Genomic DNA, 57,671 nt, shown 5'->3' on the forward strand with positions numbered 1-57,671 from the left:
CACCAACCCTTCGCCCTACATGTATTTCCTCGATTTTGAAGGCTTTGCCATTGCGGGCTCCAGCCCTGAAATTCTGGTGCGGGTGCAGGATGAAAAAGTCTCCATTCGTCCCATCGCCGGTACCCGCAAGCGCGGTTCAACCCCGGAGCGGGATCGCGAATTGGCCGACGAACTGCTGAATGACCCAAAAGAACTGGCAGAACATCTAATGCTGCTCGATCTGGGCCGCAACGATGTGGGGCGCGTGGCGGAAATCGGCTCTGTGGAAGTCACAGACAGCTTTTTCCTCGAATATTATTCCCACGTTATGCACATCGTCTCAAACGTTGAGGGCAAGCTGAAAAAGGGCCTCGATAATATCGATGCGCTGTCCGGCGGCTTCCCGGCCGGTACTGTGTCTGGTGCACCCAAAGTCCGCGCCATGGAGATCATCGATGAGCTGGAAAAACACCGTCGCGGCATCTATGCGGGCTGCGTGGGCTATTTCAGTGCCGATGGTTGGATGGATACCTGTATCGTTCTACGCACCGCGGTCATCAAAGACGGCAAAATCCATGTGCAGGCTGGTGCCGGGATTGTGGCCGACAGCGACCCGAAGCTGGAACAGCTCGAATGCGAAAACAAAGCGCGTGCGCTCGTCAGCGCCGCCCATGAAGCCTTGCGCTATGCGGATGAAGCGGAGATCGGCCAATGAACAAGATTCTTGTGATCGATAATTATGACAGCTTCACCTACAATCTGGTGCATCTGATCGGCTCGGTAGACCCGAATATCGAGGTCTACCGCAACGACAAAATCACCAGTGATGAGATCGCTGAAAAAGCGCCAAAGGCCATTGTTCTTTCACCGGGTCCTAAAACCCCGAATGATGCAGGCATCTGCCTTGAAGTGGTGGAACGCTTTGGCAGTGAAATCCCCATTTTCGGCGTTTGCTTAGGCCACCAATCCATCGGCCAGGTGTTCGGTGCTGATGTCGTACATGCGCGGCGCCTGATGCACGGCAAAACCAGCAAGGTGCGCCACAATGGCGAGGGACTTTTCAAAGGATTGAACCAGGATGGGATTGTGGCCACCAGATATCACTCCCTCACCCTTGACCCCGATACCATTGGCGATCATCTTGAAGTCACCGCGAAATCTGACGATGGCATGATTATGGCCGTAGCCCACAAAAGCTTGCCAATTCATTCGGTGCAATTCCACCCGGAAAGCATCGCATCGGAAAGCGGTGCGCAAATGATCAGCAATTTTTTGGAAATTGCCGACGCGTTCAACAAGAGTGCCGAGCGAGGATAAAATGACGATCAAACCCATTTTGAACAAACTTGCTGACGCTCAAGATTTGACCATGGACGAAATGCGCCAGGCGATGAATGTGATCATGTCCGGTGACGCCACCCCCTCTCAAATTGGCGCTTTTCTCATGGGCCTGCGGGTCAAAGGCGAAACCGTGGAAGAAATCGCAGGTGCGGTATCGATTTTGCGGGAAAAAATGACACGCGTCGATGCGCCGGATAACGCCATTGATATTGTCGGCACCGGCGGAGATGGCGTGGGCACCTACAATATCTCAACCGCCGCCTCGATCATTGTGGCCTCAAGCGGCACCCCAGTGGCCAAACATGGCAACAAGGCCCTCTCCTCGCGCTCTGGCAGCTCTGAGGCATTACAGATGCTTGGTGTCGAGCTGGACCTGAAAGCCAGCCAGATCGGCGAATGCATCAAGCAGGCGGGCATTGGCTTTATGTTTGCCCCCAACCATCATGCCGCTATGCGTTTTGTCGGCCCGTCCCGCCAGGAAATGGGCGTGCGCACCCTCTTCAACATTTTAGGTCCGCAATCCAACCCGGCTGGCGTCAAACAATATCTGCTCGGCGTTTATGACAAAAAATGGGTCCGCCCGGTGGCCGACGCGCTCTTGAAAAACGGGGCCACCTCCGCCTGGGTGGCGCATGGCAGCGATGGCTTGGACGAACTCACCACGACGGGTCATTCCTTTGTGGCGGAGATCAAAGACGGCAAAGTGCGCGAGTTTGAAGTCAGCCCTGAAGATGGCGGCCTGCCCGTGGCCAAGCTTGCCGATTTGCTGGGCGGCACACCGGAAGCAAACGCTGCGGCCATGCGTAAATTATTTGATGGCGAAAAATCGGCTTATCGTGACGTCGCCCTCTTCAACGCCGCCGCCGCCTTTATCGTGACGGGGCAGGCAAATGATTTGAAAACCGGGGTGAAACTGGCTTCGGAGCTGGTGGATAGCGGCAAGGCAAAAGCCAAATTGGATGAGCTGGTGACTGTTTCAAACGGAGTGGCGCAATCGTGAGCGTAGATATTCTCAAAAAAATCGAACTCTATAAGCGCGAAGAAATTGCGGCCGCTCAAGCGGAAAAACCCTTGGCCGAAATCGAAGCCATTGCCAGAGACCAATCCGCCCCGCGTGGCTTTCTTTCTGCTCTTAAAGCGAAAAAGAAAGCCGAAGAAATTGGCCTGATCGCTGAAATTAAAAAGGCAAGCCCGTCCAAAGGCTTGATCCGCGAGGATTTTAACCCGCCTGCACACGCCAAAGCCTACAAGGCTGGTGGGGCAGCTTGCCTGTCGATCTTGACCGACACGCCCTCTTTCCAAGGCGCACCAGACTTCATGATCGAGGCCCGTGCCGCCGTCGACCTGCCCGTCTTGCGCAAGGACTTTATGTTCGAGCCTTATCAGATCGCCGAAGCGCGCGCCTGGGGCGCGGACTGTATCCTGATTATTATGGCAGCCCTCAATGATGATGACGCCCTGCGCCTTACAGAAACGGCACTAGATTGGGGTATGGACGCACTGATCGAAGTGCACGACGCTGAAGAGCTGGATCGGGCGCTGAAACTGCCATCCAAGTTTATCGGCATCAATAACCGGAATTTGCGCACGTTTGAGACCACGCTGAACACCACCATCGAACTGGCTAAAAATGTGCCGGATGATTGCCTGCTGGTTAGCGAAAGCGGCATCTTCTCCTATGATGATGTGCACATGCTGGGCGAAAAGGCCAATGTCAGCACCTTCCTGGTGGGCGAAAGCCTGATGCGTCACGACGATGTGGAAGCGGCGACCCGTGCATTGCTGACCGGAGTGGAATAATGCCAGAAGATCGCCTGACGCACTTAAATGAGCAAGGCGAGGCCAATATGGTCGATGTGAGCGGCAAAGCGCCCACCAAACGGGTGGCTAAGGCCCAATCTTCCATCACCATGACCCAAGCGGCATTCGACGCGGTCAATCAAGGCGATCTGAAAAAAGGCGATGCGCTTGGCACTGCGCGATTGGCCGGCATTATGGCGGCCAAAAAAACGTCAGACCTGATCCCGCTCTGCCATCCACTTATGCTCAACAAGGTTGAGGTGGAGATTACCCCCGCCAGTGACGCACCGCGTTTTGACATCAACGCCACCGTGTCGGTAGAAGGCAAAACCGGGGTGGAGATGGAAGCACTCACCGCAGCCAGCGTGGCCGCCCTCACCCTTTATGATATGGCCAAAGCGCTCGACAAAGCCATGGTGATCGGCCCGACCGAATTAGTGGCCAAAAGCGGCGGCAAATCCGGCGATTATCAACGGAGCTGATATGCAAGATCTCAAGCCTGTGGATGAAGCCCTCGCAGATATCCTGAAGCGCGTCACCCCAACAGCAATTGAAACGATCGCATTGAGCGATGCATTAAATCGTACGCTTGCCGAACCAGTGATCGCCCGCACCAGCCAGCCGCCCTTCAATGGCTCTGCCATGGATGGCTATGCCCTTAAATCTGCCGACGGGCAAAGCGGCACAAAACTCAAAAATATCGGCATCGCCGCCGCCGGAACGCCTTTTGACCGCCCGCTGAAGTCCGGCGAATGTGCGCGTATCTATACAGGCGGTGAGCTGCCCGAGGGCGCCGATAGCGTCATCATGCAGGAAAAAGTGACTGTCGAAGGCGACGAAGTCACTTTAATTGATGATGTGAAAGAGAGCCAGAATGTGCGCCTTAAAGGCAACGACTTTGCCAAAGACCAAACCATTCTCGCGCCCGGCAAGTGCCTCAATCCATTCGATCTGTCACTAATCGCTGCTTCCGGCCATGGCGAGGTCGCAGCCTATCAAAAGCCGCACCTCCATCTGCTCGCCACAGGCGACGAACTGGTGCAGCCGGGCCAACCGCTGGCACCGGGCCAGATCTATGCCTCCAATGGCTTCGGACTGACGCCACTCTTCGCACAAGCGGGCGCAAAGGTAAAAGATTTTGGCGTCGCCATCGACGAACAGGACAAGCTTGAAGAAAAGCTGCGCGAAGCCTTAAAGGACGAACCTGAAATTCTGGTCACCACAGGCGGCGCGAGCGTCGGCGATAAGGACTATATGCTACCCGCCCTCAAAGCGATCGGCGCGGAACTCGATTTCTGGCGCATCGCGGTGCGCCCCGGCAAACCGCTTATGTTTGGACGCTTGGGGGAAACCCTAATTTTTGGCTTGCCGGGCAATCCCGTTTCCGCCTTGGTCACCGCAACCGTGTTTGTGCTGCCGGCCCTTCGTGCCCTTACCGGTCAACAGCCGGCCGCGCCATTGCTCACATTGCCTCTAATCGCCGATCTGCCCAAAAACGGCCCGCGACAATTCTATCGTCGTGCCCGCCTGATCAAAGATAGTGGCCACTTATCCGTTGATCCGATTTTGGAAACCGATAGCGCCCACCTCTCCTCTATGAGCCTGTGCGATGGCTTTATCGTGCAGCCCGCGTTTGGGGATGCACAAAGCAGCGGCAACTTGATTAGCTTTCTACCCATGCCTTGGGCGTTACGCTAACAGCGTGTGCCCTGCAAATCCTGGGGTGTAATCATGATCGTTTTCCAAATCGGCCGCTTGCACCGCCCGGCCACGACCCAGTTCCTTGGCCCGATATAGAGCCTGGTCTGCGCGCCGCACCACCATATCCGCTGAATGCCCATCATCTGGCCACCAGGCTACCCCAACGCTGGCCCCGACATAGAATTCGTGGCCTTCAAAGGATATCTTTTGGCAGACGCTTTCGATTAGGCGGTCACAAAGCATCATCACCTCGTCTTTGTGCGCAGCGTCATGCAAAAGGGCGATAAACTCATCGCCCCCAAGCCGCGCAACCATACCGAGGTCGCCAATAACATCGTGGATGCGACGTGCCACCACACGCAACACCTGATCCCCCGCATGGTGACCATAAGTGTCGTTGACCGGCTTAAAACGATCAAGATCAACACATAATACAGCGCACTTTTTCAAATAATTGCGGCCAATATCGCGCTTTAAGGCCAGTTCAAATCGATTTCGATTGGGCAAACCAGTCAATGCGTCATGCCCGGCGAGATAGCGGTTGCGTGCCTCTGCCTTGCGTGTCCGATAAACCAGTCGCGCATAAGCTATGGTTACTCCGAGCATCACAAATGCAATTACAGCCAGCATCAATGCCAGTGCGGGCGCAGACTTTGCCCATATCCCATGTGAAGGCAGTTCAGAAACCCAGCTTGCATAAATGGTCTGGTTGCTCAGCCCAGACGACAATTCGATTACATTTTCGCCATCAAGTGGTGGTGTCAAACGGATGTCAAAGTCGGCCAATTCAATTTCAGTTTGATAGGCAGCCATCCGCGCCGGCGTGAATGGGCGGAACGATACGAGAATATGAGCGGGTCCATCTGGCAAAACCATTTCGCCATCAGGCACAATGGCTTGCGCAACCACAATGCCGATTTCCCCGTCAATCCGGCGAATGTCATATACATAGAGCACCGGATCATCGCGTACCGGATCACCCTCTATCCAAAAGGCGCCGGCTTTGCCTACACGTTGTTCAATATATTTGGCTTGTGCTTGGCGCACCAAATCCATGGTTTGCGCGGCAAAGGACTGTGCGGGCGCATCGGGCGTAAACTCTTCACCGTCGGCATGTAGCAACACTTGGTGGTCTGGCGACATCAGCAATGAACGATCGATCCCATATTCTTTAGGAAACCAACCCAACATGGCATCAGCAAAAAAAGTGCGGTCGACCCCGTCACTCAGCGCAACCACAGAGGTGTCCCACCACGCTACTTCCGACTGACGCTGCGATAAATCCTCGATCTCACGCGAGACCAATCCTGAAACGGCGCGTTGATCGGCGTCCAGCTTCAACTCGTTGGCGGATTTGCTTGCAACATCCAAAACAAATAGCGACGAAATGATAAATCCGACAACCAACACGGCAAAGGCAACGAAGATTGACGCAATTGATGTAACGATTCGACTTGGCTTAGCTCTGTGCATTTGAGTCCCAATGTTCTTCAAGACTCATTTTCGACAGATAGGCTTGCATATACCTTAATGGCGTTAAGCAAATCGGGATAAGGTTAACAATTGACATAAGGATCGGATGACCAAAATTCGCTCGCTCTACACTTGCGGCGAACACGCTTCCTCAACGGACGACACAAAAATAAACACAGATAATGCAAGTCATTCGCATTACTGTTGCGAACGCTTCTCAATTGCAGTATAGCTGAATCATCGAGACAACTCCGTTGATGAGAGATGATCAAATGCGTACCTTGCTCAAATTATTGCCCGCTATTGCCCTTTCGGCAGGTTTTGCTGTAAATGCCGAGGCTCAGGATAAATTCAAAGCTGTCACCACCTTCACCGTTATCGCCGACATGGCGGAAAATGTCGCCGGTGACGCCGCCGAAGTGGTGTCCATCACCAAGCCCGGCGCTGAAATTCACAATTATCAGCCCACCCCAAAAGACATCATCAAGGCACAAGACGCCGACCTGGTGATCTGGAATGGCCTTAATCTGGAACTCTGGTTCGAGCAATTCTTTGAAAATCTCAGCGATGTGCCCTCTGTAGTGGTCACCGATGGCATTGAACCCATGGGCATCGCGTCAGGTCCCTACACGGGCAAACCAAATCCCCACGCCTGGATGTCGCCATCGGACGCAAAGATTTATGTCGATAATATCGCCAAGGCCTTTATTGAGCATGATCCGGCCAACGCAGAGACCTACAAGCAGAATGCCGAAGCTTATAAGGCCGAGATAGATGCCGTCATCACCCCAATCCGCGAAAAGCTGAACACTATTCCAGAAGAAGAGCGCTGGCTCGTCACATCAGAGGGTGCCTTCAGCTATCTGGCGCGCGATTTTGGGCTAAAGGAGCTATATTTATGGCCCATCAATGCTGATCAACAAGGCACGCCGCAACAGGTGCGCGAAGTGATTGATCAGGTGCGTAAAAACAATATCCGCGCCGTATTTTCTGAAAGCACCGTTTCTGATGCACCGGCCAAGCAAGTTGTGCGGGAAACCGATGCAAAATATGGCGGCGTGCTTTATGTTGATTCCCTAACAGATGCGGATGGTGAAGTGCCAACCTATCTGGATCTGCTGCGCGTAACCGCCAGCACCATTGCTGAGGGACTCACTCAATGAATGATTTGCGGGCAATAGAAGACGGTGGCATCAATGTCAGCCATGTCACCGTCACCTATCGCAACGGCCACACGGCACTAAAAGAAGCCAGTTTCAGCATCCCACGCGGCACGATCACCGCACTTGTGGGCGTAAACGGGTCAGGCAAGTCCACCCTGTTCAAAGCCATTATGGGTTTCGTGCCGGTCACCGAGGGGCAGGTCAAACTGCTGGGCAAGCCAGTGCAAGAGGCTTTGCGCAACAATCTGGTCGCCTATGTGCCCCAAAGTGAAGATGTTGACTGGGATTTTCCGGTCCTTGTTGAAGACGTGGTGATGATGGGGCGCTATGGCAAAATGGGGTTCTTTCGCATCCCCTCAAAGCGTGATCGGGAAATGGTCGATCAGGCGCTCGACCGGGTAAACATGGCGAAATACCGCAAACGCCAGATTGGCGAGCTATCAGGCGGGCAAAAAAAGCGGGTATTTTTGGCCCGCGCGCTGGCGCAGGAAGGCGAAGTGATCCTGCTCGACGAGCCCTTCACCGGTGTGGACGTGAAAACCGAGGATACAATTGTTCAACTCATGCGCGACTTGCGCGATGAAGGCAAAGTGATGTTGGTGTCCACGCACAATCTCGGTTCGGTGCCTGAATTCTGCGACCGCACCGTGCTGATCAAGGGCACCGTTCTTGATTACGGCCTCACCGAAAAAACCTTCACCCAAGCCAATCTGGAAAAAACCTTTGGCGGCGTACTGCGTCACTTTGTGCTGGGCGGTTCAGATCTGCATGATGATGAAGACACCCGCCAATTCGCCGTCATCACTGATGATGAGCGTCCGCTCGTCCTTTACGGTGAGGAGGACAAGATGGAAACCCAAACCAAGTCGGATAAATCCAATGATTGATCTGCTGCTTGAACCATTCTCTTACGGCTATATGCGCAACGCCATCTGGGTGACCGGACTGGTGGGGGCCGTGTGCGCCTTTCTCAGCGCCTATTTGATGCTCAAAGGCTGGTCGCTGATCGGCGATGCCCTCTCCCACTCCATCGTGCCCGGGGTTGCGGGTGCCTATATGTTGGGCCTGCCCTTTTCGCTCGGGGCGTTTTTCGCCGGCGGCCTCGCCGCCGCCGCCATGCTGTTTCTCAACCAACGGACAAAATTGCGCGAAGATGCCATCATCGGTTTGATCTTCACCTCCTTCTTTGGCCTTGGCCTGTTTATGGTGTCGCTTTCGCCTACCTCCGTGAATATTCAAACTATCGTTTTGGGCAACGTGCTGGCGATTACCCCATCAGATACCATGCAGCTGGTGATCATTTCCGTCATCACACTGGTAATCATGGGCACGAAGTGGAAAGACTTCCTCGCCGTTTTCTTTGATGAAAACCACGCCCGCTCCATCGGCCTGCGCCCGACCTTGCTGAAAATCGTCTTTTTCACGCTGTTGAGCGCCGCCACCGTCGCGGCCCTGCAAACCGTTGGCGCTTTTCTGGTAATCGCCATGGTGGTCACGCCCGGCGCCACCGCTTATCTGCTGACCGACCGGTTTCCCGTTTTGATCTGGCTCAGCATCGCCATTGGGTCCCTCACCTCGATTATAGGTGCATATGCGAGCTATTTCTTAGACGGCGCCACCGGCGGCATCATCGTGGTATTGCAAACGCTGTGCTTCCTCACCGCTTTTGTGTTTGCCCCCAAACATGGCTTGCGCGCCCAAAAAGCGCGCCGCACGCTGGAGCTTGGTTAAATGGAGTGGATTGAAACAAGCCTGATGGCATTCCAGTTTCCCTTTATGCAGCGCGCTTTTATCATTGCCATTTTGGTGGCAATACCCGCCGCACTGTTGTCTTGCTTCTTGGTGCTCAAGGGCTGGTCGTTGATGGGTGACGCGATCGCCCACGGCGTGCTGCCCGGCATTGTCATTGCCTATATTTTGGCCATACCCTTGGCCATCGGTGCCTTTGTGGCAGGCATGATCTGCGCCATGGGCACCGGCTACCTGAAAGAAAATAGCCGCGTGAAGGAAGATACGGTTATGGGTGTGGTCTTTTCCGGCATGTTTGCCTTGGGGTTGGTGCTCTACACAAAAATCGAAACCGATGTCCATCTTGACCACATCTTGTTCGGTAATATGTTGGGCACAAGCAATGCCGACCTGCTAGAGACCGGCATTATCGCCATTTTATTGACCCTGCTCGTTATTTCCCGTTGGCGGGATCTCAAGCTCTATGTCTTTGACCCCCAACACGCGGCCGCCATTGGCCTGCCCGTACGCTGGCTGCATTATGGACTTTTGGCCGCCATTTCACTGATTGTGGTGGCCGCGCTTAAAGCCGTGGGCATCATTCTGGCCATCGCCATCATGATCGCACCTGGCGCCATCGCCTATCTCTTGACCCGCCAATTGGGACCCATGCTGATCATCGCCACCATCGTGGCCATAGTTAGCGCCTTTACAGGCGTCTTGCTCAGCTTCCATCTGGATAGCGCGCCCGCGCCAACAATTGTGCTGATTATGACGGTCTTGTTTGTGATGGCCTTCTTCCTGTCTCCCGCCGCCCAACGGGCGCGCCAGCTTACCAGTGAAACAAATAACCGATAAATAAGGGGGCACGTAGCCCCCTTCTCTTTTGCCTGGATTAAAGCCCGATATCCTTGCGGATATGCGCGCTCAACTCTTCAACATTGCGGCGTTGGGTGCGCTTTGCGCGCCCCTTTTTCAGGACTTGACGCCGGTTGAAGATTTGGCGCCAAGCCAAACCTAATCGTTCAAAATAGTTCAGTGTGAGAGCATATTGTTTTTTCATTTTCTCTGACAAACGCGCAGCCGCGTTCGTTCCCCAAAATTGGAGTTGATAAAATGCACGCAGCCACGCGGAATCCCGCGCAAAAACGCACGATTAGCGATGAGTTCTCGAGCGCAAAAACGCCTAAGAAAGGTTGGTGTTAAAAGAAGTGACAGCGAGGACGCAGTCGGTGACGTCCCCTAAAGAACGTCGGTTATTGAAAAACCGGCGTGGTAAGTGCCGGGGAATTTCGAAGGATATGATAAAGGCTCATATTGATCCCCTTTGCTGGTTGCGGTGTCGGGGCCCCGGTTAAATGGGAGGACACCTCAGTTGAATTTACATCAGACGCTATACGCCGACTCTGCATTTATTGTCCATAGAGGGTGCGACAATTTGTTCACCTCAGTCAAACAAGTTGCATTTATGCAACATGCCGACATCCGGCGTGAATCCATTTAAAACTGTTAAACGATTGAAAATAAATATGAAATCCACTCCATTCAGCTAACCCTTGCAGAACATATAAAGAACAGCTATGGTTGTTCAATGTTTGTTCCGATTCTATAAAGGGAAAATCCATGCTGACCCGCAAGCAACATGAATTGCTGATGTTTATCCATGAACGGATGAAAGAAAGCGGTGTGCCCCCTTCTTTCGACGAAATGAAGGATGCGTTGGATCTGAAATCCAAATCGGGCATTCACCGTTTGATCACCGCCCTTGAAGAGCGCGGCTTTATTCGCCGCTTGCCCAATCGAGCCCGCGCCATGGAAGTGGTGCGCCTGCCCGACAGCATGAACCCATCGCTGGGCGGCAAAAAAGCCAAGTTTGAGCCAAGCGTGATTGAAGGCACGCTCGGCAAATCGCCAGAACCGCGCCAGCCTGCTCCCCAACACTCCGATGCACACGCCCCTGTGCATGTGCCCGTGATGGGTCGTATTGCTGCTGGTGTGCCGATCGAAGCCATCCAAACCCAGTCACACACGATCGCTGTGCCGTCAGAAATGCTGGCCGGTGGCGAGCACTATGCCCTTGAAGTGCGCGGTGACTCCATGATTGACGCGGGCATTTTTGATGGTGACACTGTGCTGATAAAAAAACAGCAAACCGCCACCAATGGCGAAATTGTTGTAGCGCTTGTGGATGGCGAAGAAGCAACGCTCAAACGGTTGCGGAAAAAGGGCAATTCCGTAGCGCTTGAGGCCGCGAACCCGGCTTATGAAACCCGCATTTTCGGGCCGGATCAGGTATCAGTTCAAGGGCGTTTGGTGGGGCTGTTCCGCAAATATTAGAAGCGGGACATCATCCATTCAGCGCTAGTTATATGAGATTCGCCATGGACGATTTGCATCGCGCACCGCATGGCGCACCTCAAAACGCGTGGTATCGTGGGCATCCCTCTTAAAATAGATTGCCGCGGCACCAAATTGGCGCATATCCCATTTGCGGACAATCGGGCTGCCAAAGGTACAATCCTGGTAGAGATAATCCTGCTCGACAATCAGGTCTACGCTCCCGCAATCCTCCAGAATGGCGATTTTTTCGCGAGCAAACAGCAGGCGTTGATCACCAATCTGCGCCACGCACCCCAAACGATCACATGTGCCGATTGTCTTTTGCTGCGCCAAATCTGCGCCCAGCCACTCTGCCCAGACCCGCGTGGTGAAATTATTGCCAATGCGGTTAAGTTGCGCCCATTGCCCCTTTTCAGTTTGTAAAAATGCCGAACGGGTTTGGTCGGAAATCAATAAATCCGGCAATGGTGCCTCGCCGAACAATCCGATCACGAGCGCCGCCACCAATGGCGGCAAAAACCGCCAGGCGCGTGATATCAGTAAAAATAGCATCAGGGCCAAGCCACACATGGGCAGCACCCAAAAATGCAGCGGCGACACATAGGTCCACTCGCCTCCAAGTTGGGTGAAGAACTGCGCAATTGTCACCACCTGATCAATTCCCCACCCCGCCACAATCAATAACGGCACTTCCAGGCCAAAAGGCATCAATAGGGCCGACAGGATAAGTGCCGGCAACACCAAAAAACCCACCAAGGGCACTGCAATTAGATTGGCAAACAAACCAAAAGGCGCAAACTGACTGAAATGTACCGCGGCAATGGGCGCAGTCGCCATGCCTGCTACCAGGCTGGTCAAGCTCAGTCCGGCAAAAAAGCGGGCCCATACCGGCGCTTGCCAAATTTGCCGCTGCGCCTTGATCCATTCATAAACACCTACAAGCGCGGCTACCGCCGCAAAAGAAAGTTGAAAACCGGGTTTAAACACCTCGTTCGGGTAGAGCAAAATCATCACAAGGCACACCAACGCCACATTGCGCAATGTAATTGCTCGTCGGCCGAGCAGCACGGCAATCAAAGCCACCATCAACATTATTGTCGCCCGCTGTGTGGCGATATTTGCCCCTGACAACCCCAGATAAAACAACGCCGCCGCCATCGCCGCAAACGCAGCAATGGATTTGGCAGGTGTTGCTGCCGGGAACAGCGGCAACGCCAAAGCGACACGTGTGCCAAAGAAAACACCACCCGCCACGAGACTTAAATGTAAGCCGGATATCGCCAGCAAATGCGCCAAACCGCTCACAGCAATCTTATCGCGTAGCGCTGGCGCAATCGCCGATTGGTCCCCAATGATCAACGCCCGGGCTATCGCAGCATTTGGCGCCGACATCGCCCGATGGAATCGTTCCGCAATGCCCATCCGCAACTCAAATATGCCAGTCCGTATATCTGCCCACAACGATGTTTCGTCACGGGGCAGTTCAATCGGATCCAAACTGGTCCCATATGCGCCTATGCCCTGAAAAAAACTGTGAAATTGCGGATCATAGCCACCAGGGTATGTTGGTTTTGGCACCGGTATAAACCGCGCCCGTACACGCATGACAGCACCGATCTTTGGCAAGCTTTCTTCACTCATATGCGCCTGCTGCACTGTGAGCCGAACCTGGCGCACCCCGGCAAGAGCGGCTGGCCGAGCCTCCCCCAAGAGCAACACGGTCCGCAGTCCTCCATCTGCCCTCAACTCCATATCCAGAACTTCGCCAGATATAACGCCTGCCGTTGGATAGGCCAGCAGCGGCGTGCCCCGCACCAACGCAGAGGCCGACATTAAAGCCACCCCAGCGGAAACTGTTCCCGCGAGCAACAAACCATTGTGCACCACCCAATGCTGCGCACCCCAAAAAGCGCATAAAAACAAAAGGAGACTGAGCACTGCGTAAAGCCAGACCGGCGGCTCCATTGAAAGTTGGGTATAAACACAAATACCGAAGATCAGTGCAAAGGGCTGCAGCACAACCCGCCTTCGACTAAAAACCGCCACATCTATTCTGGGCCGGGTCACAGCACTGTCACCCGAATGAAATAGAGGCTGGTTACCGTTGGGGGAAAAAGGCGAAAATAACCGTCCCCGGCGGGCAGAATATGGCTTTAAATCAACTTCTTTAAAAGACACGCAACATCCCGATCTTGCGCAATTCTTCACCTATGGTACACAGACAATCAAAATTCTCCAACAATTCCAAAATGAGTGCCTCATGAGCAAACAAGTCATCACCCGCTTTGCCCCTTCGCCCACCGGTTTTTTGCACATCGGCAATGCCCGCACCGCGCTGTTCAACTGGGCGCTGGCCAAGTCCACTGGTGGACAGATGTTGTTGCGCATTGAAGATACCGACAAGGCACGGTCTACCGAACCGGCCATCCGCGCCATTATCGACGGTTTGGAGTGGATGGGTATCGATTATGACGGTGAGCCGGTGATGCAATCCGAAAATGAGGAGCGGCACAAAGAAGTCGCTTATCAATTGCTTGAAAATGGCCACGCTTATAAATGCTATTGCACCGCTAAAGAGTTAGACGAAATGCGCGAAAAAGCCCGCGCCGAAGGCCGAAACGCCTTTTATGATCGGCGCTGGCGCGACAAAACTGATGCCGATGCACCTGAAGGCCAGCCCTACGTCATCCGGATCAAAGCCCCGCTTGAGGGCGAGATCGTGATTGACGATAAAGTGCAGGGCAAAGTCACCTTCAAGGCAGAAAACCTCGATGATTTCATCATCTTGCGGTCAGATGGTTCGCCTATCTATCAATTGGCCGTGGTGGTGGACGATCATGACATGGGCGTCACCCACATTATGCGCGGTGATGACCACCTCACCAATGCCGCCCGCCAGACCATCATCTATAATGCGCTGGGTTGGGACGTGCCGGTAATGGCGCACACACCGCTGATCCATGGACCGGATGGGGCCAAATTGTCCAAACGCCACGGGGCGCTGGGCATCGGTGAATATCGGCGAATGGGCTATTTGCCAGAAACCATTCGCAACTATTTTGCCCGTCTCGGCTGGTCTCATGGCGATGACGAAATCTTCAGCTCCGAGCAATTTATTGAGTGGTTCTCCTTTGAGGGGCTGAATAAAGCGGGCGCCCGCATGGATTTTGCCAAGCTGGAAAACATGAACGCCCACTATATCAAGGAAGCGGATGATGCGCGGCTTTATGATCTGATGGTTGGTTTGGCCGACGAACTGAGCTTTGAAGTGCAAAAGGCGGGCCTTGAAGCCCATAAAGAAACCGTCTTGCGCGCCCTGTCTTTGCTCAAGCCGCGGGCCAAAACCATACTCGATCTGATCACCGGCGCTGAATTCATTTTTGCCCAGCGCCCGCTGCAGTTCGAAGAAAAGGCCCAAAATGCCCTAGATGCGGATGCCGTAGAAATGCTGCGGGCGCTTGAACCTGAACTCGAAGCCCTTGAGAGCTGGGATCACGACACCATCAGCGACACGATGCGCAATTTCGCTGAAGCAAAAGAGCTGAAATTCGGCAAGGTCGCACAACCTTTGCGGGCTGCGCTTACAGGCAAGGCCGCCTCACCCGGCTGCTTTGATGTGCTTGAACTGTTCGGCAAGGCAGAGAGCCTGTCCCGTCTTAAAGAGACGACTAAGGTATAAATACTTAGGGTATCGGAAGTTTCCCCATTGGTAACTTGCTAAACGGGGGTAAATCCGATACCTGAAAGCCAACCCAATCCTTGGGCAGACAAGTTCACGTTAGTGGGGACGTAGACTTTAGTCATTTTTGAATCTTGAAGGAGGCCTAACCATGACCGATCGGATTGCAAAATTAGAGCTAAATGGCGAAAGCTATGAGTTCCCAGTTCTGTCCGGCACTGTCGGACCGGACGTGATCGACATTCGCACTCTCTATGCCAAAACCGGGCATTTCACGTTTGATCCGGGCTACACATCTACCGGCTCAACTGAATCTGGCATCACCTATATTGATGGTGGCCAGGGCACGCTGCTTTATCGCGGTTATCCAATTGAGCAATTGGCTGAAAAGTCCAGCTTCCTTGAAGTTTCCTATTTGTTGTTGAATGGCGAATTGCCCAGCAAGGCTGAGTTTGCGGAATTTGAAGAAAAGATCACGCGCCACACAATGCTCCACGAGCAGATGGTGAAGTTCTTTGAAGGCTTCCGCCGCGACGCGCACCCCATGGCCATCATTTGTGGCGCAGTGGGCGCAATGTCTGCCTTTTATCATGACTCAACGGACATCACAGATCCGAAACAGCGTGTCATCGCCTCCCATCGCTTGATCGCGAAGATGCCAACGATCGCTGCTTGGGCCTATAAATATTCTGTGGGCCAGCCCTTCATTTATCCGCGCAACGATTTGGGCTTTGCCGCCAACTTCCTGCGCATGTGTTTTGCCGTACCGGCGGAAGAATATGTGGTGTCACCCACCATGGCCCGGGCAATGGACCGTATTTTCACGCTCCACGCCGATCACGAGCAAAACGCTTCCACCTCCACCGTGCGTCTGGCAGGGTCATCCCACGCAAACCCATTTGCCTGTATCGCTGCTGGCGTGGCCTCACTTTGGGGCCCGGCCCATGGCGGTGCAAACGAAGCTTGCTTGAACATGTTGCGCGAAATTGGCTCTGTGGATCGCATTCCTGAGTTTATTGAACGTGCGAAAGACAAGAACGATCCATTCCGGCTGATGGGCTTTGGCCACCGCGTTTATAAAAATTTCGACCCGCGCGCGAAAGTGATGCAACAAACTGCACACGAAGTACTGTCTGAGCTGGGCGTGGAAAACAACCCCACCCTGCAAGTGGCTCAAGAGCTTGAGCGGATCGCGTTGGAAGATGATTACTTCATCGAGAAAAAGCTTTATCCGAACGTCGATTTCTATTCCGGCATTATTTTGGATGCGATTGGTTTCCCAACATCCATGTTCACTGCCATCTTTGCGCTGGCACGGACTGTTGGCTGGATTTCTCAGTGGAAAGAAATGATCGACGATCCAAAACAAAAAATCGGCCGCCCGCGTCAATTGTACACTGGTGCCACTGCCCGCGATTATATCGACATTTCCGAGCGCTAAGCGCTAGAGATAAGACAATATCCGGTCAACCGGATCCTGACGGGGCGCCTCTGGCGCCCCTTTTTGCATCAGCTCGCGTATTTCAGCAAATCCATCGCGCTGTCGCGCCCGCGTTGGTTCATCCTGCGCCAGCAATTCAGCAGCATGGCCAAGCTCAGCTAAGCGCGGCGTGGTCCCCACAATCTCAGGCACCAGCTCGCGCCCCAATAAAATGTTCGGCAACCCAACCAATGGGCGCCCTGCCTGCTCATAATGCGCGCCCAGTTTTTTATCGGCGACATAGAAAAGCACATGCGGCACGTCAGCAAATGCCAGTTCCAGAGTAACTGTACCGCTTACCGCGAGGGCCATTTTTGCGCGCGACAGCGCCGCTTCAAACGCAGCACGCCCGCTGGTCACCGATATGTCATGCCCCTTTAATTGATGGATCAGACGCGAGCGCAAATGCTCGACAGTGGCCAGATCAATTTGATCGAATTCCTGAAGATCGGCAGCAACCTTAAGCAATGATCCCAAATTGCGATCCAGTTCCCCTTGCCGGGATCCAGGCAGCAACAAGAGATGATCAGACTTCTCATTGGCCCCAATTCCGGACAACCGTTCACCACTATGCCCCACATAGGTACAGCTTGGACCGCCCAGCTTTTCAAAAACCTTGGGCTCAAAAGGCAATACTGAAAGGATTTCATTATAGAGCGGCCTTATCTTCGCCGCCCGTTCCGGGCGCCAGGCCCAAACCGATGGCGCGACATATAGGATAATGGGCACATTCGGCAAATGCTTGCGGACACCGGCGGCCACCCGCTGTGAAAATTCCTGCGAGTCGACAAGCAGCACAATATCCGGTTTTTGGCGCACAATGGCGTCGACCGTCTGCTTCAGTCGCCACAATAAGAGCGGCAACCGCAAATAAACATCGCGCCAGCCCATCACTGCCAAATCAGACATGGGAAACAAGGTTTTTACGCCTGCTGCCTGTAACGCCGGTCCTCCAACGCCAAACAACTCGACATCTTTTTGCTCGGCGAGCCTGTCCACAAGACCTGCGGCCAATTTATCGCCGGAGCTTTCTCCTGCAACCACGAACAGCCGCATCAGCCTGCCCCCAAAATGGTGACGCCATGCCGCTGGCACACATTCTCCATTTGATCCTGGTCGAGAACCAACGTGGCCCCCGCTTCAACGATGATGAGTTTGATATCAGCCGCTGCTGCCATCTCCACCGTGTGCTGCCCAATAGTGGGCAAATCCCCAACCCCGCTTTGTTGCGGCTTTTTAACCTTCACCAAAGCCAACGGTGCCGCAAAGCAGCTCTCGTTGCCGATGGCGCGCATGCGCAACAACAAAGCGTCTGTGCCACCAATATCCTCGCCCGCGACAGGCTGCAGCCCGGCGAACACCAGCGACTGCCCCAAATCGGTTTGGCCAAACAAATGGGTGACAGTCAACAAGCGCTCAATATGGGCTTCTGTTTGGGGATGTGGCGGTCCGAACAGGTGACCTGACTTAGCGAGCAAATCCTGTGCAAATTCCTGTACACCTATCGGTGTTGCCCCGATTTGGGCAGCGACATCGCCAAATGCCCGCTCCAACCCAAGATCAGATGTCCCGTCCTCCGCGTCCACATTGGGCGAGATGGTGCGTACCATGCGCTCCCGACGGGACTGAGGTAGATCAACCCGACCCGCCACACAAATATGTGTTGGCGCGTGCGCTTTGGCGGCTTGGATTGATGCCGACAGGTTATCGAGATCAAACAGCGGCAGGTCTGGCCAAGCCGCAGGCACCAAAGCCATGGGGACAATGCGGGCCGCCCCGTATCTCCTCTGCGCCGCCTGCAAGGCGACATTGGCCAACGCCCCTTCGCCCAAAAGCAGCGCCAGTTTGGTCATGACCCTACATCAACCCCATTTTTCGGCATACAAATAGCCCGCTCAGAAGGTTTGCGCACAAAAGCAACCACATCTTCCACCAACTTGTGGCCTTCAAACAGCTCAGCCGCGTCTTCCACGCGCTCGCGTAACGTGCCTTCGTTGGAAAAAATCATGCGGTAAGCTGCGCGCAGGGTGTGGATCTCTTCGCGATCAAAATTGCGGCGCTTTAGTCCCACAAGATTAAGACCGCCGAGATAGGCGCGATTCCCCAATACTGAGCCATAGGGAATAACATCATTTTCCACCATGCTCATAGCACCGACAAAGGCATGGGCGCCGATACGCACAAATTGATGCACCCCACTCAAGCCACCCACAATGGCATGACTGTCCACCAGGCAATGGCCGGCCAGAGTGGATTGGTTCACCATGATCACATGGTCGCCCAAGTGGCAATCATGCGCCACATGCGCCCCAGCCATCAACAAAACGTGGTCGCCAATGCGGGTTTCTAACCCACCACCTGATGTGCCCGGATTGATGGTCACATGCTCGCGAATGGTGCAGTAATCGCCAATGCTGAGGCAACTCTCTTCGCCGGAATATTTCAAATCCTGGGGCCGGTGCCCCACAGAGGCGAAGGGGAAGATTTCAGCATTGGTGCCAATTGTGGTGCGCCCCTTAAGAACGACGTGCGAATGCAATATAGAATCGTCACCAACGCGCACCGGCCCTTCCAGCACACAAAATGGGCCGACCTGAACATTGCGCCCAAGTTCAACTTCAGGTGAAACAACAGCTGTTGGATGAATAGTGGTCATCTTTATTCGTCGCGCACAATCATTGCACCGACTTCGGCCTCTGCGACCACAACACCATTCACCATTGCCCGCGCTTCATAGCGCCCAACAGTGCGACGACGATGTGCCTTTTTAATATGATACTCCAACACATCGCCAGGCCCAGCCGGTTTGCGGAATTTGGCTTTATCAATCGTTAGCAGGAACACAGAGTGTTTCTGGCCAGACTTTTGTTCTTCGGCAATAACAATTGCGCCGGCCGTTTGGGCCATGCCTTCGATAATCAATACACCAGGAAAAACCGGCGCACCAGGAAAGTGCCCTTGAAACATCGGCTCATTAAACGTGATGTTTTTGATCCCGATTGCCGAATTGTCCCCATCAATTTCAACAATTTTATCAACCATCAAAAACGGGTAGCGGTGCGGCAAACACTCCAATACCCGATTAATATCCAATGATGACAATTCTTTATCAGACATGCCCAACCTCAAACTCCACGCGTCACTCGCGCCCCATCATTTTCAACTTTGCCTGCATGCGGCGCCATTTTTTGAGCTCCACAGCAGGATTGCCCGCCAAAACACTATCCGCTTTTTGCGACTTGGTTACAATCGAACAGGCCATAACGACGCATCTATCCCCCAGTTTTGCTTTATTGACAATAGAGGCGCGTCCCCCAAACAGCACATTGTCACCAATTTCTGACGATCCTGCAAACCCTGATTTTGCGGCAATCTGACAATTACGCCCAATTTTCGTGTTGTGACCGATTTGAACTAAATTATCGATTTTTGTGTTTTCGCCAACAATTGTATCGTCAAGGGTACCGCGATCGACGCAACTATTTGCCCCAATTTCCACCCCATTTTGCAAGATCACCCGGCCCAATTGCGGGATCTTTTCGGGTCCTGAAGGTCGCGGCAGAAAGCCAAACCCCTCCACCCCAATACGGGCCCCCGAATGAATAACCACGCCATCGCCAATATGGGCACAGTGAATGGATACATTGTCGCCAATGGTGGCATTGTGACCAATGGTAACGCCCCGCCCGATCGAACAATTGGGACCGATCACCACATGATCCCCAATCTCAACATCGGCGCCAAAATAAACATTAGGGCTGAAATGCACACCAGTTCCCAATCGCGCAGGCGATGTATCGGCGCAATAACCAAGCAAGCGTAGTCCGTCGCGATAGAGATAGTTCGCCAAATGTGTGAACAAGAAATATGGGTCCGCACAGCGCACCAATACGCACCGCGGAGAGGCAGTCGTCGGCAAATCTGCACCCTCAGGCACCAAAATGATGCCATCTGTACAATCGGCAATCTGTGTTAAATAGCGCTTCTCTGCGACAAAACCCAACTCATTCGCATGCAGAAAGGGCACAGTACCTGCGCCGGCAAGCGGACGTTCCAGATCATTAGACGAAAGCGTTGCTGCCACATCTTCCTGGTCAAGGGCGCTAAGCGCGCTACCCAGCGTCACCTCTGGCTTTATGGTATAAAAACGCGGATCGACCATCGCCTGCCCCCTAAAGAAAAAGGACCGCGGATTTCGCCGCGATCCTTTTAAACTCGCTCATCCGTGTTCGATTAGAACAGGGTTGAGATGGTCAATGCAAACACTTGTGTCTCGTCTGCTGTGTCTTTGTCGATCACATGTGCAAAGTCACCACGCAGTGGCCCGAACGGGCTATCCCAGAGAATGCTGGCACCAATGGAAGTGCGGGTCTGCACACCGATGCCACTGTCGATCAGCGCCGGGTCAATGCTGTCATGACCAATATAGGCGGCATCTGCCCAAACAGCCCCTTTGAGGCCATAATTCTCGGGAAGCACTGGAAGTGGGAACTCCACCTCTGCTGTTAGCGCCAGATATTCTGTCATACCCAACGCGTTCCCGCTGCTATGCTGGGCACCGAACCCGCGACCTTTGAACCCGCGAATAATTTGCGATGAAGCCACGAAAGTCTGGGTTGGGTTTACATAGCCACCATCAAGTGCGTTGATGATACCACCTCGGCCCTTCAGAATACCAACAACACCGGCATCGGGCATAATTGGCTGATAATAGCTTGCCTTGGCCTCGGTCTTCAGCAAGTTGAAATCGCCGCCGACATATTGCTGGTTGAAGTTGAATGCGTAACCTTCACTCGGAGAGCGTACATCATCTACATCAGTATAAGTCAGGCCATAGCCGGTAGAAATCTCTGTGGTTTCTGACCCAAGTGCGGTGATATAGGATGGTGCGCTGCTGTCTTCGTCAATAAATACGGTCTGCTCGACACCAACAAAGGCAGAAGCTCTGAGATTATCGGTGATCGGGGCACCGGTGCGCAACCGGAAACCTGTCTTCGTCGTGCCATAGTCATAGAATTTGTCTTCTTGCGTTTCACGCCGATAGGCATCAACGCCGGCAGATATTCTCAAACCCATGAACCGCGGCTCAGTGAACGAAAAGTCATAGGTCCGCGCACCATCAGTTGCACCGACTGAAATCCGTAGATCCTGACCGCGCCCCAAGAAGTTGCGTTCGGTCAAAGACAACTCACCACCAATACCTGCGTCAGGCGAATAGTTCGCCCCGATTGCATAATTGCCGGTTGATTTCTCTTCCACAACCACATTGACAATCACTTTATCAGACGCACTGCCCTGATCCACTGAAACATTCACTGTGGAGAAGAAGCCAAGCCCCATCAAGGCCTCGCGGCCAGCCGCCAGGAAGGTGCGGTTAAACGGATCGCCTTCGGCGAACTCAAATTCGCGACGAATGACAAAATCACGTGTACGTGTGTTGCCGAAAATGTTGATCCGCTCAACATAAAGACGTGCACCTTCGTCCACCAGATAGGTTACATTGAAGGTGTTATTTTCAAGATTACGGTCAATCCGTGGGCGTACTTCAGCGAAGCTATAGCCCATATTGGCCGCGTCCTTAGACATTTCAGCCGCACTCTTTTGCAGATTGCTCAAGGAATAACGACGCCCCTCATGGGTGCGCACTGCGCCAGTAAGGCTATCAGGATTCAACCCCGAAATACTGGTCTCAATATTGATGTTGCCGAACTCGTAATACTCACCTTCATCAATGGTGAAATTGATGAAGTAGGCATTGCGCTCTGCGTCGAACTCAGCGACAGCCGACAGGACTTGCGCATCTGGATAGCCGCGGTTGGCGTAGTAAAGACGAATAAGCTCACGATCAACATTCAACTTGTCTTCGTCATAAACGTCATCACGGAACAAGAAACTGAGCAAATGAGACTCGCGCGTCTTGATCGCGGCACGAAGCTGCCCGTCACTGATCGCATTGTTGCCAGTGAAGCGGATAGCGGCGATTCCAGCACGGTCACCCTCGTTGATTTCGAACGTCACTTTAACGCGCGCATTATCCTGCACTTCAGAACGCGCTGTCACAGTTGCATTATCGAAGCCGGCTTGATCGTACGCCAACTCAATACTGCGAATATCTTGCTGCAGCGCCGCCTCGGTATATACGCCGCGCGACGACAAATTCACCATATCAGAAAGCTGAGCGTCCGAGAATTTTTGATTACCCTCAAACAGCACGCTTGAAATGATCGGGTTCTCTGTAACCTGCACATTCAGCGTGTTGCCGGACATAAACACTTTTACAGAAGAAAACAGGCCGCTTTGATAAAGTGAATCGATGGACTCATCAATCAATTGAGGCGTTGCGCGCTGCCCCTGTCGTACAGCAAGAAAGGAGATAACTGTGCTGTCATCGACCCGCTGATTACCGGTTACTGAGATTCGGGAAACTGTCTGGGCCTGTGCGGCTTCAACGCCCACCACTTCATTCAGTGCACCTGGCATCAATGGTGCGCCAAATATCAAGAAAAGTCCCAGAATGAAACTCGGCAAAAGCTTTGCGCGTACAATCATGTTTCTTGCAGCCTTTCTGCATTTGCGCAACAGACACGGCAAACCACCCGCCCCTCGCGACACTAACTCCACTATCCGTTTTACTGTTTATTAGCTCAAACGCAAGCCCAAATCCGACTCTCAGTTACCAAAAGATTGTTTAAAGTGTCCATTTGCAACACTTTGTAATCAATTGATTTCAAATATGCTTTGTCGAATAACCAGCGTTTGAATCGCTTTTTAAAAGATATCGTTGACCAGTGTAAACACCATCAACGACATGACCAGGAAAAGTCCGAAACGAAACCCCATTTCCTGAATCTCACGACTCAAGGGCCGCCCGCGAACCGCTTCGATCGCGTAATAAAGCAAGTGCCCGCCATCCAACAAGGGGATCGGAAACAGGTTGAAAATACCAATATTCAAAGACAATAGCGCGGTCAGGCTAATCAGGGAGAAAATACCCAAAGAGGCAGCCTCGCCGGAGATTTGAGCGATCTTAACCGGCCCCCCAAGCTGCTCCACATCGCCGCGCCCCATGAGCAATTCACCCAAAAATTTGAAGGAGCGGTCAACAATAAAAACAATTTCTTCAATTGTTATGCCAATCGCCTCGATGGGACCGGGCCGTACAAATCGCACATCTTGCTGCGTCGCATCTCGAGAAACGCCCAAAAAGCCAATCTCAGCATCATTCCCAAGCCTATCCTCCTGCATCCGCGCGCCGGTTTGCACCAATATCTCGAGCTCACGACCATTACGCTCGATCAAAAATGGAAGTGTCTGGTTTGGGCTGGTCGCGACAATCTTTTGAAAATCAGCAAAACTGCGCACTTGATAGCCATCGACAGCGAGAATCACATCGTCGACCATCAACTCAGACTGGGCTGCTGGCGTGTCTGGCGAAATGCCGTCAATCCGCGCCTCGATCATATAACGTCCCAACCCCAGCAACATGCCGTAAAGGATCACAAAGGTGAAAATAAAGTTTGCCAGCGGGCCCGCAGCCACAATGGCGATACGCTGCCAGACACTCTTGTAATAAAACAGGCGATTGCGCTCCTCAGGCGGAATCTGATCTAGCGCGTCATTGTCCGGCGAACTGGCGGGGTTCATATCCCCGACAAATTTGACATATCCTCCAAGCGGGATCGCCGATATCTTCCATCGCGTACCATTCTTGTCATGCCAACCGGCAATTTCCGGCCCAAATCCGATCGAAAAGCTTTCGACCGCGACATTATTCCACCGGGCCACAAGATAATGGCCCATCTCGTGAACGAAAACGATCACAACTAAAACGATGAGAAACGGAAGGAGAATACCAAACAAGCCGGTCATGATTGCCTTTATGAAATTGCGTTACCAGATAAGTACGCCCTGAGCCACCTGATCGGATGCCGCATGAATGACGCCAATCAAGAAAAGAAGAATGCCGCCGAAGGTAAAACTGTCAATACGATCTAGAATGCCGCCGTGTCCGGGAATAATATCACCGCTGTCCTTAATCAAGAAACGGCGTTTCAGCGCACTTTCCACAAGATCTCCCAGTTGCGCCACAATGCTCAACACTGATGCAATCAAGATCCCGATCCAAAACGGACTGTCGGTCGCCATGAGCCAGACGATTAGACCACCCATTGTGCCAAAAGCCAATCCACCAAGCGCACCAGACCAGGTCTTTGACGGCGAGATTTCAGGTGAAAGCTTTACACCGCCCAGCAAACGCCCGACGAAAAAGGCGCCACTATCGGTCAACCAGATCACCGCGGCAAGAAACACTGTGGCCCAGATGCCAGCAACACTATCGCCACGCAATGCTAAAATACAAATGGCGGCCACGCCGAAAAAAATCGCTCCCGCTGCATAATAAGGCAAGCGCCACTGTCGCCAGTCAACGGAGAGAGCCGCCACAAGGGCGCCAAGCACGAAAAACACTAGGCTCGCCGTGAACCCGGCAATCGGATAAACAACAGCTCCAACCGCCAGCAGTCCCATAATCAGATAGGTGAAGCGGTTCATTTTGCCCTGCCCCACCATGCGCGACCATTCCTGATAGGCAAGCGCGACGGCCACAGCCACCAGCGCAGCCACTGCTATATCGCCATATATAATGGCAGCCGCCACAATCGGTATAAGCAAAAAAGCAGACAGAAGGCGCGGACGTAGATCACTCCAATTCGGTCCTTTGCGACCCGCAGGGCTTTGGCTCATGTCTCTACGCCCCCAAATCTACGCTTGCGTCCAGCAAATTCGTCTAGAGTGCGCATAAAAATGTCGCGGTTGAATTCGGGCCAATATTCGTCGAAAAACACAAATTCAGCATAGGCGGCTTGCCACAACAAGAAGTTGGATAAACGCTCTTCACCACTTGATCTGAAGATCAGATCCGGGTCAGGCATGTTTGCCGTATATAGTTTTTGCGCGATCGCGGTTTCATCCACCTCATCCGGCTGCAATTTGCCGGCAGCCACATCCTGTGCAAGTGCGCGCACCGCATCGGTGATCTCTTGGCGGCCGCCATAATTGAAGGCAACATTGAGTTGCAGCCCCGTGCAGTGTGCAGTGCGGCTCTCCGCCTGTTCGATCATTTGCAAGATCGCTTTGGACAGGCCTTCGCGACGCCCTAATATGCGAACCCGAACATTATGGGCCACAAATTTACTGATATCCGACGCCACAAATCGCTTCATCAGCCCCAAAATGGCGTTAATCTCATCCTGAGGGCGTGTCCAGTTCTCCGAAGAAAAACTGAATATCGTCAAATATTCAATGTCGAACTCAACGGCACACGCAACCAATCGACGCAAGGCCTCAACACCGGCGCGGTGGCCCTCATTGCGCGGTTTACCTTGCACACTTGCCCACCGGCCATTGCCATCCATAATCACGCCGATATGCCGCGGCAAAACCGCGTATGCTGGCGCGTCAGATGACTCTATGGCCGGTTCATAAGACATTTTATCGCAATCTAAACTTGCATAATGTCGGCTTCTTTGGAGGCCAACAATTTGTCGACTTCCGCAACCGCATTGTCGGTAAGTTTTTGCACCTCGTCGGATTTCTGGTGCATATCATCCTTGCTGATATCGCCGTCTTTTTCTTGTTTTTTCAGCGCATCCATACCATCGCGACGGATGTGGCGAATCGCTACCTTAGCTTGCTCGGCATATTGGTGTGCAACCTTGGTAAGCTCCTTGCGGCGCTCTTCGTTCAACTCAGGCAGGGCCACGCGGATCACGGTACCTTCAGCCATCGGGTTCAAACCCAGGGAAGATTCACGGATGGCCTTTTCAACCGATTGGGTCATACCCTTGTCCCACACCTGCACAGAGAGCAACCGCGGCTCAGGCACAGAGACGGTAGCCACTTGATTCAAGGGCATTTTTGAGCCGTAGGCATCCACCATGATGGGGTCCAAAAGGCCGGTTGTTGCCCGTCCGGTGCGCAAGCCACCAAATTCTTCTTTCAGTGCCGCCAGCGACTTTTTCATGCGCTGGTCGAGATTTTGCAAAGAAAATTCGCTCATATTCTAATCCTTTGATTATAGCGATCATCCAACCCGAGTGGACAATGCCTTCCCCTCAATAATGGCCTGAACACCGCCCTCGACGTCCAGAGCATACACAAAAATTGGCAATTTGTTGTCACGCGCCAATGCAAATGCAGCCATATCCATAACTTTTAGGTCCCGCGCGATGACTTCATCGTACGAAATCTCATCAAATCGCTTGGCATCCGGGTTGGTTGACGGATCGTCATCATAGACCCCGTCCACCTTCGTGCCCTTAAATAGGGCATCACAATCTAGCTCTACGGCCTTTAATGCCGCCGCAGTATCTGTTGTGAAAAAGGGATTGCCGGTGCCCCCGGCGCAAATCGCGATGCCACCATCTTCCAGCGTTTTGCGAGCGTCTCTTGCGGTAAAATGATCCGCCACATCAGGCATGACCAGATTGGAGAAGACCCGCGAATTCCCGCCAGCGCGGCGAATCGCATCGCCCAACGCAAGGCAATTGATCACGGTGGCCAACATGCCCATATGATCACCAACCACGCGATCTGCGCCGCCTGCAGCCACAGCCATGCCGCGGAAAATATTCCCGCCGCCAACCACAATGGCTACTTCATATCCATTTTGAGTGAGATGGACGAGTTGGTTTGCAACTTCATCCAGGAATTGAGATTCGATCCCAAAAGATTCGTCTCCGGCGAGCGCTTCGCCGGAGACTTTGATCAATATACGTTTAAGCGATGGAGAGGCCATTGCCGCCCTAACCTAGTCTAGAGTTGGGAACTTTAGAAAAAAAGATTCTCGTTCCAGATCAGGTTATTAGTTACCAGCCGCGGCTGCAACCTCGGCGGCGAAATCGCTCTCTTCTTTTTCAATGCCTTCGCCAATGGCAAAGCGCTTAAAGTCAACCAGCTCAACAGGTGCGCCAGCTTCTTTTTCTGCGTTCTTTACAACGTCGCCAACTTTGGTTTCGCCATCAATAACGAATGTTTGAGACAGCAAGCACACTTCTTCGTAATATTTGCGCATGCGGCCTTCGACCATTTTCTCAACGATTTCAGCAGGTTTGCCTGAACCGGCGGCCTGCTCGGCAAAAACAGCGCGTTCGCGGTCCACAACGTCCTGGTCCAAACCTTCAGGCGAAATGGCCAATGGATTTGTAGCAGCGATATGCATAGCCAACTGACGGCCAATGCCTTCCAGCTTCGATGCGTCACCAGAAGTTTTCAATCCAACAAGAATGCCGATGCCGCCAAGACCGTCGACAACCGCGTTGTGCACATAGCTGCAAACAACGCCTTCATCCACAGAAACAGTGGCCGAACGACGCAAGGTCATGTTCTCGCCGATTTTTGCAACAGCATTTGTCACTTCGTCAGCAACGGAGTGGGACTTGCCAGGATAAGTTGCCGCAGCAAGCTGCTCGACATCATCGCCCTTTTCCAGTGCAAGGGTCGCAATATCGTTTACCAGACCTTGGAATTCGGCATTACGCGCCACAAAGTCGGTTTCAGAGTTCACTTCAACAACAGCACCTTTGGTGCCTGAAGTAACAACACCGACCAAACCTTCTGCCGCCACGCGACCGGCCTTTTTAGCGGCTTTGGCCAAACCTTTGGTGCGCAGCCAGTCAACAGCAGCTTCCAAGTCGCCATTGGTTTCGTTCAATGCTTTTTTGCAGTCCATCATGCCAACGCCGGTCTGCTCGCGCAATTCTTTCACAAGTGCAGCTGTGATCGCCATTTTAAATCTCCTATGTTGCCAGCCCTATGTCGGGCTGGCCCAATCGAAAGTATCGTATTTACCGTGTAAACACGCAGATTTTATGAAGCTAATTAAGCGCTCAACTCTTTGGCTTGGTCGATCCAGCCATCGCGCTCAATGCGGCCTTTGAAGTTCAAACGCTCGTCAACATTGGCAATGTCTTCTGCGCTGAAGTTTGCGATCTGAGCAAAGGTGTAAATACCCAAGTCATTCAGCTTTTGCTCCAGCACCGGACCAACACCAGAGATTTTCTTCAAATCATCTGCATCGCCGGCAGGCTTATCAAACAAAGGTGCATCGTCAGAGGCCACTGTCTCTGCAGGCGCTTCTTCGGCTGGCGCTGCTTCAGCAACCGGTGCAGCTTCTTCCAAAACAGGCTCGTTCACTTCAACGGCAGCACCCAAATCTTCGCCAATGGCAACAGATGAGCGCGAAATACCGTCAAGGGCAGCTTTGGAAACCAAAGAGCAATAGAGTTCGATGGCACGAGCAGCATCGTCATTGCCCGGAATTGGCAGGTCAACAGCTTCAGGATCGCAGTTTGTATCAGCAATCGCAATCACTGGGATGCCAAGACGACGTGCTTCATTAAGGGCCAGAGATTCTTTGTTGGTATCGATCACGAACAACAGGTTTGGCACGTTGCCCATGTCTTTAATGCCGCCCAGATCGCGCTCAAGACGCTCGCGCTCGCGAGACCGCTGCAAACGCTCTTTCTTGGTCAAGCCTTGCATGCCTTCAGATTCCTGGTCTTCCAGCTCACGCAAACGCGCAATTGACTTCGAAATGGTCTGCCAGTTGGTCAGCATGCCGCCCAACCAACGAGAGTTCACATAATATTGTGCGGACTGGCGCGCAGCTTCAGCCACCACAGGCGCAGCTTGACGCTTGGTGCCCACAAATAGAACGCGGCCACCTTCGGCCACAGTATCAGACACCATTTGCAATGCTTTATACAAAGCAGGTACTGTTTGCGCCAAATCGATAATGTGAATATCGTTACGCACACCAAAAATGAATTGTTCCATTTTTGGGTTCCAGCGATGTTTTTGGTGTCCGAAGTGTACGCCTGCTTCAAGCAGTTCGCGCATAGAAAAATCAGGAAGTGCCATCGGCCTTCTCTCCTTTTAACCGGTTATAACCTCCGCAAAGAGCTGCAACATATTTTGTCACCGGATGGCGGCCTCAACGGGCAGCCGTCTTTGCGTGCGAATTGATGAGCGCGGAAATACAGCAAACCCGCGCCCTTGGCAATAGCTAAATGGAGAATAATAAGCGCAAAGGGTAAAAAGCCGGAAATCGGCGGTTTTGCGCCACCTATCCGGCAGAAACCCCGGCACTCACCCGAGCGTCAGCTACACCGGGCATCACCTTGAGCGAACTGGCCAGCTCAGGCGTCAACCGGTATCCCCCAGGCAATTCAATTTCAAACTCATAATTATGGTTTTCATCCATCACCACAATGGCCACCTGGCCCTCACCGCCACGCTGCAATTGCTTGGCCAGATGCGGGATGCAGTCCTTACTGGTCAGATGCAGCACCAGCTTATTGGCCATCTTGGCCACGGCGCGCTCAATTGGGTGCAGATTGATCAGCCGCAACCGCACCCCATCAGGCTGCGCATCGGCTTCCACCTCCACCACAATGGAATTGCCCACGGTCAACACCTCATCAAACCGATCAAGCTGCTCAGAAAACACCAAGCATTCATAGGTGCCAGTAGGATCAGAGAGCGTAATGATCGACATGTTCGAGCCCTTACGGGTCTTACGATCATTGCGCGAGGCCAGCGTGCCCGCCAGCCGACCAGCGCTGGCGCCATTGCGGGCCGCTTTCTCAAATGCTTGCCAGGTCTGGGCATAACCTTCGGTGTAAATGGACTGGTATTCATCCAGCGGGTGGGCCGACAAATAAAAGCCAATCGCTGAGAATTCGCGCTGCAATCGCTCCGAATGGCTCCAGCTCGGCACATTTTTCGCTGGCTTGATCGGTTCAGGCGCCGCAGCGGTAAACATATCCATAATACCTTCATTGCGGTTACTCGTTGCCCGCTGGGCGGAACTCAACACCGTTTCCGTAAGCGAAGCCACTTCTTCGCGCCGCAAACCAAGATCATCAAACGCACCGGCATGTGTTAGCGTTTCGAAGGCACGCCGATTGACGATCTTTGGGTCAATTCGCTCAGCAAAATCCGCCAGGTCGGCAAAGGGTCGGTCACCCCGCACCGCCACAATATGCTCCGCGACATTGCGGCCAACGCCCTTCACTGCGCAAAGGCTATAATGGATATTGTTGCCCTCGACGGTGAAAATAACCTCAGATTTATTCACGCATGGCGGTTTAACTTCAATCTTAAGTCTTTGCGCCTCACGCTTGAAATCATTCAATTTATCGGTGTTTCCCATATCGAGTGTCATGGACGCGGCCAGAAACTCTTTTGGATAATGGGCTTTCAGATAGCCTGTTTGATAAGACACCAACGCATAGGCGGCAGCGTGAGATTTATTAAAGCCATAATTGGCAAATTTCGCCACAAGCTCAAAGATATTGTCGGCCTGGGCTTTCACCAGCCCATTCTTGACGGCGCCCTCCACAAAGCGGACCTTTTGCTTGTCCATCTCCGCCTTGATCTTCTTACCCATCGCGCGGCGCAACAAATCCGCTTCACCCAGCGAGTAACCGGACAGAACCTGGGCAATCTGCATCACCTGTTCCTGATAAACGATGATCCCATAAGTCTCTTTCAGAATATCGGTCAAACTATCATGCAGATAATCAGGTGTTTCGCGCCCATGTTTCCGGGCACAGAAGGTCGGGATATTGTCCATTGGACCCGGGCGGTAAAGCGCCACAATCGCGATAATGTCTTCGAACCGGTCGGGCTTGAGATCCAGAAGCGCCCGCCGCATCCCCGGACTTTCCACCTGAAACACGCCAACCGTTTCGCCCTTGGCATAAAGCTCATAGGTCTTTTCATCTTCAATCGAGATGTTTTCAATGGAGAAATCGCCGCCATCCCGGTTGATCAGCCGCTCGGCATATTCAATCACGGTCAGTGTTTTGAGGCCCAGAAAGTCAAATTTGACCAGCCCGGCCTCTTCCACCACCTTCATATTATATTGCGACACCGGCATATCGGAACGCGGATCGCGATAAAGCGGCACCAATTGCTGCAACGGCCGGTCACCAATCACGATACCCGCCGCATGAGTGGAGGCGTGACGATAAAGCCCTTCGAGCTTTTTGCCCATCTCCAGCAACTGCGCCACGGTTTCATCTTCGTCGCGCATGGCTTGCAAACGCGGCTCACCATCAATCGCTTCGGTCAACGTCACCGGATTGGCGGGGTTAGACGGCACCAGTTTGGAAATGCGATCCACCTGCGGATAAGGCATTTGCAACACCCGCCCCACATCGCGCAACACCGCTCGGGCCTGCAGCGTCCCGAAGGTAATGATCTGCGCCACCTGCTCGGCACCATATTTTTGCTGCACATATTGAATCACCTCTTCCCGCCGCTCCTGGCAGAAATCGATGTCAAAGTCGGGCATCGAGACCCGTTCCGGGTTCAAAAACCTTTCGAACAGCAACGCATAGCGCAACGGATCGAGGTTGGTAATAGTCAATGCATAGGCCACCAGCGACCCGGCACCAGAGCCCCGCCCCGGCCCCACCGAAATGCCATGCTCTTTCGCCCATTTGATAAAGTCGGCAACGATCAGGAAGTAGCCGGGAAACTTCATATTTTTGATAACGTTCAGCTCAAATTCAAGCCGTTCGCGATATTGATCAGCCGTCATCCCAGGCGCAGGACCATCCCGCTCCAATATCCGCTCCAGCCCCTCATGGGCTTGGCGCGAGAGCTCTTCGGCCTCCGCCTCAACCGCTTCGTCGGAGCTCATGCCCTCCGGCGCCGCAAAATTGGGCAAAATTGGCGCGCGCTTCAACGGCCGAAATGTTACCCGTTGCGCAATCTCAATTGTGTTTTCAATCGCCTCGGGCAAGTCCGCAAACAGCGCGCACATTTCCTTGCGGGTTTTGAAATAATGCTGATCGGATAATTTGCGCCGCTCGGTCTGCGCCACAACGCTGCCCTCGGCAATCGCCATCAACGCATCGTGCGACTCAAAATCATCGCTTTTGGGAAAGAAGGGCTCATTGGTCGCCACAATCGGCACATCATGAGCATAAGCATAGTCCAGCAATTGCGGTTCGCTGATGGCTTGGGCATCCTTACCATGCCGTTGCAATTCAATATAGAGCCGATCGCCAAAAATGCGGCGCAGATTATCCAGCCGCGTCACTGCTTGCTGGTCATAATCCTGCGCAAAAAGCGGATCAATCCCGCCTTCCAGCCCGCCGGTCAGGCAGATCAAATCTTCGTGCAAACCCTCATCAAACCAAGCAATCGGCGCTTTCAGAGCGCTGGCGTCCCCCAGCAGATAGGCCCGCGAGACCAATTCCGAGAGATTTTGAAAGCCCTGTTCGGTCTGGGCGATCAGCACCACAGATTCCTTGGCAAACTTTTTGCGCTCGCGCCCGGGCATATCCGAAGGCGGCTCAAATTCAATCGGCAACTCGCAACCCACAATTGGTTGCAGCCCCTTCTGGTTCGCAATATCCGAAAATTGGAGCGCCCCGAACAAATTGCCGGTGTCCGCAACCCCCAGCGCGACCTGCCCGTCATTAACAGCTAAGTCGATCAGCTTTTTCAGCTGTATCGCCCCTTCCAGCAAAGAATAGGACGAGTGGGCATGCAAATGGATGAAATCAGGTGTCGCGCTCATGGCTCTATCTATGCACAAAGCGCCCATGCTCGCCAAGCAAGCTTATGCGATGTTCACAGGCGCGTTGTTGCAAATCCTAAACGCCGCCCAGCTTGGTCAGCACATCCATCCACATCAGCGCCGCAGCACTAAACCCGGCCAGAGAGAACAGTGCCATCACATCTTTAATCAGAACAAACATAGCAACCTCCGTTGTTTCCTGTTTGTTCTTATATATTCTTCGTTTGTTCTCGTCTAGTGTGCATAGGACTGTGGGAAAGCTGTTGATGCTTTTATGGTTAATGGGCACAAGCAGTGCGCAACCTGTTCAAAGCCTGTGCACATCTGTGGACATAGGTGGATAAGTTTATTGGCACTATGGCAGCAGATTAAGCCAATTTGGTTGGCACGACGGCGCCACCATTTAACGTCACCACGCGATCCGCCCGCCGGGCAATATCGTGGTTGTGTGTTGCGATCAGCCCTGCCGCCTGATGGTCCTTGATAGAATTGGCCAGCAGATCAAACACATGTCCGCTTGTTTCAGGATCCAAATTGCCCGTCGGTTCGTCCGCCAAAATCAATCCCGGGTTGTTGGCCATGGCGCGGCCAATAGCCACCCGTTGCTGCTCCCCGCCGGACAGCTGGGCTGGACGATGGTCACCGCGCTCCTTGATCACCATATGGTTCAAAAGCGCATCTGCCCGTTCCTGCGCCGCGCCCCGTTCGACACCGGCAATCAATAGCGGCATCATAATATTCTCTCTGGCCGAAAATTCGGGCAGCAGATGGTGGAATTGATAAATATAGCCCACATTTTGCCGGCGCAGCAGCGTGCGCGCTCGGTCATTCAGCTCATGCGCTGACGTACCGCAAATCGTAATTTCCCCTTGCTGGGGCCGTTCCAAAAGGCCGCATACATGCAACAAGGTCGATTTGCCCGCGCCCGAAGGCGCCACCAGCGCCACAATCTCGCCCGCGGCGATATCAAGCGCGACATTCACTAAAATGTCGAGCCGTGCGTCTCGTTCCAGATAATGGCGATGCACACCACGTAAAGACAATTTCAAATCAGCCATAACGCAGGGCCTCAACTGGATCATATTGCGCCGCGCGCCACGCCGGATAAAGCGATGCGGCAAAACTCAAAATCAACGCCAGACTCACCACAAAGATCACCTCAAATGGATCAGTTTTCGACGGCAACGAGGAAAGGAAAAACACTTCAGGCGGAAACAGCGTGATGCCGATGGTCTCAGAAATCCAAGCTCGGATCGGTTCTGCATTCGAGGCCAAAACGAGTCCGGCAATCAGGCCGATCAATGTGCCCGCCACGCCAATCGCCGTGCCGGTCATGCAAAAGATGCGCATAATCGACGCCCGCGTCGCACCCATGGTGCGCAAAATGGCAATGTCGCTGTTTTTCTCTTTCACCAGCATAACCAGCGAAGAAATAATATTGAACACGGCCACCAGCACAATCATGGAGAGGATGACAAACATCACCACCCGCTCCACCTGCAGCGCCGAGAAGAAGGTTTCATTGCGGCGCTGCCAGTCTGACAAGATCATGGGCCGCCCCGCCGCTTCCTGGATCGGCTCGCGCATATCGTGGATGGAATCAGGATCATCCAGAAAAATTTCCAACCCGGTCACGGAATAAATCCGCTCATAGGCTTCGTCAATCTGCTCGTCGGTGGCGTCCAGTGGCAGCGGCTCAACACCATCTTTCAGCACATCGCGGAATAGTTTGAAATAATTCTGCGCCAGTTGCAGCGGCATATAGACGAAATAACTGTCAAACTCGACCATGCCCAATTCAAACACCACATCCACCGGATAGGTCCGGATTTGCGGCGCCGTACCAAAGGGCGTTACCGTGCCTTCCGGCGTAATAATCGTCACTGTATCGCCAACCGATACGCCCAAATTTTGTGCCAGGCGCATGCCGATGGCCACGCCCTTGCCTTCATTCCAGCCATCGAAGCCGCCCAACACCGCAGATTCGGCAAAAAGTGGCATCTTGTTCAGATCGCGCTCATTGATTCCGCGCACCGCCACGCCGGTGGAGCGGCCAATGCCCGAGGCCAGTGCCTGCCCTTCAGCAAACGCCACCACGGCTTCCACGCCGTCAACGCCCTCGATTTTGGGAATGATCTGATCATAGTCTTCGAACTGCTCTTCCAGCGGAAAGGCCGTAAAATGGCCATTCAGGCCCAAAATCTTGTCCAGCAGTTCAGCGCGAAACCCGTTCATCACCGACATCACTACGATCAAGGTGGCCACGCCAATGGCAATGCCGGTCAGGGTGAGCGCCGCAATCACCGAAATAAAGGCTTCTTCCCGGCGCGCACGCAGATAACGCCAAGCCACCATAAATTCAAACCGCGAAAAGGGACGGTTTTGCGGGGTCTGCGCGGCGTCACTCATATTTTAAATATCCTGTCTGCGTTCCGGCACAATGCGCTCAAGGAGGAAGTCAACGGCCTGTTCCAACGACACATTGGTGCGGTCGCCAGTTTTACGATTCTTGATCTCAACTTCGTTATTTTTAAGGCCGCGTGGTCCCACAATCATCTGATAAGGCAAGCCGATCAGATCAGCCGTGGCAAATTTGCCGCCAGCCCCCATATCACGATCATCATACAGAACTTCAATGCCCGCATTTTCAAGTTGCTGATAAAGCGCGTCACACTGTTCAACACAGCTCTCGTCGCCAGTCTTGAGATTGATCAGCGCCAGCTCGAAAGGCGCCACAGAAACCGGCCAGATAATGCCGTCATCATCATGGCTGGCCTCAATAATCGCCGGCACCAACCGCGTCAGGCCAATCCCGTAAGACCCCATATGCACCGGCACGTCTTTGCCATTGGCATCGGCTACAGTTGCGCCCATGGGCTCAGAATATTTCGTGCCGAAATAGAACACCTGCCCCACTTCAATGCCGCGCGCCTCAACCCGGCGCTCCTCGGGCACTTCCGCCTGGAACTTGTCCATATCGATCATATCTTCCGTGGCGGCATAGAGCTTGGTCCAGTCATTGACGTAAGAGGTCAAATCGCCATCATAATCCACATCTTTAGGTGGAATGGGCTGGTCCAGCAGTGCCTTGTCGCAGAACACGCCGCTTTCGCCGGTATCGGCGAGCACGATGAATTCATGGCTCAAATCGCCACCAATCGGCCCGGTCTCTGCCTGCATGGGAATAGCTGTCAGCCCCATACGGTAGTAAGTGCGCAAATAAGACACGAACATGCGGTGATAGGATTTGACTGACGCTTCCTTGTCCAAATCGAACGAATAGGCATCTTTCATCAAAAACTCGCGGCTCCGCATGGTGCCGAAACGTGGACGAATCTCGTCGCGGAATTTCCACTGGATGTGATAAAGATTGAGCGGCAGATCCTTATAAGACTTAACGTTCGAACGGAAAATCGAGGTGATCATTTCCTCATTGGTCGGCCCATAAAGCATGTCGCGCTCGTGCCGGTCAGTCACCCGCAGCATTTCCTTGCCATAGGCATCATAGCGACCACTCTCGCGCCACAGATCAGCAGGCTGCAAGGTCGGCATCAGCAACTCGATGGCCCCGGCCCGGTCCTGCTCCTGCTCAATAATGTTCTGCACCTTGCGCAACACCCGGTACCCCAACGGCAGCCAGGCATAAAGGCCGCTGGCCTCCTGCTTCAGCATCGCGGCGCGCAGCATCAGACGGTGCGAAACGATTTCCGCTTCCTTGGGTGTTTCTTTTAAAACAGGCAGAAAATATTTTGACAGGCGCATGATCTATTCTTGCTTTCTCTCGACTCGTCAAACAGGGTTAACAGCTGGCACAAAACGCCATAAGTCGCTTAGATGCAAGGTTTTTCGGGGCATTTTTTCTTCATCCAGCACCCACGTAAACCAATTTTCCAATTTTTATCAATTTGGCGCCAAAAACCGGGTGACAGGACCATTTTAAGTTGTTAGTGTCCAACCCCAATAAGAGGGCTGTTGATCAAATCCAGTCCCGTGTACGCTGACAAGGTCTAGGGAGGAACGTTGGCCTCGCTCTTTAAGAGCTTGAGTAAGTCCAACGAATTGTCGCGAAACTAATTAACAGGGCTTCGGCCCTGTTTTTTGTTGACTATCAATATGTTACAGAAGTTACTTCCAGTAATACTGCAAGCTTGGCAGCGCCAAAACCCATTGGGTAAGCCATAGCAATAGAAACGCACCAACCGTCGCCACCAACATTTTCTTGATCAAATGCGGCTTAGTGGGCGCGGCCGCTTCGGAACCCTTGTCCACCTCTATATTTTGCTCGGCGTGCGAGTGTGCGCCAATCGGAAGCGCCACAAAAAAGCACAACCACCACAACACAAAATAGAGCGCAATCGAAGAAACCAGTCCCATCTGCTTACACCTTATGGACGAACACTTTTACAATGGGCTTTTTACCCCAAAATTGATTCACTTCCGAGCGGACAGCTCGTCGCATGGCTTCCGCCAGCACTTCAGTTGCGCCACGCTTCTTGGCCGGCATTGAGCGGATGGTCCCATCAATAGCTTTGTTCACCACCTGCTCGAAATCTTCTTCCTCATCCTCAAGTTGCGGCAAGCCATACAGCTCAACTTGTGGCGCATCGCGCAATTGCCCTTTGCCATCAATCACCAGCGAAATGGCTATATGGCCGCCAAAGCTGAGCTTGCGTCGCTCACGCACCCCGCTTTCGTCCGGCGTACACAATATATCGCCATCAAGATAGAGGCGCCCGGAGGGAACCTCGTCCTTTAAAAACTCAGGTTTCGGATAAAGCATGGCCATATCGCCATTGCGGATCGACATGACGGTTTCAATGCCCGCTTCGCGTCCCAACTCCGCCTGCGCTTCCAAATGCGCCGCTTCCCCATGCACCGGCACCAACACATTCGGCTTCAACCAATTATAAAGCTGGCGCAGCTCGTCGCGACGCGGGTGGCCAGACACATGCACTAACGCATCCCGATCCGTGATCACTTTTACCCCCTGATTGATCAGCATGTTCTGAATATCCAGCACATCCTTCTCATTCCCCGGAATGGCCTTGGAGGAAAAGATTACCTGATCGCCCCGATTAAGCGTCAGCACCGGATGGTCATCCCGCGCAATTCGCGCCATCGCCGCCCTGGATTCCCCTTGTGACCCGGTGCAGATCAAACACACCTTCTCGCGGGGCAAATAACCAAATGCATCCTGATCCAGAAAGGGTTCAATACCTTCAAACAGGCCAAGATCACGCGCTATTTCAGATGTGCGGTGAATGGCACGACCGGAAGCCACCACATGCCGTCCCGCCTTTTGTGCAGCGCGGGCGATGGAAATCATCCGCCCCACATTGGAGGCAAAAATGGTTACGGCGACCCGATTGGGCGCCTCAAGCATCAGCTTTTCCAAGCTTTCAGCCACTTCACCCTCACCCGGGCTCACCCCGTCGCGCACGGCATTGGTGCTGTCGCAAATCAAGGCCAGTGGCGCATCCATTGCCCCGATCTCGCGCAAGCGCTTTTCGTCTGTCGGTGGGTTGCCTACAGGGGATGGGTCGATCTTCCAATCGCCCGTATGCAATGCCCGCCCGGCAGGTGTTTCGATATAAAGGGCAGAGCTTTCCGGAATTGAGTGGGCCACATTGATCAGTTCAACCTTGAACGGCCCCAGCTCGATCGTATCGCCCTGCTGCACCACTTTCACCGGCACTTCATAATCAAAATTGTTGGACCGACCCTTGGCTTTCAGCATTTCAGCGGCAAAGGGCGAAGCATAGACATCGCACTCCAGAAGCGGCCATAAATCCATCACCCCGCCATAATGGTCCTCATGGGCATGGGTGAGCACCATGCCCACAATATTATCGACCTCATCTTCCAAAAACCGCAAGTCTGGCATCACCAGCTCAATGCCGGGCAGGTCAGGACCGCCAAAAGTCAGCCCGCAATCCACGATCAGCCATTTCCGATCATCTGGTGCGCCAACACCATAAAGACCGAAATTCATACCGATCTCGCCAACGCCGCCTAAAGGGACAAAAACCAACTGGTCCTGCATAAAAAATACTTCCGTTATAAATTGAATATTTCGCCTGCGGTCACGATGCGCTGCCGACCCATATGATCAACAATCAATCCACCTGTCGGGTCCACCCCTTCAAGCCGCGCTTCATAGCTTTCCGCATTGGCATTAATCCGCATCACCTCGCCCATTCGATACGCATGGGCAAGCCAATCGGCTCTAATTTGATCAAACTGACTGCCACGCGCCCATTGGTCTATTCGCCGCGCCACCGCATCAGACAAAAACGCGAAGAAATGCGCGGGCGATGTGTTTAGTCCAAATGCAGCAAAGTTACTCGCCGGGTGGTTGGACTTGTCGGGGTGAAATGCCAAATTCACCCCCATACCGATCACCACAAAGCGGCTTTGCCCTTTCATACCACCTTCCAGCAATAGACCGGCACACTTTTTCCCATTGATCATCAGATCATTAGGCCATTTCAACTCCACGTCCAGGCCAGCAACACCTTGCGCCTCTGCGATCTGGCACACGGCATCCCGCAGAGCCAACGCCAGCACAAAAGACAACTGCGCCACCTTCTCGCTAGGCGCAGGATCACTCAACAACATGGAAGCGTAGAGATTGCCCGGCGGTGAGTGCCAGAACCGGCCGCGCCGCCCCTTGCCATCCACCTGCTCGTCAGCCACAAGCCAAACGGGGCCAGTGGCCCCGTCTAAAGCATCTTGCATCAATGTGGCGCTGGTGGAACCTATGCTCGGCACATGCCGTAAACCATAGCCCGCCGCCAGCGCGCGTTCACCAAGGCTAACCACTAAAAGAGGCTACCTGCTGCTGTTTGTGCCCATTGCGTCAACGGCACACCGAGCGTGAAATAATAGGTCACGATCAAAAAGCCCGAAATGGCGATAATGAAGCGCAGCGCGAACACAGACTCGTCGAATTGGTGAACCACCTCGTCGAAATACATCACTTTGATGATCCGAAGATAATAGAACGCGCTCACCGCACTGGCCAAAACGCCGATCACCGCCAACACAAACAATTGCGCTTCAATCGCCGCCAGAAACACCTGCCACTTGGCAAAGAAACCGGCCAAAGGTGGCAAGCCAATCAACGAGAACATGATGATGGCAATCCCGGCCGCCACAAACGGACGGGACTGGGCCAAACCGGCCAGATCATCAATCTGCTCCACATAGCCCTCATCGTTTTTGAGCGCCAGGATACAGGCGAACAGGCCAAGGGTCATGGTGAGGTAAATCGCCATATAAACGGCAACACCCTCAACCCCGATCTGAGATCCTGCAGAAAGCCCGACCAGGGCAAAGCCCACATGGCCGATGGACGAATAAGCAATCAGACGCTTGATATTTTTTTGCCCAATCGCTGCAAAGGCCGCCAGGATCATGGACGCGATTGAGATAAAGATCACAATCTGCTGCCAGTCTTTTGCAATTGGCTCAAATGTGTCGAAGACCACCCGAACAAACAACGCCATTGCCGCCACTTTCGGGGCAGAAGCAAAGAATGCGGTGACCGGTGTCGGCACACCCTGATAAACATCTGGTGTCCACATATGGAACGGTACGGCAGACACTTTAAACGCCAGACCCGCCAGCACAAACACAAGGCCAACGATGAGGCCAAGTGAAGGTTCGCCCAGCGAAATCGCTTCGGCGATCAGGTTTAGCTGTGTGTGGCCAGTAAAGCCATACACCATCGACGAACCATAAAGCAGCATGCCGGAAGACAAAGCGCCCAACACGAAATATTTCAAGCCAGCTTCGGTCGCCTTACCGGAGTCGCGCTTGAACGCCGCGATCACATAGAGCGACAGGGATTGCAGCTCGAGGCCAACATACAATGAGATCAGATCATTGGCTGAAATCATCATCAGCATGCCGAGCGTCGCCAGCACCACCAGCACCGGATACTCAAACTTGTTGAGCTTATGCTCGTCCGCACTGGAAACGGAGATCGCCAGCGCAAAGGCCGAACCAATCAGCACCAGCACTTTCATAAAGCGGGCAAAATCATCCTGGACGAACGCGCCGTTGAACAACACGCCATTGACCGGATGGATCACCTCAAGCACAGCCGTCAGGGCCAACAGGCCCATGGCAATGCCCAACACCACCTGGTTTGAGCTTTTAGCGGAGGTGAACACCCCCACCATCAGCAATACGATCGCCCCGATCGCCAGCATCAATTCAGGAAAGGCTGGCGCCAGATCTGCAAAAGAAGTCAAATCAGAATTCATTATATCCCCCTAGCGCGCAACTTCGGCAAGGGCGCCGACTTGCCCCAGGCTCATTTGATATTGGTTGACCAACTGCTCAACAGACGCGGCGGTCGCATCCAGAATTGGCGCTGGATAGAAGCCGAAAAAGATCGTCAGGAAGATCAAGGGCACGATCACCGCCATTTCGCGCGGGCTCATATCCATGATTGCCTTCAAATTCTCTTTTTCCAGCACGCCGAAAATCACCCGACGATAGAGCCACAAGGCGTAACCGGCGGAGAAGATCACCCCGAAGGCCGCACCGAAGGCCACCCAGGTATTCACCTGGAAAATGCCCATCAGCGTCAGGAACTCGCCCACAAAGCCGCTGGTACCCGGCAGGCCGACATTGGCCATGGTAAACACCATAAAGGCAAAGGCATATTTCGGCATACGCTCCACCAGGCCGCCATAAGCATCAATCTGGCGCGTGTGCATCCGGTCGTAAATCACGCCCACACACAAGAACAATGCGCCAGATACAATACCGTGCGAAATCATTTGGAAGATCGCGCCCTGTACGCCCAGGATATTGCCGGCGAAAATACCCATGGTCACATAACCCATATGCGCCACAGACGAATAAGCGATCAGTTTTTTGATATCTTCCTGCACCAACGCCACCAGCGAGGTGATGATGATCGCCGCAACGGACAACACGAACACAAAGTTCGAGAAATAAGCCGAAGCTTCCGGGAACATGGGCAAGGAGAACCGCAAGAAGCCGTAACCGCCCATTTTCAACAGAATCGCCGCCAGGATCACCGAACCAGCCGTTGGCGCTTCAACGTGCGCTTCTGGCAACCAGCGGTGGAACGGCCACATCGGCATCTTCACCGCAAGCGAAGCGAAGAACGCCAGCCAGAGCCAATATTGCGACTCCGAAGAGAACTCGAACTGCAACAGCTTCGAGATATCCAAGGTGCCAGCCTGCCAATACATGGCCATCACCGCCAACAGCATCAGCACCGAACCGATAAAGGTATAGAAGAAGAACTTATAGCTCGCCTGAATCCGCTTCTTGCCGCCCCATATCCCGATGATCAGGAACATGGGGATCAAACCGCCTTCAAAGAAGACATAGAACATCGCAAGATCAAGCGTGGCGAACACGCCGATCATCAAGAATTCAAGGATCAGGAACGCAACCATATATTCGCGCACCCGGTTTTGAACTGACTCCCAGCTCGCCAACACACACATGGGCATCAACAGACCGGTCAGAACGATAAACAGGATCGAAATCCCATCCACGCCCATCCGATAGCCGATCACATCATCGCCGATCCAGCTGTGGTTTTGCACAAACTGGAAACCGGGATTTGATGAATCAAACATGGCCCACATCACCAGAGAGAACACAAAGGTCACCAAGGTGGTCGCCAACGCAATCCGGCGCATATTGTTTTTGGCCAGTTCATCATTGCCCGGCACGATCAATAGGAAAAAGACACCCACCAATGGCAGGAAGGTCAGAATCGATAGGATGTTGTTATTTATAATATTCATCCGAGTAGGCCCCCTGCAGCAATCGCCCAGGTAATCAGTGCAGCCACGCCGATCAGCATGGCCAGTGCGTAGTGGTAGAGATAGCCAGATTGCAGTTTCACAACCTGATTGGTCACGTCTTTTACGCGCCGTGCCAGGCCGCCCACAATAATACCATCAACAAACCAGTCGTCGAACCCGCGCCACAACACGCGGCCAAGCCATTTGGCCGGGCGCACAAAGATGAAGTCGTAGAGTTCATCAAAGTACCATTTGTTGAGCAGGAAGGCGTAAAGTCCGGAATGTTCTTTCGCCAATGCTTTGGGCAGGCTCGGCTTGGCGATATAGAACCACCAGGCGGTGATAAAGCCAATAATCATGGCAAATGTGGCAGAAAGTTTCACCCAAACCGGCACATGGTGCGCCGCATCGATGATTTCTGCATCCACAACCACAGACCCGCGGAAGAACTCTTCCACATAGTGGGCATGACCAAAGAAGTCATTATAGAACACGATACCGGAAAGCACCGCGCCAACCGCCAGCACATAAAGTGGGATCAGCATCACATTCGGGCTCTCATGGGCATGGTCAAACACTTCTTTTGAAGCACGTGTCTTGCCATGGAAGGTCAAGTGCACGAGACGCCATGAATAGAAGCTTGTGAACAAGGCCGCCACAACCAGCAGATAGAACGCGAAGTTCCCCGCTTCCGTATGTGCACCATATGCCGCCTCAATAATGGCATCTTTGGAGAAGAAGCCGGCAAAGCCAAGATTTGGCAGAGCATCAGACACGAGATGGAATGGAATGCCCACCCCGGTCAGCGCCAAGGTGCCAATCATCATCATCCAATATGTCACAGGCACCTTGTTCTTAATGCCGCCCATTTTGCGCATGTCTTGCTCGTGGTGCATGGCGTGGATCACCGAACCAGCGCCAAGGAACAACAGTGCTTTAAAGAAAGCGTGGGTGAACAGGTGGAAGATACCAGCTGAGTATGCCCCTACCCCAAGCGCCACAAACATGTAGCCCAGTTGCGAACAGGTTGAATAGGCAATCACGCGTTTAATATCGTTCTGCACCAAACCGACCGTTGCTGCGAAGAACGCAGTGATCGCGCCGATCACCGTCACCACGGTCAAGGCCGTTGGTGAAGCTTCAAACATAGGCGATAAACGCGCCACCATGAACACACCTGCGGTCACCATGGTCGCGGCGTGGATCAATGCCGAAACGGGTGTCGGGCCTTCCATCGCGTCCGGCAACCAGGTGTGCAGCAGGAACTGGGCTGACTTACCCATCGCGCCAAGGAACAACAGCAAGCAGATGACGGTCATCGCATCCCATTGTCCCCAGAGGAAGTTGAAGGTCACGCCTTCCATATCCGCCACATGGGAAAAGGCTGTGTCAAAATCCATTGATCCCAGCATGATCACCGCGGCAAAGATGCCCAGGATAAAGCCAAAGTCACCCACACGGTTGACAATAAAGGCTTTCATCGCTGCCGCGTTGGCGCTTGGTTTTTTGTACCAGAAACCAATCAACAGATAAGACGCCAAGCCAACGCCTTCCCAGCCAAAGAACATTTGCAGGAAGTTGTCTGCCGTCACCAGCATCAACATGGCAAAGGTAAACAGAGACAAATAGGCAAAGAAGCGTGCACGGTGCGGATCTTCATGCATATAGCCGATGGAGTAGAGGTGCACCAAAGACGATACGGTGGTCACCACAACCAGCATCACCGCTGTCAGCGTATCGACCCGGATCATCCAGTAAAGATCAAGCCCGCCTGTGTCGATCCAGCGGAACAAGGTCACTTTCACCGATTCAGCGGCCATGAATGTATGGTCAGCGCCGTGTTCGGCGTCCGCAGCATGTTCGCCGCCACCACCGGTCATAATGCCGATGAAGACCAACCATGACAGCAATGCTGAAGCCATCAGCAAGCCGGTTGTGAGATATTCAGCCGCCTTGTGCCCGATTGACCGGCCGAAAAGCCCAGCAACCAAGGCCCCAATCAACGGGAGAAAGAGAATCGCAGAATAAATCATCTGTTTAGCCCTTCATCACGTTGACATCGTCCACAGCAATGGAGCCGCGGTTACGATAAAACACCACAAGGATCGCCAAACCGATCGCCGCTTCAGCCGCCGCAACGGTCAAAATCATCAAGGCGAACACCTGGCCAGCCAGATCTTGCAGATGGGCGCTGAACGCCACAAAGTTGATGTTCACTGCCAAAAGGATCAATTCCACTGACATGAGAATGATGATCACATTCTTCCGATTCAGAAATATGCCAAATACGCCAAGCGTAAATAAAATGGCCGCCACGGTCAGAAAATGACCAAGTCCGATATCCGGTATCATTTAGGCCCCCAATTAAATCCCTTTGCCGCTCTCGACGCTGACCACTTCGACAGCATCTTCGCGTTTGCGCGCAACCTGCGCATTAATATCCTGCCGCTTCACATTCGGCTTATGCTTCAATGTCAAAACGATCGCCCCGATCATCGCCACCAACAAAATCAGCCCGGCAGCTTCGAACAGATAGACATAGCGGGTGTAAAGCATGTTGCCCAAAGCCTCGGTGTTGGACATGCCTTCCACAAATGGCACTGCGCTTGATGTGGCCACTTCCGGTGTGATCACAAATGACCCAGCCACCAAAATCAGCTCAATCAGCAAAATGCCGCCAATCAAGGCGCCAATGGGCGCATATTGCAATATCCCCTGTCGCAATTCCGCGAAGTCGATGTCCAGCATCATCACCACAAACAGGAACAGCACCATCACCGCGCCCACATAAACAACGATGAGCAGCAGCGCCAAAAACTCAGCCCCGGCCAGCATGAAGATGCCCGCGCCATTCACAAAGGCGAGGATCAAAAACAGCACAGAATGCACCGGGTTACGCGCCGAAATCACCATCACTGCCGAGATGATCGCCACCGTTGAAAACAAATAGAAAAATGCGAGTTGAAGGGTCATATCATCAAGCTCCTAGCGATATGGTGCGTCGGCAGCAAGATTGGCAGCAATCTCACGTTCCCAACGGTCACCATTTTCCAAAAGCTTCTCCTTGTCGAAATAAAGCTCTTCGCGGGTTTCGGTCGCAAATTCAAAATTTGGCCCTTCCACAATCGCGTCCACGGGGCACGCTTCCTGGCAAAAGCCGCAATAGATGCATTTCACCATATCGATGTCGTACCGAACGGTGCGGCGGGTACCATCATTCTGGCGGGGCCCCGCTTCAATAGTGATCGCCTGTGCTGGGCAAATCGCTTCACACAATTTGCAGGCAATGCAACGCTCTTCCCCGTTCGGATAGCGGCGCAAGGCATGCTCTCCACGAAAACGCGGGCTCACTGGTCCCTTTTCAAACGGATAGTTGATGGTTGGCTTCGGTTTAAAGAAATAGCGCATCGCCAGAAAGAATGTCGAAACAAACTCTTTCAGCAATAACGAGTTGAGAAACTGAATTGCTCGCATTGGTCGTTTCCCCTTAAGCCACACCGCCGTGCCAGCCCCAGCCCGTAAGCTGCAGCACCAAAGCAACGGCAAAAATCATTACGATGGAAATCGGCAAGAACACTTTCCAGCCCAAACGCATCAATTGGTCATAGCGATAGCGCGGCACAAAGGCTTTCACCATCGCAAACATGAAGAACACAAGGCAGGTTTTCAGCACAAACCAGACCGCACCGGGAATCCAGTTCAGCGGCGCCACATCAATTGGCGGCAACCAGCCGCCCATAAACAGGATCGTGGTCAGTGCGCACATCAACACAATGGCCACATACTCGCCCAACATAAACATCATGTAAGGGGTTGAGCCATATTCCACCATAAAGCCCGCCACCAGCTCAGATTCAGCTTCCGGCAAATCGAATGGAGGACGGTTTGTTTCGGCCAAGGCCGAGATGAAAAAGATGATGAACATTGGGAACAAAGGCAGCCAGAACCAGTTGAGAAAGGACAACCAAGGCACGCCCAACATATGCGCCAGGCCCATTTCTCTTTGCGCAATCACAATGTCGGTCAGGTTCAAAGACCCGACGCACAGCAACACGGTGATGATCACAAAACCGATGGAAACTTCATAAGAAACCATTTGCGCGGCAGAACGCAAAGCGCCCAAAAACGGGTATTTCGAGTTGGAGGCCCACCCCCCCATGATCACGCCATAAACGCCGAGCGAAGAAATCGCCAGAATATACAAAATGCCGACATTGATGTCAGCCATGGCCCAGCCTTCATCAATTGGCACAACGGCCCAGGCCGCCAAAGACACCAGAACGGTGATAAACGGCGCCAGCAAAAACACGACTTTGTCAGACCCAGCTGGAATCAGTGGCTCCTTGAAGACGAACTTCAACAAGTCGGCAAAGCTTTGCAGCAAACCGAAGGCACCAACCACGTTCGGGCCACGACGAATCTGTACCGCTGCCCAGACTTTCCGGTCCGCCAGCAGCACATAGGCCACAAACACCAGCAACGTCACCAGCAGCAAGAGCGCTTTCCAAATAAACCCGATTTGTTCACCCAATCCCAAAAAGGGTACGCCGAGCAAATAATCAAGTGATGGGAGTAACCAATCCATAATTCAGCCCCTACTCCGCAGCTTCTTTAACTTGCCCAAGCGCCAATTGCGAACATTCAGCCATCACTTTGGATGCCCGCGCAATTGGATTGGTCAAATAGAAATCGTCAATTGGTGACACCAAAGCACCAGGTTTAATTTTTGCCGGCACCTTGGCCAATTTGGCCACATCAGCGGCTTTTGTTTCAACCGGGCCTTCCACAACAGCCAGATGCGGCACATCCGCAAACATCGCAGCGCGCAACTGGTTGAGATTGTCGAACGGCAATGTCGCGTCCAAATGAGCGCTCAACGCCCGCAAAATGGCCCAATCTTCTTTGGCCTCACCTGGTCCAAATACAGCGCGACTTGTGCGTTGCACAATACCTGCCGTATTCACATAGGTGACGCTCTTCTCAGTGTAGGCCGAACCCGGCAAGATCACATCCGCCGCATGGGCACCGCGATCACCATGGGAGCCGATATAAACCACAAAGCTATTTTCAAAGGCGCTCAGATCGTAATTGTCTGCCCCCAGCAAGAACACAACGTCCAGCTCGCCTTTTTTGGCCGCTGCCTGCATCTTGGCGGCATCCATGCCACCACGCTCAGGCACAAAGCCAACATCCAAACCGCCGACGCGACCTGCCGCGTTATGCAACACGGCAAAGCCGTTCCAATCATCGCTCAGCGCGCCATTGTCGGATGCGATTTGTGTGCTCAACGCCAACACATCCTTAGCCGTTGTGCCGGTCAAAGCGCCTTCACCCACAATAATCATGGGTTTCTTCGCCTTTTTCAGCACATTTGCAAACTTGTCGTCGCCTGCCGCCAAAGCCGCCAAAGCTTCCGTGCCGGTGCCCAGATAGGCATAATCATACTTCAGATCGGCATTTTCACCGATCACGGCGATCGGTGTGCCGTTCTGCCGCCAAGCTTTGCGGATCCGAGCATTGACCAAAGATGCCTCTTTGCGTGGGTCACTGCCCACAATCAAAATCGCATCTGCTTCTTCAATGCCGGTAATGCCAGCATTCATGATGTAGCTTGCGCGCCCCTTAGAAGGATCGATTGCCGAACCAACTGGCCGACAATCAAAGCTTTTTGCACCAACAGCGCTCAACAGCGCTTTCAGCGCATACATTTCTTCCGCACCAGCCAAATCGCCAGCCAACGCGCCGATTTTTGCTGGATCAGCTTTTTTCACCGCGCGAGCGATGGTCGCAAACGCGTCATTCCAGTCAGACGCCTGCAACTTGCGGTTCTTTTTCACATAAACCTTATCAAGGCGCTGTGACTTCAAGCCGTCCCAAATGAAGCGCGTCTTGTCTGAAATCCACTCTTCATTGATCGCCTCGTTCACCCGCGGCATCACGCGCATCACTTCGCGACCGCGGCTATCCACCCGAATGTTGGAGCCGACCGCGTCCATGACGTCGATGCTTTCAGTCTTGTTTAATTCCCAAGGCCGCGCCTGAAAGGCATAAGGCTTGGAGGTCAAGGCACCAACAGGACAAAGGTCAATCACATTGCCTTGCAACTCTGATGTCATTGCCTGCTCAAGATAAGTGGTGATTTCCGCATCTTCACCACGACCAATCAAACCAAGCTCGGAAATGCCCGCCACTTCGGTGGTGAACCGCACACAGCGTGTGCAGTGAATACAGCGGGTCATAATGGTTTTCACCAATGGCCCGATATATTTGTCTTCCACCGCGCGTTTATTTTCCTGATAGCGCGAATTGTCCATGCCATAAGCCATGGCCTGGTCTTGCAGGTCACACTCGCCGCCCTGGTCGCAAATCGGGCAATCCAGCGGGTGGTTGATCAGCAAAAATTCCATCACGCCTTCGCGCGCTTTTTTCACCATAGGTGTGTTGGTGAACACTTCAGGCGGTTGCCCTTCCGGCCCGGGGCGCAAATCGCGCACGCTCATGGCACAAGAAGCCGCAGGTTTTGGCGGGCCGCCCTTTACTTCCACAAGGCACATGCGGCAGTTGCCCGCCACAGAAAGCCGTTCGTGATAACAAAAACGTGGAATTTCAGCACCAGCTTCCTCACACGCCTGCATCAGCGTGTAGTGATCTGGAACCTCAATTTCATTACCGTCTACTTTAATATTGGCCATGCTCTTGCCGCCTTATTCCGCTGCAACAGAAGGCACAGCACCCTCTGCTTTCGCATTGTGCGTGTATTGATCAATCCGGGCTTCAATTTCCGGCCGGAAATTGCGGATCAAACCTTGAATGGGCCATGCCGCCGCATCGCCCAACGCACAAATTGTGTGTCCTTCAACCTGCTTGGTCACTTCAAACAGCATATCAATTTCACGCTTTTGCGCTTCGCCGCGCACCATGCGTTCCATCACACGATACATCCAGCCTGTGCCCTCACGACACGGGGTGCACTGACCGCAGCTTTCGTGCTTGTAGAAATAGGCCAGCCGCGCAATTGCCGCGATGATATCTGTCGATTTGTCCATCACAATAACAGCTGCCGTACCCAATGAAGAGCCAACTTCTTTCAGCCCGTCAAAATCCATAATGGCATCGCGCATCTTGTGGCCCGGCACACAGGGCACAGACGAACCGCCAGGAATAACCGCCAGCAAATTGTCCCAACCGCCGCGAATACCACCGCAATGTTTGTCGATCAATTCGCCGAAGGTGATGCCCATTTCTTCTTCAAATGTCGCTGGCTGGTTCACGTGGCCAGAAACGCAGAAAAGTTTCGAACCCGTGTTGTTTTCCCGGCCAAGACCGGCAAACCATGAGCCCCCGCGCCGCAAAATCTCCGGCACAACCGCAATCGATTCCACATTGTTCACGGTGGAGGGACAGCCATAAAGGCCCATACCCGCCGGGAAAGGTGGCTTCAACCGAGGCTGACCTTTTTTGCCTTCAAGGCTTTCCAGCAATGCGGTTTCTTCACCACAAATATACGCACCGGCACCATGGTGCACGACAATATCAAAGTCCCAGCCATGCACGTTGTTTTTGCCGATCAGATTGGCCTCATAGGCCTGATCCACAGCCGCCTGCAACCGTTCACGCTCGCGCACAAACTCGCCGCGCACATAAATATAAGCAGTGTGTGCATCCATCGCGCGGCCCGCCAACAAGCACCCTTCAACAAGGTGATGCGGGTCATGGCGCATAATTTCACGGTCTTTACAGGTGCCCGGCTCGGATTCATCAGCATTCACCACCAGATAGTGGGGGCGACCATCGCTTTGCTTGGGCATAAAGCTCCATTTAAGGCCAGTCGGGAAGCCAGCGCCACCACGACCACGCAGACCGGAACCCTTCACCTCTTCGGTGATCCAGTCGCGCCCCTTATCAATAAAGCTTTTTGTTTGCGACCATGAACCACGTTTTTTCGCGCCCTCAAGGCCCCAATCTTCAAAACCATATAGGTTGGTGAAAATGCGGTCTTTATCTGTAAGCATTATCGACGCCCCCGCATGAATGCATAAAACAATACCAGCCCGATGGCCGCGCTAACGACAACACCGAAAAGGCCATTTGTGAGAAAAGCGGCAAAGAACGCGATCAGACGAATGGCAATATAGGTGCCCACCATAAAGGCAATCGCCAACATGATGTTGTTCGCATTCAGCTCTATGCCCAAGAAACGTTCACTCATCAGCGTGGATCCTTACCAAAGACTCTGCGATATTCTTCAGCGCCACCTTTTGCCAATGCTTTGGCTTGCGCTTTCCAATCATCACGTTCAATGCGCCCTTTAAAGCTCAACCGATCGTCCACTTCAGCAATCTGCTTTTTGGTCAGTTTTGCCACTTGCGCATAGGTTGTGATGCCCAGATCGTTCAGTTTGCCTTCAAGCACGGGTCCAACGCCTGAAATTAGCTTCAAGTCGTCTTTTTGACCTTCCGGCGCTTCAAACAATGGCTCTTTCATCTGCTCATTGTCGGCCTTTGCCGCGGCTTTTTTTGCCGTCTTGCTCGGCTTCTTGACATCGGCACCCGGTTCTTCTGCCTTTTCTTTGGCAGTCGGTTTTGGTGCAGATGTTTTGGCATCAGCCTTTTTGGCAGGCTGACGCGCAGACTGTGCACGTGCGGGCACGTCAGTGAGCGTTACATGCCCACCTTCGGGTGCAGCAAATTGCCGATCAATCTGTGGCCCGGTCCTAACGTCTTTGCCTGCTTCAAATTCATCAATGATTTCTTCAAAGCGTTCCGGGGTCAAATCTTCATAAGTGTCTTTAAACACCATCACCATTGGCGCATTCACACATGCACCCAGGCATTCAACCTCTTCCCAGGAAAGCGTGCGCTCTTCATTGGTTTCAAAGGGCTGTTCATTGATCTTGCTTTTGCAAACTTTGATCAAATCGCCAGAGCCGCGCAGCATGCAAGGTGTGGTGCCACACACTTGGATATGCGCTTTGGTGCCAACCGGCTTAAGCTGAAACTGTGTATAGAAGGTCGCAACTTCCAAAACGCGGATATAAGGCATTTCAAGCATGTCGGCGACATGCTCAATCGCGGCCTTGGTCACCCAACCATCCTGCTCCTGCGCCCGCATCAACAACGGGATCACAGCAGATTGCTGACGGCCTTTTGGATATTTCGCAATGGTTTGCTTGGCCCACTTTTTATTGTCGGCATTAAACGCAAATTCTTGCGGTTGAATGTGATCTTCTGCGAGACGACGAACTGACATTAGCGATCCACCTCGCCAAAAACGATATCAAGAGTACCAATAATGGCTGACACGTCAGCCAACATATGGCCACGGCTCAAAAAGTCCATGGCCGACATATGTGCAAAGCCGGGTGCCCGGATTTTACAGCGATAAGGCTTGTTGCTGCCATCAGACACCAGATAAACGCCAAACTCGCCTTTCGGCGCTTCCACCGCCGCGTAAACCTCACCTTCAGGCACTTTGTAGCCTTCGGTATAAAGCTTAAAGTGGTGGATCAACCCTTCCATGGATTGCTTCATTTCGCTACGTTTTGGTGGCACAATCTTGCCATCCACCGACGATACAGGCCCCTGCCCATCGGGTGAGCGCAACAAATCAATGCACTGCTTCATAATTTTCACAGATTCACGCATCTCTTCCATGCGCACCAGATAGCGGTCGTAACAATCGCCATTTTTGCCCACGGCGATGTTGAAATCCAACTCATCATAGCATTCATAAGGCTGGCTTTTGCGCAAATCCCATTTCGCGCCAGAGCCACGCACCATCACGCCGGAAAAGCCCCATGCCCATGCATCTTCCAGTTTTACGGTGGCAATATCAACGTTCCGCTGCTTGAAAATACGGTTTTCGGTCAAAAGCCCTTCAATATCGTCCAGCACGCCTAAAAACGGATCACACCAAGCTTCGATATCGTCAATCAATTCAGGCGGCAGATCTTGGTGTACACCACCGGGGCGCACATAAGCTGCGTGCATGCGCGCGCCACAGGCCCGCTCATAAAAGATCATCAGCTTTTCGCGCTCTTCAAAGCCCCACAATGGCGGCGTCAGCGCACCAACGTCCATCGCTTGGGTGGTCACGTTCAGCAAATGGTTCAAAATCCGGCCGATTTCAGAATAAAGCACGCGGATCAACTGGCCGCGCTTTGGCACTGTAATGCCCAACAAGCGCTCAACTGCCAGTGCAAACGCATGCTCTTGGTTCATTGGCGCCACATAGTCGAGGCGATCGAAATAAGGCACAGCCTGCAAATAGGTCTTGTGCTCAATCAGCTTTTCCGTGCCGCGGTGCAACAGGCCTACGTGTGGATCGACCCGCTCTACCACTTCGCCATCCAGCTCCAGCACCAAACGCAACACGCCATGTGCGGCCGGGTGTTGGGGGCCAAAGTTGATGTTAAAATTTCTAAGTTGCGCTTCGCTCATACTTCGATCCTCAACCTTGCGCCTTTTCATCACCAGGAAGCACATAATCGGTGCCTTCCCAAGGTGACAAATAGTCAAATGAGCGGAATTCTTGCGTCAGCTTCACAGGCTCATAAACCACGCGCTGCAACTCCTCATTGTACCGCACTTCAACAAAGCCGGTCAGGGGGAAGTCTTTACGCAATGGGAACCCTTCAAACCCGTAATCAGTCAGAAGACGGCGTAGATCAGGGTGGTTGACGAACAAAATGCCATACATGTCATACGCTTCGCGCTCGAACCAATCAGCGCCCGGATACACGTCGCAAATTGATTGTACTGGCGTATCTTCGTCAGTTTTCAGCTTTACGCGGATGCGCAAATTCTGCGTCGGGCTCAAAAAGTGATAAACCACATCAAAACGATCAACCCGCTGCGGAAAATCCACGCCGCAAATATCAATGATGCAGCTAAACTGACATTGGCTGTCGTCACGCAGAAAACGCGCAACGTCCACAATCGTGTCTGTTGCCACGTTCAACGTCAGTTCACCAAAACCGCTCTCAACCGATTGCACAGCTTCCGGCAGTTTCGCGCTGATATATTCGCCAAGTTCTGTAAGGGTAGAATCCATTTGCCCCCTGCCCCTTATCGCTCAATTGTGCCGGTACGGCGCAACTTTTTCTGCAGCAACAACACACCATAAAGCAAGGCTTCGGCTGTCGGCGGACACCCGGGCACATAAATGTCCACAGGCACCACGCGGTCACACCCGCGCACAACAGAATATGAATAGTGATAATAACCGCCGCCATTTGCACATGACCCCATGGAGATCACATAGCGTGGCTCTGGCATCTGGTCATAAACTTTGCGCAAGGCCGGTGCCATTTTGTTGGTCAGGGTGCCTGCCACAATCATCACGTCTGATTGACGTGGGGACGCGCGTGGCGCAAAACCAAAGCGCTCAGCATCATAACGCGGCATGGACATGTGCATCATCTCAACCGCGCAACAGGCCAGACCAAAGGTCATCCACATCAACGAACCAGTCCGCGCCCAATTGATCAGATCATCGGTCGCGGTCACCAAAAAACCTTTATCGGCCAACTGGTCATTTACGTCGAGAAAGAATGGATCATCAGCACCAACCGGCTTCCCGGTCTTGGGGTCGATAATACCTTTTGGCTGCGGTGCAACCAATGTTGAATTATTGTCTAATCCCATTCCAGAGCCCCTTTGCGCCATTCATAGATAAAGCCGATGGTCAACACACCCAAAAAGATCATCATCGCCCAAAAGCCGAACCAGCCCACATCCTTAAACGCCACTGCCCAAGGGAAGAGGAACGCCACCTCAAGGTCGAAAATGATGAACAGGATGGCCACCAGATAGAAACGGATATCAAATTTCATCCGTGCATCATCAAATGCCTCAAAACCACACTCATACGCCGACACCTTTTCCGGGTCCGGGCGTTTAATTGCGATGATGAAAGGGGCAACCAAAAGTGCCAAACCGATCACGGCGGATAATCCGATAAATATGATCACGGGCAGATACTGAGAGAGCAATTCGGTCATAATTGCCTTGCCTTTTTTGACAGCTGAAACTCAGCCAAGATTATGTCCCAAGTCAGACTCACGCGAATGAGCCGAAACTTCGATTTGGTACGGCTTACGCCAACACCATACTCGTTTCAAGGGCTTTGGCTTTAAATTTTTAATTTATCTCCCCTTTGAAAACAATTTAGGCCCATAGCGTAAATGCTTTAAAAAACTTGATTTTTTTAGTCATAAAAAAAGAGCGCTCCGCTTGGAACGCTCTCTCTCGAACACTTTGTTGTGTCAAAAAAGCCTAGTTGAAGTACCAACGGGCTTTTGCATCAATGGCGTGGCTTGAAGTGCCGCCCTCATAGAAGGACCAATTATACTCAGAGCCAAGGGTCAGATCGTCCGATACAGCAAATTCGATACCAGCACCAACGATGCCTACCGCGTCGTCAAAGTGATAGCCGATACCACCAACACCGTAGAGCAACACATCATCTGAAACCAGATAACCTGCGCGACCTGTCAAATCATATTGGGCGCCATAATAGGTGCCGCCATCATAGTTGGCTTGAGCGCCAACCTCGAAACCAAACACCATTTGGTCGAACTGTGTGTTCATACCCGCAATGGCACCAATGCCCCAAACGTCTGATGCCGCATTAACATAAGCACCATTCACACCAGCATAAAACCGATTCCAGTCAAAGCCAGGATCAGAATATGCAGGCTGAGTTGGAGCCGGTGTATAATCAATCACAGGGTCCGCAGCGGACGCGCCTGCCGTCATTGCTGCTGATGCCAGCACCGCAATGGAAATTTTCTTCAAAATGCTCATAGTTGCCTCCATGGCTCTCTTAAGCGTTACTCTCGGCATATGGGTTTCGATTTTCAAAACGCAATGGCGAACCATCTGGTTCCACCAAAATTTTTTAAATCAACGCGCTGGGAAGAAAGCGCAAAGAATCCCTAACACCTGAACCCCTAAGTTAAAGGCAAAAGATGACCGGAATTGGTCTGAATTGTGGCGAATTTATTTCATGCCTAATGAAGTGTAAAAATGTCACACCACGCAACGCGGCGTGACATCATTATGTATCGGCAGAAATTGCGAGCTAGTTAAAATACCATCTCAATTTGGCGTCATACACATGCCCCGTAATGCCTCCGCCGTCTGTGATGTAGGTGTATTCACCGCCAAATGTGACATTGTCATGCACAGCGAATTCCAAACCGCCGCCGATGCCTGCAAATGCATCGCCAGTATTGTTGAACACAACACCGCCTGAAAGATATACGAGGGCCTCAGGTGCAACGAGATAGCCAGCGCGACCGAACAAATCATAAAGCGCGCCGGAATAGGTTCCCCCATTATAATATGCGGTACCCTGCACTTCGAGACCAAACACCCAATCTCCTGATTGCATGTTCAAGCCAGCCAGACCACCGAATCCTAGATATTGCGTGCCATCATTCATGCCACCACCGCTGAGACCAATATAGAAGCGGTCCCAATCAAATGTTGACGATGTAATCACCGGCGCCGGTTGGGGATATACGATCGGATCGGCGGCGATAGCACCCACCGTTCCAGCGGCAACCATGGTTGTTGCCATCAGTATGGATTTATACATTTTTGCCTCACCCTTTTATTAACTAAACGTAAAATTACGCCTAGGATTAAAAAGAGTCAAACACCAACATGCCACCACGCTCGTTCAGATGAGCGATCTGCACAAACAGCAAGGCAAATTTTGGGAAGAAAATGGCGGGAGTGACGGGACTCGAACCCGCGACCTCTGGCGTGACAGGCCAGCGCTCTAACCAACTGAGCTACACCCCCTTGAAGAAGAAACTCTCATCAAGAGTGAGCGTGGTTTAAAACTGATTGGCACATTAGTCAAGCGCCATTTTCAATCTTTATGACATTGTTTTCAAAGAGAAAAAGATTTCTTTTTGTCAACGCTGCCGAACCACGACAAGGACCAAAATGGTGGGCGGTGAGAGATTCGAACTCCCGACATCTTCGGTGTAAACGAAGCGCTCTACCAGCTGAGCTAACCGCCCCCGTTTGGTGATGCATCGTTTAGTGTGTTCTTTCGCGCTCGTCAACAAAAAAGGTCTCGATTTTCACCGAGACCTTCAAAAAAATGCAAAAAATTTTGCGCAGACTAGTTCACAGCGTCTTTGAGCTGCTTGCCTGGCTTGAATTTTGGTACATTTGTCGCAGGAATATCGATTTCTGCGCCAGTTGCTGGGTTGCGGCCTTTGGTGGCTTTACGGTGAGATACCGCAAAAGTGCCAAAACCAACCAAACGTACTTCGTTGCCGTCTTTCAATGTGCCGGTGATTGATTCAAATACGGCATCCACTGCACTGGCGGCATCTGCTTTTGTCAAACCAGCTTTTTCCGCAGTCGCAGCGACCAAATCATTTTTGTTCATTAGTCCATCCTCATTTTTTGGCCCGACTTACTCATTGTCGGGCAATACGCCATGAACCTTTTGACGATTCTTCCTCAAACGCAAGGAAATCCGGCCATTTCAGCCCGGTTTTAGGCAAAAAAAGAGCGGAAAAGTCGCCTTTCCCGCTCCAATGCTGTCAAATTGTGGAAAACCCTAGTGC

At 52.8% G+C, this 57,671-nt stretch carries 54 protein-coding genes and 2 tRNA genes (2 of these 56 only partly in view); 13 read left to right on the plus strand and 43 right to left on the minus strand.

The features are described from left to right. The 6 genes in view from trpE to L1I42_RS08580 are tightly spaced (at most 1 nt apart) and all read left to right on the plus strand, a layout consistent with a single transcriptional unit that may run on beyond the window. A protein-coding gene (gene trpE / locus L1I42_RS08555; RefSeq protein WP_236114054.1) for an anthranilate synthase component I crosses the window boundary here: on the plus strand, positions 1 to 694 show its final stretch. It extends 815 nt beyond the left edge of the window; 694 of the gene's 1,509 nt are visible here — the last part of the coding sequence; its start codon lies off the left edge, out of view; its stop codon occupies positions 692 to 694. Then, positions 691 to 1,296, plus strand: a complete 606-nt coding sequence (locus tag L1I42_RS08560) for an anthranilate synthase component II (RefSeq protein ID WP_236114055.1) — start codon at positions 691 to 693, stop codon at positions 1,294 to 1,296. The genes trpE and L1I42_RS08560 overlap by 4 nt, the downstream gene beginning before the upstream one ends. Position 1,297: 1 nt before the next feature. Further along, the gene (gene trpD, locus L1I42_RS08565) at positions 1,298 to 2,320 is read left to right on the plus strand and encodes an anthranilate phosphoribosyltransferase (protein ID WP_236114056.1); all 1,023 of its coding nucleotides are present in this window, start codon (positions 1,298 to 1,300) and stop codon (positions 2,318 to 2,320) included. Next, complete coding sequence (trpC, locus tag L1I42_RS08570; RefSeq protein WP_236114057.1) at positions 2,317 to 3,120, plus strand: indole-3-glycerol phosphate synthase TrpC; 804 nt, start codon at positions 2,317 to 2,319, stop codon at positions 3,118 to 3,120. Before trpD ends, trpC begins: the two co-directional genes overlap by 4 nt. Further along, a complete protein-coding gene (gene moaC, locus L1I42_RS08575) occupies positions 3,120 to 3,602 on the plus strand; it encodes a cyclic pyranopterin monophosphate synthase MoaC (protein ID WP_236114058.1) in 483 nt (160 codons plus the stop codon). The genes trpC and moaC overlap by 1 nt, the downstream gene beginning before the upstream one ends. 1 nt (position 3,603) lies before the next feature. Next, positions 3,604 to 4,818: a molybdopterin molybdotransferase MoeA gene (locus L1I42_RS08580; protein WP_236114059.1), complete on the plus strand. Its 1,215-nt coding sequence runs from the start codon at positions 3,604 to 3,606 to the stop codon at positions 4,816 to 4,818. Here L1I42_RS08580 and L1I42_RS08585 read toward each other — a convergent pair. Next, positions 4,810 to 6,294, minus strand: a complete 1,485-nt coding sequence (locus tag L1I42_RS08585; RefSeq protein ID WP_236114060.1) for a GGDEF domain-containing protein — start codon at positions 6,292 to 6,294, stop codon at positions 4,810 to 4,812. The two genes, L1I42_RS08580 and L1I42_RS08585, sit on opposite strands and share 9 nt — an antisense overlap. Positions 6,295 to 6,566: 272 nt before the next feature. On the opposite strand from L1I42_RS08585, the gene L1I42_RS08590 reads away from it, so the two are divergent. From L1I42_RS08590 to lexA, 5 genes are all read left to right on the plus strand, one after another. Further along, positions 6,567 to 7,457 carry a metal ABC transporter substrate-binding protein gene (locus tag L1I42_RS08590; protein WP_236114061.1) on the plus strand — a complete coding sequence of 297 codons (891 nt, stop codon included), beginning with the start codon at positions 6,567 to 6,569 and terminating at the stop codon, positions 7,455 to 7,457. Beyond that, positions 7,454 to 8,344, plus strand: a complete 891-nt coding sequence (locus tag L1I42_RS08595) for a manganese/iron ABC transporter ATP-binding protein (RefSeq protein WP_236114062.1) — start codon at positions 7,454 to 7,456, stop codon at positions 8,342 to 8,344. The genes L1I42_RS08590 and L1I42_RS08595 overlap by 4 nt, the downstream gene beginning before the upstream one ends. Continuing rightward, positions 8,337 to 9,188: a metal ABC transporter permease gene (locus L1I42_RS08600; protein WP_236114063.1), complete on the plus strand. Its 852-nt coding sequence runs from the start codon at positions 8,337 to 8,339 to the stop codon at positions 9,186 to 9,188. Before L1I42_RS08595 ends, L1I42_RS08600 begins: the two co-directional genes overlap by 8 nt. After that, positions 9,189 to 10,043 carry a metal ABC transporter permease gene (locus L1I42_RS08605; protein ID WP_236114064.1) on the plus strand — a complete coding sequence of 285 codons (855 nt, stop codon included), beginning with the start codon at positions 9,189 to 9,191 and terminating at the stop codon, positions 10,041 to 10,043. It abuts the gene before it with no gap. 765 nt (positions 10,044 to 10,808) lie between these two features. Beyond that, on the plus strand, positions 10,809 to 11,522 hold the full coding sequence (gene lexA, locus L1I42_RS08610) for a transcriptional repressor LexA (RefSeq protein ID WP_236114065.1): 714 nt from the start codon (positions 10,809 to 10,811) through the stop codon (positions 11,520 to 11,522). Positions 11,523 to 11,546: 24 nt separating this feature from the next. Here lexA and L1I42_RS08615 read toward each other — a convergent pair whose 3' ends face one another. Beyond that, on the minus strand, positions 11,547 to 13,358 hold the full coding sequence (locus L1I42_RS08615; RefSeq protein ID WP_236114066.1) for a ComEC/Rec2 family competence protein: 1,812 nt from the start codon (positions 13,356 to 13,358) through the stop codon (positions 11,547 to 11,549). A 427-nt stretch (positions 13,359 to 13,785) separates the two neighbouring features. Between L1I42_RS08615 and gltX the strand changes: the two genes are divergently transcribed. Next, positions 13,786 to 15,204, plus strand: a complete 1,419-nt coding sequence (gltX, locus tag L1I42_RS08620) for a glutamate--tRNA ligase (protein WP_236114067.1) — start codon at positions 13,786 to 13,788, stop codon at positions 15,202 to 15,204. 151 nt (positions 15,205 to 15,355) lie between these two features. Further along, entirely contained in the window at positions 15,356 to 16,645 is a 1,290-nt protein-coding gene (gene gltA / locus L1I42_RS08625; RefSeq protein ID WP_236114068.1) for a citrate synthase, read from the plus strand. Between the two features lie 3 nt (positions 16,646 to 16,648). Here gltA and L1I42_RS08630 read toward each other — a convergent pair whose 3' ends face one another. The 41 genes from L1I42_RS08630 to lon all read right to left on the minus strand — a co-directional run. Further along, positions 16,649 to 17,740, minus strand: a complete 1,092-nt coding sequence (locus L1I42_RS08630; RefSeq protein ID WP_236114069.1) for a lipid-A-disaccharide synthase — start codon at positions 17,738 to 17,740, stop codon at positions 16,649 to 16,651. Next, entirely contained in the window at positions 17,740 to 18,537 is a 798-nt protein-coding gene (lpxI, locus tag L1I42_RS08635; RefSeq protein WP_236114070.1) for a UDP-2,3-diacylglucosamine diphosphatase LpxI domain-containing protein, read from the minus strand. The genes L1I42_RS08630 and lpxI overlap by 1 nt, the downstream gene beginning before the upstream one ends. Further along, positions 18,534 to 19,346: an acyl-ACP--UDP-N-acetylglucosamine O-acyltransferase gene (gene lpxA / locus L1I42_RS08640; RefSeq protein ID WP_439651490.1), complete on the minus strand. Its 813-nt coding sequence runs from the start codon at positions 19,344 to 19,346 to the stop codon at positions 18,534 to 18,536. Before lpxA ends, lpxI begins: the two co-directional genes overlap by 4 nt. Then, positions 19,343 to 19,801 carry a 3-hydroxyacyl-ACP dehydratase FabZ gene (gene fabZ / locus L1I42_RS08645; RefSeq protein WP_133571060.1) on the minus strand — a complete coding sequence of 153 codons (459 nt, stop codon included), beginning with the start codon at positions 19,799 to 19,801 and terminating at the stop codon, positions 19,343 to 19,345. The genes lpxA and fabZ overlap by 4 nt, the downstream gene beginning before the upstream one ends. Positions 19,802 to 19,823: 22 nt before the next feature. Then, on the minus strand, positions 19,824 to 20,846 hold the full coding sequence (lpxD, locus tag L1I42_RS08650) for a UDP-3-O-(3-hydroxymyristoyl)glucosamine N-acyltransferase (RefSeq protein ID WP_236114072.1): 1,023 nt from the start codon (positions 20,844 to 20,846) through the stop codon (positions 19,824 to 19,826). Between the two features lie 71 nt (positions 20,847 to 20,917). Further along, positions 20,918 to 23,233: an outer membrane protein assembly factor BamA gene (gene bamA, locus L1I42_RS08655; protein ID WP_236114073.1), complete on the minus strand. Its 2,316-nt coding sequence runs from the start codon at positions 23,231 to 23,233 to the stop codon at positions 20,918 to 20,920. A gap of 219 nt (positions 23,234 to 23,452) precedes the next feature. Continuing rightward, on the minus strand, positions 23,453 to 24,553 hold the full coding sequence (gene rseP, locus L1I42_RS08660) for an RIP metalloprotease RseP (RefSeq protein ID WP_236114074.1): 1,101 nt from the start codon (positions 24,551 to 24,553) through the stop codon (positions 23,453 to 23,455). Positions 24,554 to 24,574: 21 nt separating this feature from the next. Beyond that, the gene (locus L1I42_RS08665) at positions 24,575 to 25,426 is read right to left on the minus strand and encodes a phosphatidate cytidylyltransferase (protein ID WP_236114075.1); all 852 of its coding nucleotides are present in this window, start codon (positions 25,424 to 25,426) and stop codon (positions 24,575 to 24,577) included. Continuing rightward, complete coding sequence (gene uppS / locus L1I42_RS08670) at positions 25,423 to 26,172, minus strand: undecaprenyl pyrophosphate synthase (RefSeq protein ID WP_236114076.1); 750 nt, start codon at positions 26,170 to 26,172, stop codon at positions 25,423 to 25,425. Before uppS ends, L1I42_RS08665 begins: the two co-directional genes overlap by 4 nt. An 11-nt stretch (positions 26,173 to 26,183) precedes the next feature. Continuing rightward, entirely contained in the window at positions 26,184 to 26,741 is a 558-nt protein-coding gene (gene frr / locus L1I42_RS08675; RefSeq protein WP_236114077.1) for a ribosome recycling factor, read from the minus strand. A gap of 24 nt (positions 26,742 to 26,765) precedes the next feature. Continuing rightward, positions 26,766 to 27,479, minus strand: a complete 714-nt coding sequence (gene pyrH / locus L1I42_RS08680) for a UMP kinase (RefSeq protein ID WP_236114078.1) — start codon at positions 27,477 to 27,479, stop codon at positions 26,766 to 26,768. A 66-nt stretch (positions 27,480 to 27,545) separates the two neighbouring features. Beyond that, the gene (gene tsf / locus L1I42_RS08685; protein WP_236114079.1) at positions 27,546 to 28,469 is read right to left on the minus strand and encodes a translation elongation factor Ts; all 924 of its coding nucleotides are present in this window, start codon (positions 28,467 to 28,469) and stop codon (positions 27,546 to 27,548) included. Between the two features lie 92 nt (positions 28,470 to 28,561). After that, positions 28,562 to 29,602 (minus strand): 30S ribosomal protein S2, encoded by a 1,041-nt coding sequence (rpsB, locus tag L1I42_RS08690; RefSeq protein ID WP_236114080.1) that lies wholly within the window; start codon positions 29,600 to 29,602, stop codon positions 28,562 to 28,564. Between the two features lie 205 nt (positions 29,603 to 29,807). After that, complete coding sequence (gene dnaE / locus L1I42_RS08695) at positions 29,808 to 33,278, minus strand: DNA polymerase III subunit alpha (protein ID WP_236114081.1); 3,471 nt, start codon at positions 33,276 to 33,278, stop codon at positions 29,808 to 29,810. A gap of 368 nt (positions 33,279 to 33,646) precedes the next feature. After that, a complete protein-coding gene (locus L1I42_RS08700) occupies positions 33,647 to 34,336 on the minus strand; it encodes an ABC transporter ATP-binding protein (RefSeq protein ID WP_236114082.1) in 690 nt (229 codons plus the stop codon). Beyond that, positions 34,329 to 35,687: an ABC transporter permease gene (locus tag L1I42_RS08705; RefSeq protein ID WP_236114083.1), complete on the minus strand. Its 1,359-nt coding sequence runs from the start codon at positions 35,685 to 35,687 to the stop codon at positions 34,329 to 34,331. The genes L1I42_RS08700 and L1I42_RS08705 overlap by 8 nt, the downstream gene beginning before the upstream one ends. 3 nt (positions 35,688 to 35,690) lie before the next feature. Beyond that, a complete protein-coding gene (proS, locus tag L1I42_RS08710; RefSeq protein ID WP_236114084.1) occupies positions 35,691 to 37,040 on the minus strand; it encodes a proline--tRNA ligase in 1,350 nt (449 codons plus the stop codon). Between the two features lie 363 nt (positions 37,041 to 37,403). Continuing rightward, positions 37,404 to 37,652, minus strand: coding sequence for a DUF1467 family protein (locus L1I42_RS08715; protein ID WP_236114085.1), 249 nt, complete (start codon positions 37,650 to 37,652; stop codon positions 37,404 to 37,406). 4 nt (positions 37,653 to 37,656) lie between these two features. Then, positions 37,657 to 39,321: a ribonuclease J gene (locus tag L1I42_RS08720; protein WP_236114086.1), complete on the minus strand. Its 1,665-nt coding sequence runs from the start codon at positions 39,319 to 39,321 to the stop codon at positions 37,657 to 37,659. Between the two features lie 14 nt (positions 39,322 to 39,335). Next, the gene (locus L1I42_RS08725) at positions 39,336 to 40,100 is read right to left on the minus strand and encodes a biotin--[acetyl-CoA-carboxylase] ligase (RefSeq protein ID WP_236114087.1); all 765 of its coding nucleotides are present in this window, start codon (positions 40,098 to 40,100) and stop codon (positions 39,336 to 39,338) included. Continuing rightward, the gene (gene nuoN / locus L1I42_RS08730; protein WP_236114088.1) at positions 40,100 to 41,548 is read right to left on the minus strand and encodes an NADH-quinone oxidoreductase subunit NuoN; all 1,449 of its coding nucleotides are present in this window, start codon (positions 41,546 to 41,548) and stop codon (positions 40,100 to 40,102) included. The genes L1I42_RS08725 and nuoN overlap by 1 nt, the downstream gene beginning before the upstream one ends. A 9-nt stretch (positions 41,549 to 41,557) precedes the next feature. Further along, a complete protein-coding gene (locus L1I42_RS08735) occupies positions 41,558 to 43,078 on the minus strand; it encodes an NADH-quinone oxidoreductase subunit M (protein ID WP_236114089.1) in 1,521 nt (506 codons plus the stop codon). Next, a complete protein-coding gene (nuoL, locus tag L1I42_RS08740; RefSeq protein WP_236114090.1) occupies positions 43,075 to 45,111 on the minus strand; it encodes an NADH-quinone oxidoreductase subunit L in 2,037 nt (678 codons plus the stop codon). Before nuoL ends, L1I42_RS08735 begins: the two co-directional genes overlap by 4 nt. A 4-nt stretch (positions 45,112 to 45,115) precedes the next feature. Next, complete coding sequence (gene nuoK / locus L1I42_RS08745) at positions 45,116 to 45,430, minus strand: NADH-quinone oxidoreductase subunit NuoK (RefSeq protein WP_133571080.1); 315 nt, start codon at positions 45,428 to 45,430, stop codon at positions 45,116 to 45,118. A 12-nt stretch (positions 45,431 to 45,442) separates the two neighbouring features. Further along, the gene (locus L1I42_RS08750; RefSeq protein ID WP_236114091.1) at positions 45,443 to 46,051 is read right to left on the minus strand and encodes an NADH-quinone oxidoreductase subunit J; all 609 of its coding nucleotides are present in this window, start codon (positions 46,049 to 46,051) and stop codon (positions 45,443 to 45,445) included. A 12-nt stretch (positions 46,052 to 46,063) separates the two neighbouring features. Beyond that, positions 46,064 to 46,552: an NADH-quinone oxidoreductase subunit NuoI gene (nuoI, locus tag L1I42_RS08755; RefSeq protein WP_236114092.1), complete on the minus strand. Its 489-nt coding sequence runs from the start codon at positions 46,550 to 46,552 to the stop codon at positions 46,064 to 46,066. 13 nt (positions 46,553 to 46,565) lie between these two features. Then, entirely contained in the window at positions 46,566 to 47,663 is a 1,098-nt protein-coding gene (gene nuoH, locus L1I42_RS08760) for an NADH-quinone oxidoreductase subunit NuoH (RefSeq protein ID WP_236114093.1), read from the minus strand. A gap of 10 nt (positions 47,664 to 47,673) precedes the next feature. Next, entirely contained in the window at positions 47,674 to 49,770 is a 2,097-nt protein-coding gene (gene nuoG, locus L1I42_RS08765) for an NADH-quinone oxidoreductase subunit NuoG (RefSeq protein ID WP_236114094.1), read from the minus strand. A gap of 12 nt (positions 49,771 to 49,782) precedes the next feature. Then, positions 49,783 to 51,090: an NADH-quinone oxidoreductase subunit NuoF gene (gene nuoF / locus L1I42_RS08770; RefSeq protein ID WP_236114095.1), complete on the minus strand. Its 1,308-nt coding sequence runs from the start codon at positions 51,088 to 51,090 to the stop codon at positions 49,783 to 49,785. Beyond that, a complete protein-coding gene (locus L1I42_RS08775; RefSeq protein WP_236114096.1) occupies positions 51,090 to 51,287 on the minus strand; it encodes a hypothetical protein in 198 nt (65 codons plus the stop codon). Before L1I42_RS08775 ends, nuoF begins: the two co-directional genes overlap by 1 nt. After that, positions 51,287 to 52,327, minus strand: coding sequence for an NADH-quinone oxidoreductase subunit NuoE (nuoE, locus tag L1I42_RS08780; protein ID WP_236114097.1), 1,041 nt, complete (start codon positions 52,325 to 52,327; stop codon positions 51,287 to 51,289). The genes L1I42_RS08775 and nuoE overlap by 1 nt, the downstream gene beginning before the upstream one ends. Beyond that, positions 52,327 to 53,517, minus strand: coding sequence for an NADH-quinone oxidoreductase subunit D (locus L1I42_RS08785; RefSeq protein WP_236114098.1), 1,191 nt, complete (start codon positions 53,515 to 53,517; stop codon positions 52,327 to 52,329). Before L1I42_RS08785 ends, nuoE begins: the two co-directional genes overlap by 1 nt. Before the next feature lie 10 nt (positions 53,518 to 53,527). Continuing rightward, a complete protein-coding gene (locus tag L1I42_RS08790; protein WP_236114099.1) occupies positions 53,528 to 54,130 on the minus strand; it encodes an NADH-quinone oxidoreductase subunit C in 603 nt (200 codons plus the stop codon). Positions 54,131 to 54,144: 14 nt separating this feature from the next. After that, positions 54,145 to 54,723, minus strand: a complete 579-nt coding sequence (locus L1I42_RS08795; protein ID WP_236114100.1) for a NuoB/complex I 20 kDa subunit family protein — start codon at positions 54,721 to 54,723, stop codon at positions 54,145 to 54,147. Further along, positions 54,714 to 55,079 carry an NADH-quinone oxidoreductase subunit A gene (locus L1I42_RS08800; protein ID WP_236114101.1) on the minus strand — a complete coding sequence of 122 codons (366 nt, stop codon included), beginning with the start codon at positions 55,077 to 55,079 and terminating at the stop codon, positions 54,714 to 54,716. Before L1I42_RS08800 ends, L1I42_RS08795 begins: the two co-directional genes overlap by 10 nt. A gap of 274 nt (positions 55,080 to 55,353) precedes the next feature. Continuing rightward, complete coding sequence (locus tag L1I42_RS08805; RefSeq protein ID WP_236114102.1) at positions 55,354 to 55,884, minus strand: outer membrane protein; 531 nt, start codon at positions 55,882 to 55,884, stop codon at positions 55,354 to 55,356. A 277-nt stretch (positions 55,885 to 56,161) separates the two neighbouring features. Beyond that, the gene (locus L1I42_RS08810) at positions 56,162 to 56,680 is read right to left on the minus strand and encodes an outer membrane protein (protein WP_236114103.1); all 519 of its coding nucleotides are present in this window, start codon (positions 56,678 to 56,680) and stop codon (positions 56,162 to 56,164) included. Between the two features lie 132 nt (positions 56,681 to 56,812). Beyond that, positions 56,813 to 56,889: transfer RNA gene (locus L1I42_RS08815), tRNA-Asp, on the minus strand. 148 nt (positions 56,890 to 57,037) lie between these two features. Next, a tRNA-Val gene (locus L1I42_RS08820) sits at positions 57,038 to 57,113 on the minus strand. Between the two features lie 104 nt (positions 57,114 to 57,217). Beyond that, positions 57,218 to 57,490, minus strand: a complete 273-nt coding sequence (hbs, locus tag L1I42_RS08825) for a non-specific DNA-binding protein Hbs (RefSeq protein ID WP_236114104.1) — start codon at positions 57,488 to 57,490, stop codon at positions 57,218 to 57,220. A 174-nt stretch (positions 57,491 to 57,664) separates the two neighbouring features. Further along, positions 57,665 to 57,671: the final stretch of an endopeptidase La gene (gene lon, locus L1I42_RS08830; protein WP_236114105.1), read on the minus strand. Its footprint extends 2,426 nt past the window's final position; only the last 7 of its 2,433 coding nucleotides appear in the window; its start codon lies off the right edge, out of view; it ends in the stop codon at positions 57,665 to 57,667.

This window comes from Maritalea mediterranea (genome assembly GCF_021568695.1).
Classification (GTDB): Bacteria; Pseudomonadota; Alphaproteobacteria; order Rhizobiales; family Devosiaceae; genus Maritalea; species Maritalea mediterranea.

Coding starts and splice junctions, on each gene's coding strand:
- lpxD (WP_236114072.1), bottom strand. CDS start 20,846: ATGGTCGATCCGCGTTTTTATACCATAAAGCCAGAGGTGACGCTGGGT.
- L1I42_RS08715 (WP_236114085.1), bottom strand. CDS start 37,652: ATGGGACTGGTTTCTTCGATTGCGCTCTATTTTGTGTTGTGGTGGTTG.
- L1I42_RS08630 (WP_236114069.1), bottom strand. CDS start 17,740: ATGCGGCTGTTCGTGGTTGCAGGAGAAAGCTCCGGCGATAAATTGGCC.
- nuoI (WP_236114092.1), bottom strand. CDS start 46,552: ATGCGAGCAATTCAGTTTCTCAACTCGTTATTGCTGAAAGAGTTTGTT.
- L1I42_RS08810 (WP_236114103.1), bottom strand. CDS start 56,680: ATGTATAAATCCATACTGATGGCAACAACCATGGTTGCCGCTGGAACG.
- L1I42_RS08795 (WP_236114100.1), bottom strand. CDS start 54,723: ATGGGATTAGACAATAATTCAACATTGGTTGCACCGCAGCCAAAAGGT.
- L1I42_RS08805 (WP_236114102.1), bottom strand. CDS start 55,884: ATGAGCATTTTGAAGAAAATTTCCATTGCGGTGCTGGCATCAGCAGCA.
- pyrH (WP_236114078.1), bottom strand. CDS start 27,479: ATGGCCTCTCCATCGCTTAAACGTATATTGATCAAAGTCTCCGGCGAA.
- proS (WP_236114084.1), bottom strand. CDS start 37,040: ATGCGCCTGTCAAAATATTTTCTGCCTGTTTTAAAAGAAACACCCAAG.
- nuoE (WP_236114097.1), bottom strand. CDS start 52,327: ATGTCAGTTCGTCGTCTCGCAGAAGATCACATTCAACCGCAAGAATTT.
- lexA (WP_236114065.1), top strand. CDS start 10,809: ATGCTGACCCGCAAGCAACATGAATTGCTGATGTTTATCCATGAACGG.
- nuoN (WP_236114088.1), bottom strand. CDS start 41,548: ATGAATTCTGATTTGACTTCTTTTGCAGATCTGGCGCCAGCCTTTCCT.
- moaC (WP_236114058.1), top strand. CDS start 3,120: ATGCCAGAAGATCGCCTGACGCACTTAAATGAGCAAGGCGAGGCCAAT.
- L1I42_RS08720 (WP_236114086.1), bottom strand. CDS start 39,321: ATGCAGGACCAGTTGGTTTTTGTCCCTTTAGGCGGCGTTGGCGAGATC.
- L1I42_RS08665 (WP_236114075.1), bottom strand. CDS start 25,426: ATGAGCCAAAGCCCTGCGGGTCGCAAAGGACCGAATTGGAGTGATCTA.
- gltA (WP_236114068.1), top strand. CDS start 15,356: ATGACCGATCGGATTGCAAAATTAGAGCTAAATGGCGAAAGCTATGAG.
- nuoF (WP_236114095.1), bottom strand. CDS start 51,090: ATGCTTACAGATAAAGACCGCATTTTCACCAACCTATATGGTTTTGAA.
- nuoL (WP_236114090.1), bottom strand. CDS start 45,111: ATGATTTATTCTGCGATTCTCTTTCTCCCGTTGATTGGGGCCTTGGTT.
- L1I42_RS08590 (WP_236114061.1), top strand. CDS start 6,567: ATGCGTACCTTGCTCAAATTATTGCCCGCTATTGCCCTTTCGGCAGGT.
- bamA (WP_236114073.1), bottom strand. CDS start 23,233: ATGATTGTACGCGCAAAGCTTTTGCCGAGTTTCATTCTGGGACTTTTC.
- L1I42_RS08585 (WP_236114060.1), bottom strand. CDS start 6,294: ATGCACAGAGCTAAGCCAAGTCGAATCGTTACATCAATTGCGTCAATC.
- L1I42_RS08605 (WP_236114064.1), top strand. CDS start 9,189: ATGGAGTGGATTGAAACAAGCCTGATGGCATTCCAGTTTCCCTTTATG.
- L1I42_RS08785 (WP_236114098.1), bottom strand. CDS start 53,517: ATGAGCGAAGCGCAACTTAGAAATTTTAACATCAACTTTGGCCCCCAA.
- nuoH (WP_236114093.1), bottom strand. CDS start 47,663: ATGGATTGGTTACTCCCATCACTTGATTATTTGCTCGGCGTACCCTTT.
- L1I42_RS08790 (WP_236114099.1), bottom strand. CDS start 54,130: ATGGATTCTACCCTTACAGAACTTGGCGAATATATCAGCGCGAAACTG.
- L1I42_RS08775 (WP_236114096.1), bottom strand. CDS start 51,287: ATGAGTGAACGTTTCTTGGGCATAGAGCTGAATGCGAACAACATCATG.
- L1I42_RS08595 (WP_236114062.1), top strand. CDS start 7,454: ATGAATGATTTGCGGGCAATAGAAGACGGTGGCATCAATGTCAGCCAT.
- uppS (WP_236114076.1), bottom strand. CDS start 26,172: ATGTCTTATGAACCGGCCATAGAGTCATCTGACGCGCCAGCATACGCG.
- L1I42_RS08600 (WP_236114063.1), top strand. CDS start 8,337: ATGATTGATCTGCTGCTTGAACCATTCTCTTACGGCTATATGCGCAAC.
- L1I42_RS08750 (WP_236114091.1), bottom strand. CDS start 46,051: ATGACCCTTCAACTCGCATTTTTCTATTTGTTTTCAACGGTGGCGATC.
- rseP (WP_236114074.1), bottom strand. CDS start 24,553: ATGACCGGCTTGTTTGGTATTCTCCTTCCGTTTCTCATCGTTTTAGTT.
- L1I42_RS08735 (WP_236114089.1), bottom strand. CDS start 43,078: ATGAATATTATAAATAACAACATCCTATCGATTCTGACCTTCCTGCCA.
- nuoG (WP_236114094.1), bottom strand. CDS start 49,770: ATGGCCAATATTAAAGTAGACGGTAATGAAATTGAGGTTCCAGATCAC.
- L1I42_RS08700 (WP_236114082.1), bottom strand. CDS start 34,336: ATGGCTGATTTGAAATTGTCTTTACGTGGTGTGCATCGCCATTATCTG.
- fabZ (WP_133571060.1), bottom strand. CDS start 19,801: ATGTCTGATAAAGAATTGTCATCATTGGATATTAATCGGGTATTGGAG.
- trpD (WP_236114056.1), top strand. CDS start 1,298: ATGACGATCAAACCCATTTTGAACAAACTTGCTGACGCTCAAGATTTG.
- L1I42_RS08615 (WP_236114066.1), bottom strand. CDS start 13,358: ATGTCGGCCTCTGCGTTGGTGCGGGGCACGCCGCTGCTGGCCTATCCA.
- lpxI (WP_236114070.1), bottom strand. CDS start 18,537: ATGACCAAACTGGCGCTGCTTTTGGGCGAAGGGGCGTTGGCCAATGTC.
- tsf (WP_236114079.1), bottom strand. CDS start 28,469: ATGGCGATCACAGCTGCACTTGTGAAAGAATTGCGCGAGCAGACCGGC.
- gltX (WP_236114067.1), top strand. CDS start 13,786: ATGAGCAAACAAGTCATCACCCGCTTTGCCCCTTCGCCCACCGGTTTT.
- dnaE (WP_236114081.1), bottom strand. CDS start 33,278: ATGAGCGCGACACCTGATTTCATCCATTTGCATGCCCACTCGTCCTAT.
- L1I42_RS08705 (WP_236114083.1), bottom strand. CDS start 35,687: ATGAGTGACGCCGCGCAGACCCCGCAAAACCGTCCCTTTTCGCGGTTT.
- L1I42_RS08800 (WP_236114101.1), bottom strand. CDS start 55,079: ATGACCGAATTGCTCTCTCAGTATCTGCCCGTGATCATATTTATCGGA.
- nuoK (WP_133571080.1), bottom strand. CDS start 45,430: ATGATACCGGATATCGGACTTGGTCATTTTCTGACCGTGGCGGCCATT.
- L1I42_RS08580 (WP_236114059.1), top strand. CDS start 3,604: ATGCAAGATCTCAAGCCTGTGGATGAAGCCCTCGCAGATATCCTGAAG.
- L1I42_RS08560 (WP_236114055.1), top strand. CDS start 691: ATGAACAAGATTCTTGTGATCGATAATTATGACAGCTTCACCTACAAT.
- hbs (WP_236114104.1), bottom strand. CDS start 57,490: ATGAACAAAAATGATTTGGTCGCTGCGACTGCGGAAAAAGCTGGTTTG.
- frr (WP_236114077.1), bottom strand. CDS start 26,741: ATGAGCGAATTTTCTTTGCAAAATCTCGACCAGCGCATGAAAAAGTCG.
- rpsB (WP_236114080.1), bottom strand. CDS start 29,602: ATGGCACTTCCTGATTTTTCTATGCGCGAACTGCTTGAAGCAGGCGTA.